This is a genomic window from Rhodococcus sp. 14-2483-1-1 (assembly GCF_002259335.1).
Taxonomy (GTDB): domain Bacteria; phylum Actinomycetota; class Actinomycetes; order Mycobacteriales; family Mycobacteriaceae; genus Rhodococcoides.
The window spans coordinates 1-57473 of the sequence record NZ_NPFX01000005.1 but is presented as its reverse complement, the minus strand read 5'-3'; the positions used below and the strand labels follow the sequence as shown (position 1 = coordinate 57473).

The following is a 57473-nucleotide window of genomic DNA, read 5'->3' as shown; positions in this document are numbered from 1 at the left end:
CGAACACCGCGACGCCGACCGCGCTACCGAGGGAGCGGGCGAACATGTTGGTGGAGGTGACGACGCCGCGTTCGGCCCAATCGACGCTCGACTGTGCTGCGATCAACGTGGGGCTTGCGATCAACCCCATGCCGAGGCCGATGACGAAGCACATCGCCGCGACATGCCAGATCTGCGATTCGGCGTCGAGCAGCGTTGTCAGTGCCGCCCCGACGACGCCGATCGAGCCGCCGACGACCGCGGTTGTTCGAAAGCCGAAACGGAGGTACACCCGACCGGACTGGGATGCGGCGATCGGCCAACCGAGAGTCAGTGTGGACAGCGAGAACCCGGCGACGATGGCTCCGGTGCCGAACACCCCCTGAACGAATGTCGGCACGTAGGAGGTCAGCCCCAGAATCAGCGCGCCGACGAGCAACGAGATGAAGCTGCTGACCACCAGAACGCGCCGGGTGAACACCCACAGCGGCAGGATCGGCTCCTCGGCGCGGGACTCCACCCACGCGAACACCGCAAGCAGTAGGAAGCCCACGACGAAGATCGCGATGCTGATCGGCGAATCCCAGGCCCAGGACTGGCCGCCTTCCAGCAAGCCGAGCAACACCATCGTTGCGCCGACGGTGAGCAGAGCGGCCCCGAGGTAGTCGATCTTGGGCTTGGCGCGTTCGACGGCACCCTCCTCGAATTTGCGCAGCAGCATGAACGCCGCCAGCGCGCACAGAGGAATGTTGATGAAGAAGATCCATCGCCAGGACAGGAACTCGGAGAAGACGCCGCCGAGAGCTGGGCCGAGAACCGAGGAGATCGCCCACACGCTGGCCAGGTAGCCCTGGACTTTGGCGCGTTCGGCGAGGGTGTAGATGTCGCCGGCGATGGTGATGGACATCGGCTGTACGGCGCCCGCACCGAGTCCCTGAATCGCGCGGAAAGCGATCAGAGCAGGCATGCTCCACGCCAGGCCGCACAGAATGGAGCCGAGACAGAACATGGCGATACCGAACAGCATGATCTTCTTGCGCCCGAACAGGTCGGAGAGCTTGCCGTAGAGCGGCACCGAGACCGCCTGCGCAAGCAGGTAGATCGAGAACAACCACGGGAACTGCGCGAACCCGCCGAGGTCGCCGACGATGGTGAGCACCGCAGTGGCGATGATCGTGGCGTCCAGCGCCACCAGTGACGAGCTGAGCATCAGCGCGATCAGGATGGGACCGCGTTCGGAGCGGAATCCGATGTCCGGGGTCGATTCGGTCGTTGCCATTGCTACTCATTGTGATCCCTGCCTGCCGACGCGGCGGCACCGGCCCAGATAGTGTTGAACACCGTGCGACCATCATTGAGTAGCTACGAGCATCTGGCCGGCGGCAAGGTCCGCGATCTCTACACCATCGACGACGCGCATCTGCTGCTCGTCGCGAGCGACCGCATCTCGGCGTACGACCATATCCTCGACACCCCGATCCCGGACAAGGGACGGGTGCTGACGGCGATGAGCGTCTTCTTCTTCGAAGAACTCGGCGGCGTGAACCATCTGGCAGGCGACCCGCGAGACGAGCGCATTCCCGCCGAACTGCTCGGCCGCGCCCTGGTGGTGAAGAAGCTGAACATGGTGCCGATCGAATGCGTCGCTCGCGGCTACCTCACCGGCTCCGGTCTGGCCGATTACAACGCCACCGGAGCGGTCTGCGGAGTCGAGCTGCCGCCCGGTCTGATCGAATCGAGCAAACTCGACGAGGTGATCTTCACTCCCGCCGCAAAGGCAGCACTCGGCGATCACGACGAGAACATCACCTTCGACCAGGCCGTCGAGCAGGTCGGTGCCGAACTTGCCTTCAAATTGCGTGAGGACACCATCGAGATCTACTCGCGCGCAGCAAACTTCGCTCTGGAACGCGGAATCATTCTCGCGGACACCAAGTTCGAGTTCGGTACCGACGCCGACGGCAATCTCGTGCTCGCCGACGAGGTGCTCACTCCCGACTCTTCGCGGTACTGGCCCGCCGATTCGTACCAGGAAGGTCGCGTCCAGCCGAGCTTCGACAAGCAGTTCGTCCGCGACTGGTTGACCGGTGAATCCGGGTGGGACCGCAAGTCCGACACCCCGCCACCACCGTTGCCGGACGACATCGTCGCCGCGACACGCAACCGCTACATCGAGGCCTACGAGCGCATCTCGGGCCTGAACTTCGACGATTGGGTCACGCCATGACGATCACCCCTCCGGTTGCCAAGAAGGTGCCCCTCGAGCGCACCCATCACGGCGATACGTTCATCGACAACTACGAATGGTTGCGCGCCAAGGAAGACCCCGAGGTCATCGCGTACCTCGAGGCCGAGAATGCCTATACCGAGCAGCAGACGGCCGGACTGGAATCACTCCGCGGCAAGATCTTCGACGAGATCAAGTCCCGAACCCAGGAGACCGACCTGTCCGTGCCGACGCGCATGGGCCAGTGGTGGTACTACTCCCGCACCGTCGAGGGAAAGTCGTACGGTCTCCAATGCCGTTGCCCCGTCGACTCTCCCGACGACTGGACACCGCCGACGCTGTCTTCCGACGTGGACGTTCCCGGTGAGCAGGTCCTGCTCGACGCCAACGTCGAGGCGGAGGGTCACGACTTCTTCTCCCTCGGTGCGTTCTCGATCAGCCTCGACGGCACGCTGTTGGCGTACTCGACCGACACCGAGGGCGACGAGCGGTACACGCTGCGCTTCAAGAACCTCGACACCGGAGAACTGCTGGCCGACACCATCGAGAACGTCGCGCCGGGAGCCACCTGGACCGCCGACGCCACGCACGTCTTCTACCTGACGGTGGACGAATCCTGGCGTCCCGACACCGTGTGGCGACACACCCTCGGTAAGGCCGAGGACGTCAAGGTCTTCCACGAGCCCGACGAAAGCTACTGGGTCGGCTTCGGTTCCACCCGTAGCGAGAAGTATCTGATGATCTGGGTCGGTTCCAAGATCACCTCCGAGTGCCTCGTGCTGGAATCCACCGATCCCGAGGGCGAGTTCCGCGTCGTACTCCCGCGCACGGACGGCATCGAGTACAGCATCGAACACGCCGTCGTGGCCGGTGAGGATCGTTTCCTCATCACCCACAACGGATCGGTCAACGGCTGGGGTACCGAGGGGGAGAAGGCCGAGAACTTCCTGCTCGCCGAGGCCCCGGTCTCCGACCCGCTCGATCAGCGCACCCTTGTTCCTCATCGCGACGACGTCCGAGTCGAGGACATCGATGCCTTCGCCGGCCACCTGATCTTCACCTACCGGCGAGAAGCGTTGACCCGCATGGCGATCTGGCCCCTGACCGACGAGGGATACGGCGAATACCGCGAGCTCGAGTTCGACGAGGAGCTCTATTCGGTCGGAGCCGGCTCGAACCCCGAATGGGACCAGCCGCTGCTGCGGATGGTCTACACCTCGTTCATCACCCCCGGTCAGGTCTACGACCTCGACATCGCCAGTGGTGAACTGCTACTCCGCAAATCGCAGCCGGTTCTCGGCAAGTTCGATGCCGGTGACTATGTGCAGCACCGAGATTGGGCCACCGCGCCGGACGGAACGCAGATTCCGCTGTCGGTCATTGCTCGCAAGGACGTCCCCGAGGGTCCTGCTCCCACGTTGCTGTACGGCTACGGATCGTACGAGGCGTCGATGGACCCGTCGTTCTCGGTGGCGCGGTTGTCTCTACTCGACCGCGGCATCGTGTTCGTCGTCGCACACGTGCGCGGCGGCGGCGAGATGGGTCGGCACTGGTACGACAACGGCAAGACGCTGAAGAAGAAGAACACGTTCACCGACTTCGTCGCTGCCGCACAGCATCTCATCGACACCGGCCGCACCTCACCGAAGCATCTGGTCGCCGACGGCGGTAGCGCAGGCGGTCTGCTGATGGGTGCGGTGGCCAACTTGGCACCGGAGCTGTTCAACGGAATCCTCGCCAACGTTCCGTTCGTCGATCCGCTCACCTCCATCCTCGACCCGTCACTGCCGCTGACGGTCATCGAATGGGACGAGTGGGGAAACCCGTTGGCGGACAAGGAGGTGTACGAATACATGAAGTCGTACAGTCCCTACGAGAACGTCGAGGCCAAGGACTACCCGTCGATCCTGGCGATCACGTCCATCAACGACACCCGCGTCCTGTACGTCGAGCCCGCCAAATGGGTTGCGGCCCTTCGTGCAACCAAGACCGGTGACTCGGACCTGTTGCTCAAGACCGAAATGAGCGCTGGCCACGGGGGAGTGAGCGGACGCTACGAGAAGTGGAAGGAAGCGGCTTTCGAGTACGCGTGGATCGTGAGCGCCTCCGGCGCACGTGCATAGAAACTCGTAGCCTGCTACGAGTTTCCGTTCACATGCGGCGCAGCCGCTCTAACGCCACACGTAGCGGACCTGCGGTCGCCCGGCTTTACCGTATTCGGTGTGCCGGGTGACCAGGCCGTCGTCGGCCAGACGCTCGAGGTATCGCCATGCCGTCACTCGGGACACTCCGACGACTTTCGCGGCCTCGGATGCGTTGAGTCCGTCGGCCGATTCCTTGACGGAGGCGGTGATGCCGTCCATCGTCTGCGGGGCAATGCCTTTGGGGGTGGAGACGCGTTCGTCGGCCGTCCGCAGATGCGCCATCGCACGGTCGATGTCTCGCTGACTGGACGCGTTCTCGCCGGCCGGTAACGCATCGTGAAATTCTCGGTAGCGCTCGAGCTTGTCGCGAAACGCAGCGAACGTGAACGGCTTGAGCAGATACAGCACGATGCCGTGCGCCACGGCCGAACGCACAACCGACAGATCCCGCTCCGAGGTGATGGCGATGACGTCGGGGCTCGGGCGCAGGCCGCCGAGGGCTGCGGCCACGTCGATGCCACTCGCGTCGGGCAGCCCGATGTCGAGCAACACCAGATCGACGGACTCGGTGCTGGCGAATCTCATGGCAGCAGCACCGGTGTGTGCGACGCCCGCAACCTCGAAGCCCGGGGTGCGCTCGACGTACGTCTTGTGAGCCTCGGCGATCAGCGGTTCGTCGTCGACGATCAGTACCTTGATCACGACGGAGATCCGGGGATGGTGGCGATCATGACAGAGCCGTACGTCACCTCGGATGTCAGGGTGCCGCGATGGCGACCGATCACCTGAGTCACCAGGGCCAGGCCCAGCCCGCGTGACCCGGACTTGGTCGAGTAGCCGCGCCGCAGAGCCGCTTTCAACGTCTCCGGTGGCATTCCGGGACCGCTGTCGGCCACGCGGACGACGAGTTCGCCGTCGGCATCACGGACGGTCACTTCGACCCACGGCTGATCGGATTCTTTCGAGGCATCGATGGCATTGTCTATCAGATTGCCTACCAGCGTGACCAATTCGCGAGCCGTCAATACCCCTTCGTCCTCCATCGCGGTGTCGTCGGTGATGGTGAGTTCCACGCCCTGCTCGGCAGCTTGACTGACCTTGCCCAGTAGCAGAGCCGCGAGTGCAGGCTCGCCGACGGCGTTCATCAGCCGGTCGATGAGGGATTGCGAGAGCTCCAGATCGGCCGTCGCGAACTCCACGGCTTCCTCGGGTCGGCCGAGTTCGACCATCGTGATGACCGTGTGCAGCCTGTTGGCCGATTCGTGAGCCTGCGAACGCAGCGACTCGGCGAAACTACGCACCGAGTCGAGTTCACCCATCAGCGAACGTAATTCGGTCTGATCGCGGATTGTCAGCACATTGCCCAGTCGCCTGCCCTCCCACATCACCGGATCCTGATTGACGACGAGAACACGATCCTTCGTCAGATGCAGTTCACCGCGCACGATGCCGGTGTCCATCTGCTGCATCGACTCCGGCAATGACGCGAGCGAGACCGGGCCCTCCGGTAGGTCGAGGAGGCGTCGAGCCTCGTCGTTGACCAACTCGGCCTCGTCGCCGCGGCCGAATACCAACAGACCTTCACCGATGGAGTGCAGGACGGCGTCGTGATGTTCGTACATCGTGCGCAGCTCAGCCGGGGCCATGCCCAGTGTCTGACGCCGGAGTCTGCGGCTGAGCAATGTCGATCCCACAGCGGCGACGACGAAGGCGGCGAGCACGACCCCGATGATGAGCGGTAGCCCCTGAAAGAATTGGTCGCTGATCTTCTGGCGAGTGACTCCGGCGGAGACGAGGCCGACGATGTCGCCGGACGAGTCGGTGACCGGGGTGACCGACCGAATCGAGGGGCCGAGGGACCCGACGTAGGTTTCGGTGAACGTTTCGCCCCGCAGCGCACGGTCGATGTTGCCGCTGAAGGGCTTGCCGATCAGGTCGACGGTGGTGTGCGTGAAACGAGTGCGATCCGGGGCCATGACGACGATGAAGTCGACGCCCGTCACCTGCCTGATCTTCTCGGTTTCCGGTTGCAGACGCGAGGTCGGATCGTCGGATTCGATGGCCAGCGGCGTCGACGGTTCGTTGGCGATGCTCACAGCGATCGCCGTGACTTCGCGTCGGGTCGCGTCGTCGCTGTTGGACCGTTCGTTGAGCACCGTCAGGATGCCGCCGGCGAACACGACGACCGCCATGACTACGAGCTGCAGCACCAGCACCTGGCCGGCGACGCTCAGCGGACGTTTGGTGGACAACGGATTCCTTTCGCGCAAGAACGATCGGTGTGAACGAAATGAACGTATAGGTGACTCCTGTCACTGCGTGCAGCAACATCATCTCTCAGCAGGGGTGATGCACCTCACTCCACTCCCAGTAGTTACGAAGTCCGCAGTTCGACTCGCGCTTCACTTGAACCAGAAGGAACACTCATGAGTATCAGCACCGATGCTGAGCGGTTCGACAACCCGCCCACCGAGCCCAAGAAGAAGCGCGACAAGACTCATTGGCTCTACATCGCGGTGATCATCGCCGTGATCGCCGGAGTCGTCGTCGGATTGCTGTGGAAGGACTTCGGTGTCGAGCTGGCAGTGCTCGGCACGCTGTTCGTCAGCCTGATCAAGATGATGATCAGCCCGGTCATCTTCTGCACCATCGTGCTCGGCATCGGTTCGGTCCGTGCCGCAGCCAGCGTCGGCAAGGTCGGCGGCCTTGCGCTGGCGTACTTCCTCAGCATGTCGACCATCGCGCTCGGTATCGGCATGGTCGTCGGCAACCTGATCCAGCCCGGTGACGGTCTGGACATCCCGGCCAGCGGCGGAGCCGATGACCTCGTCAAGACCGCCGAGGCGGCCGGCGGCACGATGGACTTCATCGCCGGAATCATTCCGACATCGCTGCTGTCCTCGCTCACCGCAGGCTCGGTGCTGCAGACGCTGTTCGTCGCCATCCTTGTCGGCTTCGCCTTGCAGGCCATGGGCAAGAGCGGCGAAGGCATCCTCAAGGGCATCGGCGCAGTGCAGAAGCTCGTCTTCCGCATCCTGACCATGATCCTGTGGCTCGCCCCGATCGGTGCTTTCGGCGCCATCGCCGGTGTTGTCGGCAAGACCGGGTTCGACGCAGTCCTGCAGCTCGGCACCCTGATGCTCGCCTTCTACATCACCTGCTTCATCTTCGTCTTCTTCTTCCTCGGACTGATCCTGCGCTTCGTCACCGGCTTCTCGATCTTCAAGCTGGTCAAGTACCTGGCCCGTGAGTACCTGCTCATCGTCGCCACCAGCTCCTCCGAGTCGGCCCTGCCGCGTCTGATCGCCAAGATGGAACACGTCGGTGTCGAGCGCACCACCGTCGGCATCGTCGTCCCCACCGGCTACTCCTTCAACCTCGACGGCACCGCGATCTACCTGACGATGGCCTCGATCTTCATCGCCGACGCCATGAACCTGCCGCTGTCGATCCCCGAGCAGTTCTCGCTGCTGCTGTTCATGATCATCGCTTCCAAGGGTGCAGCCGGAGTGTCCGGAGCCGGCCTGGCCACACTGGCCGGCGGTCTCGAAAGCCATGCTCCGCAGCTGCTCGACGGAGTGCCGATCATCGTCGGAATCGACCGCTTCATGTCCGAGGCTCGTGCAGTCACGAACTTCTCCGGGAACGCTGTCGCCACCCTGCTCATCGGCACCTGGACCAAGACGCTCGACAAGGATCGGGTCAACACGGTCCTCGACGGCAACCTGCCGTTCGACGAGGAGACCATGGTCGACGATCACCTCCCCGAGGACGAGCGACCTGCCGACAAGCAGGTCATCATCGAAAAGCACGCCGCCAAGGCGTAAGGCCTGCCGGGCGCCGCGCATCCCCCCGTCGCCCGGTTCGGAAAAACGCAAGTACGACCCCGCCACCAGCGGGGTCGTACTTGCTTTTGTACGTCGGTTCCATTCTGTCGGTACTCACAGGTAAGTTCGGGTGATGACTGAAGTTCAGAACATCGGCATCAACACGCTGGGTGGTGCGCCCACCTCGCTCGACGAGTACGCCGGAAGGGCCGTTCTCGTGGTCAATGTCGCCTCCAAGTGTGGACTGACCCCGCAGTACGAAAAGCTCGAGAAGCTCGCCAACGAATACTCGGCCCGCGGCCTCTCGGTCGTCGGAGTGCCCTGCAACCAGTTCGGTGGCCAGGAACCCGGCACCGCCGAAGAAATCGAAACTTTCTGCTCCACCACGTACGGCGTCACGTTCGCAATGACCGAGAAGGTCGACGTCAACGGTGACAACCAGCACCCGTTGTACGCCGAACTGACCAAGACCGAGGACGCCGAAGGCAAGGCCGGAGACGTTCAGTGGAACTTCGAGAAGTTCCTGATCTCGCCCGAGGGCGTCGTCACCGATCGCTTCCGTCCGCGCACCGAGCCGGACGCTCCCGAGGTGCTCGCCGCGATCGACAAGATCCTGCCGAAGGAAACGATCGCCGTTTAGCTTCTGTCTGCATCGACTTCGAGCCTCGTTCACGCTGGTGTGCGAGGCTCGAGTCATGTCTGGACGCCTGATCGTGTCGGTGAGCGGAATCAAGAACGACACCTACGAGCATGCCGCCGAGTTCGCACGAATTCTCGACGGACGAGGCGTCCCGTTGTCGCTGCTCGTCGCACCGCGATTGAAAGACAAATACCGACTTGCTGCGGACGTGCCGACCCAGGAGTGGTTGCGGGCGCGACGCGACGGCGGTGACGCGATCGTCCTGCACGGCTACGACCAGGCCGCGACGAAGCGTCGACGCTCCGAGTTCGCCGCACTGCCTCGTCACGAAGCTCGACTGCGCCTGATGGCGGCAGACCGTGTGATGGAACAGACCGGACTGCGCACCAGAGTGTTCGCCGCTCCGCGCTGGATCGCCTCACCCGGAGCCGTGGAAGCTCTACCCGATGCAGGCTTCCGAATGTTGGCTGCGCTGAACGGGATTCACGACCTCGACCGCGACGGCGTCGTCCGCGCCCGAGTCTGGGGAATCGGCGAAGGCTTCAAAGCCGAGCCCTGGTGGTTCAAAGCTCTGGTACTCGGGGCCGGCCGCACCGCGCGCCGCGAGGGAGTGGTGCGCCTGGCGATCAGTGCCAAACAACTCGGTCGACCGGGGCCGCGACAGGCAATCCTCGATGCCATCGACCTCTCCCTGCACCACGGAGCCGAAGCCGGGGTCTACGAATGGATCCCGCGAACCAAAGCCCGCGTGGCGTAGTTTCTCTGCACCCCTGCCCCGCGCCCCTCGGCTGCGACACATCCTTCTGGAGCCTCCTTTCGGGATCAATGTGGGTTTCAGTCGCTTGGACTGCAACAAAGGCGCATTGATCCGAACGGGGTGGGTGCGGTCGTAGACTCGCAACAATGAGTGCCTCGACCGTGAACCTCGACGACATCGTTGCCGCACATCGCCACATGCGTGAACGCAATCCGCTGGTGCAGTGCCTGACCAACACCGTCTCGGTTCAGTTCGTGGCGAATGCGCTGTTGGCCGCGGGTGCCGCTCCGGCGATGGTGGACAACCCAGAGGAAGCGGCCGGTTTCGCGGAGATCGCCGACGCGGTCCTGGTCAATCTCGGAACTCCGACGGCGGCGCAGGTGGAGAGTTCTCGCCTGGCGTCGGCCGCTGCGAGAGAAGCGGGCAAGCCATGGGTTCTCGACCCGGTGGGGGCGGGCGGTCTGCCGTGGCGTACCCAGGTGGCTGTCGAGCTACTTGCCAACCACCCCAGTGTCATTCGCGCGAATGCGTCCGAGGTCATGGGTCTGGCGGGCGCTGACGGCGGATCGAGAGGGGTGGATTCGTCTGCGCGCGTTGCGGATTCCGTCGATGCGGCGCGATCACTGCTGGATCGGGCCGAGATCGTGGCGGCCTCGGGGGAAGTCGACCACATCGTCGGGCAAGGATCCTTGGTGAAGCTCGGCGGCGGAAGTGCACTGCTGCAACGGGTTACGGCTACCGGGTGTGCGTTGGGTGCACTGACTGCGGCGTACTGCTCCGTGTCACCGAATTCGCTGATCGGTGCCGTCGCCGCGCACGCGCATGTTGCGGTGGCGTCGGAGATAGCGGCGCAGTCGACCTCGCGGCCGGGATCCTTCGCTGCCGCGTTCCTCGATGGCCTGGACACGGTGGACGAGTCGGCACTGCGGGAGCTGGTTCGGCTCGACTGACGGGTGCAACGGTTGCTCCACTGTGCGGCGACATCCGCGGAAACACTGCGGAGCGTACGACGAGTGGAGCAAAAATCGCCTGCGCCGTGAAGGTAACGGCCCCTTGATCGAAATGTGATGTAACACAACACGTTTACGCGCGGACATACCTGGCGTCCCGCAAATCGAACCAGGTGGTCTTATGAAACGACTTCTTCTCGTCACCATCACTGCGCTCAGCCTCGTCGCGTGCGGCAACTCGGACGAACCGGTCACAGCGACGGCCACCGGTGCGCCCACCTCGAACGCCCAGCCCCAGCCCGTACAGCCACAGGACCAGCCCGATGCGACCCAGCCGGTAGCCGCGGGCGAGGATGCGGATCCCAACGGTCCGGTCGACTCGAACACCGAAGAGCTTCCCGAGAACAACTCCATTCCCGACGCCACCGCACCTGTGACCTGCCTCGACGTGTCGTCCAGCTCGGTGGCCGAAGCCGTGAACTCGCTGCCGCTGGTCTTCGCCGATTCACCGTGGGTCGCGACGCGGATGGGCGACCCGTGTGCGTCGTTCACCTGGGTCGAAGCCCTGCCGTACGGCGCGACGGTCAGCTCGCCGACACATCTGCTCTTCTTTCACGACGCCGAGTACCTCGGCACCGCGACGCTCGAGCCGTACGGGTTCACGTCGGTGGCGGCCCAGTCCGCCGACACGATCACAGTGAACTACCGCTGGCCACTCGCCGGTGACGCGAATGCGAACCCTACCGGCGGCCCGGTGACGATCGACTATCGGTGGGACGGGACGCAGGTGACCATGATCGGCACCCTTCCGCCCGAGGTATCCGGCTAGATCGAGACGGACGATTCCTTGGAAAGCTCGCGGAATTCGGCGTCGGACATGTCCTTGAAGCGGCCGTAGTACGCGCCGGTCGCCTGGTCGGCGATCACTGCCTGATGAATGGGGAACGCCATCTTCGGAGCCACCGCACGCAGGAACTCGACCGTCTCGGACAGCTTCGACCACGGTGCGGCCGCGGGGAGCGCGAGTACGTCGACCTGCTGCTCGGGGACGAAGAGCGAGTCGCCGGGATGGAACAGCTGGCCCGGGTTCTCCGGAGTGCCGAGCAGGTAGCCGGTGTTGTCGATCTCCGGCAGTTCGGGATGGATGACGGCGTGGGTTCCGCCGACGCCGGTGACCGTGATGCCTCCGACCGCGAAGGCCTTGCCTGCGGGAGCCGCCGCCCACTGGCCGCCCAATTGGCCCGCAGTCATCGGATCGGCATGCAGTGCCGCTCGCGGATTTGCCTCGACCAGAGCCGGAAGTCGTTGCAGATCGACGTGATCCGGGTGCTGATGGGTGACGAGGATGGCATCGAGTCCGGTGATGCCCTCGAACCCGTGGGAGAACGTGCCGGGATCGAACAGCACGGTGGTGCCGTTGAGTTCGACGAGAACGCAGGAATGTCCGAAGTGTGTCAGCCGCATGGACTCCACAGTAAGCGCGGTTTCGCGCCTCCCGCCAGGGCTGCGTAGACTCCCACCTGCCGGTAACAGTCTTGCTGTACGTATTTCAAGGAGCGCTTTCGTGGCCCGAGTCGTTGTCGATGTCATGCCCAAGGCCGAGATTCTCGATCCGCAGGGTCAAGCGATCGCGGGCGCGCTGGGTCGTCTGGGTATCTCCGGTGTATCCGACGTGCGACAGGGCAAGCGTTTCGAGCTCGAGGTCGACGACTCCGTCGACGACGCCGAGCTGGAGAAGATCGCAGAGTCGCTGCTGGCCAATACGGTCATCGAAGACTGGACGGTCACTCGCGTGTCGGTAGAGCCCGCCGCATGAGCGCCCGTATCGGAGTCATCACCTTCCCCGGGACCCTCGACGACGTCGACGCCTCCCGCGCAGTCACCCTGGCCGGCGGAGAAGCCGTCAGCCTGTGGCATGCCGACGCCGATCTGAAGAACGTCGACGCCATCGTCGTCCCCGGCGGATTCTCCTACGGCGACTACCTGCGGGCCGGCGCAATTGCCAGATTCGCCCCCGTGATGGAGTCCGTCGTGAAAGCAGCCGAGGGCGGTATGCCGGTTCTCGGTATCTGCAACGGCTTTCAGGTGCTCTGCGAGGTGGGACTGCTTCCCGGTGCGTTGACCCGCAACGAAGGGCTGCACTTCGTGTGCCGCGATCAGTGGCTGGCAGTGGAGAACACCGACACCGCGTGGTCGTCGCGCTACGAGCCCGGTGCCGAGATACTGATCCCGGTCAAGAACGCCGAGGGTCGATTCCAAGCACCGCAGAACGTGCTCGACGAGCTCGAGGGTGAGGGTCGCGTCGTGTTCCGCTACAGCGGCACCAACCCGAACGGATCGCAGCGGGGGATCGCCGGCATTTCCTCCGCCAACGGTCGAGTCGTCGGTCTGATGCCGCATCCCGAACACGCAACCGAGCCACTGACGGGTCCGAGCGACGACGGCTTGGGCATCTTCTATTCGGCACTGGACACGATCGTCAACGCCTGACCCCAATCTGTCGGTGGTGGCGGTTATTGTGCCGCCATGACACTGACGTTGGGCATGATCACGTTCGACACCACCGATCCTGGGCCGCTCGCGCACTGGTGGGCGACGCAGGTCGACGGCACGATCGTGGAGGAGAACGACGGCTGGTTCTACGTCGTCGCGCTCGCCGCGGCCCCGTACCGAATGGCCTTTCAGAAGATCGACGATCCGACGCCCGGCAAGAATCGTGTCCACCTCGACATGACCACCGAGAATCTCGACGGTGAGGTCGTGCGGTTGGTCGAGGCCGGTGCGAGCGAAGTTGCGCAACACACCATGGGCGACTTTCGCTGGGTGACGCTGAGCGACCCCGACGGCAACGTGTTCTGCGTGTCCGGTTCGCATTGAGAATCGAATGCCGGCCCAGGCATGGGCGACCCTCGTTGCGGGCCGATCTGAACGTCGCGCACTGGCGCAACCGCACAAAACCGAGGACACTGACGGCGAGAGCGAGCAGGAGGACCTGCGATGACCACCACGGACGAACGCAAGATGAAGGTCGGACGACCGGAGGTCGCCGCGGCGGCTGCTCGCGCATCGATCGCAATCCGTGAACGCAGCGGACGTGATGTGCCGCAGTGGATCCGCGACGCCGCAGCGGGTCGACCTACCACCCCGCCGCCCGAATAGCGCGTCCTATCAGGACACGAGCGCCCACCATTCCGTCTCTGGAATGCGGGCGTTCGTCATGAATGCCAGGCGTGCGGACCGTCGAACGAAGTCATGCCGCACGCGCTCGCAACTCCGTCAAGGTAGAAGCGAAAACGCCCGTTGGGCCGTGCGATACGTCGCAATACTCACCGTCTCGCCAGAAGAACACCGAGCGCGACAGTGGGCTCGGTGTGTCACGACTGAACATGTCGGCCAGCTCGGCGAGTGCGGCCACTGCCCCGAGTGCACTATCGGCATCGCTCGGCCTGTGAACGGCTAGTTCGTAGGCGCTGGGGACGGCGAACAAAAGGCCGTACAGGCACTCGCCGAGGTGCGTCGATATCAACGTGGGCATGTCTGCGACCTTCGACGCGAGGTAGATCGAATCGCCGCTCAGCACATGGACGTCGATGCCGTCCCTGCTGAGGATCTGGGCGTCCTCGAACTGCATCGCAGCCGTGTTGTGTCGGCCGGCAGCCCAGGCGGCCTGCAGGTCCCGGCCGACGAGATGCCGATCGGCCAGTGTCAGCGCTCGATTGGGAGACGACAGATTCAGCACACGCACCGGGGATCCGGGTGCGTCGACCAGGGGAACCGCGTAATCGTATTCGGCCAGTGTCTCGAGGGCGGTCGGTGCGACGACGCGCTCGCGCAACCTCGCATGGAACTCGTTGTCCGACAACGAGGTGATGAAGGTCGGGTCGGCTTCGCGCATCATCTCGATCATGACGTCGACATGGCTGTCGATGATGCTGTCCCACGCCGATCTGCCTGCCTTCGAGCAGCGGGCGAAAAGGTTCTCCAGCGGAAGGTGCGCGCCTGATCCCGTCGCCAGTGTTGTCGAATCCACGCGGTGAACCACTACCCCGCGCCTGCGGAACACCTCGATGGTCTTCATCCGCACGATTGCGAATGTGGTTGCGTGAACTGCACCGTAGTTCGGCAAAGACTGAAATTTCATGAAGATCCCCCCGGTCTGTGTGTGCTCTTGATGCGTTCGACGCGGCGGCTGCCACAATGGTTCCCATGCCGTCCAACGCTTCTGCAATCGGTCTCTGCAACTTCGTCGACGTCTCGCCGTCGCCGTTCCACGTCTGCAACACGGTGTCGGTGCAGCTCGAGGAGGCCGGTTTCGTTCGGCTCGACGAGATCGACGCCTGGCCGACCGAACCCGGTCGCTACTACTTGATCCGCGGCGGTTCTCTCGTCGCCTGGAGTACCGAGCGCGGTAATTCGAGTCGTTCCGCAGGCTCCACTCCTGATGGCCCGTTCCGCATCGTCGGCGGACACACCGACAGCCCCAACCTTCGCGTGAAGCAGCATCCCGATCTCGAATCGGCAGGCTGGCAGATGGTGGGCCTCGAACCGTACGGCGGTGCCTGGCTCAACTCCTGGCTCGATCGCGATCTGGGCATCTCCGGCCGGTTGAGTGTGCGTGACGGCAACGCTGCGCGCGAAGTGCTCGTCAAGGTGGACGAGCCGATCCTGCGAGTTCCGCAGCTGGCGATCCACCTGTCCGAGGACCGCAAGGGCGTCACCCTGGACCCGCAGCGACATGTCAATGCCATTTGGGGCGTGGGAAATTCACCGAAATCCTTCATCGCCTACGTCGCCGAGCGAGAAGGCGTCGACCCGCGTTCGGTACTGGGCTGGGAGCTGATGACACACGACCTCGCGCCCAGTGCCGTCGTGGGCGTGGAGTCCGAACTGGTCAGCGCGCCGCGTCTGGACAATCAGGGCACCTGCTACGCCGGAACTCAGGCTTTGCTTGCTGCAGTGGAGAATCCGACCGATGTGACGCCGGTGCTGGCACTGTTCGACCACGAGGAAGTCGGCAGCATGTCCAATCGCGGTGCGTTCTCGGATCTGCTGAACACCGTGCTCGAGCGCATCGTGCTCGGACGCGGCGGTGGGCGTGAGGAATTCCTCCGCACGATGGCCGGATCCATCTGTGCTTCAGGCGATATGGCGCACGCGACGCACCCGAACTACCCGGATCGGCACGAGCCCACGCATCGCATCGAGCTCGGCGGGGGACCGGTGCTGAAGGTCAACCAGAACCTGCGCTACGCAACGGACTCCGCCGGAGCAGGTGCCTTCGCGCTCGCCTGCGATCAGGCCGGAGTTCCTTTGCAGCGCTACGTGCATCGCGCCGATCTGCCCTGTGGATCGACTATCGGACCCATCACCGCGTCGCGCACCGGGCTGTCGACGGTGGACGTCGGGGCAGCGCAGCTGGCCATGCACTCTTCGCGAGAGTTGATGGGTGCCAACGACGTGAAGGCATACGCCGACGCGTTGGCGGCATTCCTCGCCCCTGCGCAGTAGCCGGCCAGTCGCAAACGCGCGCGCATTCGTCAGGTGCGCGTGGATTCGTGCCCGATTCGGTGGCTGTTCCGCTCGCGTCTGGCAAACGCGCGCGCGTTTGCGAGATCGGGGGGGTGAACAAGCGACCCGAACCCCGACGACTCGGCTAGACCGGATCGAGTTGCAGGCACGCATCCGCCGCGAGCCAGAACAACTGTTCGCGCACTGTTGTCGCCTTGGTCCAGCCGCGGTGATCCCAGTCGGCGGCGAGGGAGTCTCCCGCGTACAGCAGTTGCGCGAATCGAACTCCGCGGTATCGGGCCACCGCGCAGAAGGCCGATGCCTCCATGTCGACGGTTCGGCAGCCTTCCTCGACACGGCGCGACACTCGGCCACGCGTCTCGCGGTAGAGCGCGTCCGTCGTCCAGGAACGCCCGGTGACGAAGTCGATTCCGGCATCGGTGAGTACCGACTGGAGTACGGCCACACCTGCCGGGTCGGCGTCGACCACCCGTCCGGGCGGTAGGTAGTGGAACGAGGTGCCCTCGTCACGCAGGGCGCTGTCGACCACCATCACGTGTCCCATGCCCAGGTCGTCGGACAGGGCCCCCGCGCCACCGACGGCCACGAACTGCGTGCAGCCCATGGCGATGGCCTCTTCGAGGAACAGCGCAGCCAGTGGCGCTCCGACTCCGGGATGGAAGACGGCGAGCTTCTGTCCACCTCGTTCGATTTCGTAGACGGGGTGTTCGCCGTGCTCGGAGCGCATGACCGACACCACTCGGGCGTCGCCTTTCGCGCAGATGCTCTCGATCACCTCGGCGAAGAAACAGACGACGGCTTTCGGAGGTACGTCGACTCCCTTGGCCACCATCGACGGGTCGATGACGCCCGTTTCGTCCAGATCGTCCTCGGTCAGTGCGATGTCCATCAGGTGATGTTCGCACGAGGCCGATACGTCCGATGCCGTAGATGTCGGTGGCACCTTATAGACTCGCCCTGGCATTTCGCTCCATCGAAGGGACCTATTCCTCGTGTCCGCTAGCTCTGTACCCACAGACACTGTCTCCAACGCCGTCGCCACCCCCGACGTTGCGCAGCCGTACAAGGAACTCGGACTCAAGGACGACGAATACGTCCGCATCAAGGAAATTCTCGGCCGTCGGCCCACCGATGCCGAACTGGCGATGTACTCCGTCATGTGGAGCGAGCACTGCTCGTACAAGTCCTCCAAGGTGCACCTGAAGTACTTCGGCGAGACCACCACCGACGAGATGCGCAAGCCGATGCTCGCCGGCATCGGTGAGAACGCGGGCGTCGTCGACGTCGGCGACGGCTGGGCCGTCACGTTCAAGGTCGAGAGCCACAATCACCCGTCGTACGTCGAGCCCTACCAGGGTGCGGCGACCGGCGTCGGCGGCATCGTCCGCGACATCATGGCCATGGGTGCGCGCCCGATCGCCGTCATGGACCAGCTGCGATTCGGTGCTGCCGATGCACCCGATACGCGCCGCGTTCTGAGTGGCATCGTCGCAGGCGTCGGCGGTTACGGAAACTCCCTCGGCCTGCCGAACATCGGCGGCGAGACGGTGTTCGACGCCTCGTACGCCGGTAACCCTCTGCTCAACGCCCTGTGTGCCGGCGTCATGCGCGTCGAGGACATGCACCTGGCGTTCGCGTCGGGCCTGGGCAACAAGATCATTCTGTTCGGTGCCCGAACGGGTCTCGACGGGATCGGCGGCGTGTCCGTCCTCGCGTCGGAGACCTTCGACGGTGACGAGACCGGTGGCGGTAGGAAGAAGCTCCCCGCGGTGCAGGTGGGCGACCCGTTCACCGAGAAGGTGCTCATCGAAGCTTGCCTCGAGCTGTACTCGAACAAGCTGGTCGTCGGCATCCAGGACCTCGGCGGTGCCGGATTGTCTTGTGCCACTTCGGAACTCGCATCTGCGGGTAGTGGTGGCATGCATATCGAGCTGGAGAAGGTGCCGATGCGCGCCACCGGCATGACGCCCGCCGAGGTGCTCTCGAGCGAATCCCAGGAGCGCATGTGCGCCGTGGTGACGCCCGACAACGTCGATGCGTTCATGGCCGTCTGCAAGAAGTGGGACGTGCTGGCGACCGTCATCGGTGAGGTCACCGACGGTGAGCATCTGCAGATCACCTGGCACGGCGACACCGTCGTCGATGTTCCGCCGAAGACCGTTGCGCACGAGGGACCGGTGTACAACCGCCCGGTCCAGCGCCCGGACACCCAGGACGATCTGGTCGCGAACACCACGGCGTCGCTGCAGCGCCCGGAAACCGGGGACGAACTGAGGGCGACTCTGCTGAAGATGATCGGCTCGCCGCAGTTGTGCAGCCGTCGATTCATCACCGAGCAGTACGACCGTTACGTGCGCGGCAACACCGTTCTCGCCGAGAACGCCGATGCCGGCGTGATCCGAATCGACGAGAAGACCGGGCGCGGAATCGCTTTGGCCACCGACGCGTCGGGCCGTTACACCGCACTCGATCCCTACCAGGGTGCCCAGCTCGCACTCGCCGAGGCGTTCCGCAACGTCGCGGTCACCGGCGCGACACCCAAGGCCGTCACCAACTGCCTGAACTTCGGCTCGCCCGAGGATCCCGGTGTCATGTGGCAGTTCCAGCAGGCCGTGCGCGGACTGGCGGACGGCTGTGTGACCCTTGGCATCCCGGTCACCGGCGGCAACGTCAGCTTCTACAACCAGACCGGTGCCGAGCCGATCCTGCCGACCCCCGTCGTCGGTGTGCTCGGCGTGATCGACGACGTGCATCGCCGCATCCCCACCGGCCTCGGACTCGAGCCCGGCGAGACGCTGATCCTGCTGGGCGAGACCCACGACGAGTTCGACGGATCCATCTGGTCGCAGGTCGAGCACGATCACCTCGGCGGCGTTCCACCCAAGGTCGATCTGGCCCGCGAACAGTTGTTGGCCGACATTCTGCTGTCGTCCTCGCGCGACGGCCTGGTCTCGGCGGCACACGACCTGTCCGAGGGTGGTCTTGCGCAGGCAGTGGTGGAAGCGGCCCTGGCCGGTGAAACCGGTTGCCGCATCATCGTTCCCGAGGGTGCCGATCCGTTCGTCATGCTGTTCTCGGAGTCCTCGGGTCGCGTACTGGTCGCGGTGCCGCGCACGGAAGAGACCCGTTTCACCGCTATGTGCACTGCCCGCGGTCTGCCGTGGACGCGCATCGGTGTCGTCGACGAGGGTTCGGATTCCATCGAGGTGCAGGGGCAGTTCTCCGTCCCGATGGCGGAACTGCGTGAGACGTTCGAGAGCACTCTCCCCAGACTTTTCGGCTGACCGAGGTGGGGGGACAGACATCGGTCGGGGAACAGGCATCGGAGCGGCACGACAGAGAACTCGACGCTGCACTCGAACCGGATCAGCATCATCGGTACCACCTGCCGACCCTGGAATTCTCGGTTCCCTCGCCCGACAAGCATCCGTTCGTCATGTGGGCGTGGGGTCTGCTGCGCCTCGACTTCACCGGGATCGCGTTCAGCGCGTTGTTCTTCTGCTGGTCGCTGACTCCGTCGCTGCTTCCTCGCGGGTGGCTGTTCCAGGGCATCATCGGCGGTATCAACGCGGCCATCGGCTACGCCTTCGGTGTGGCGATCGGGTGGGCGGTGACGCGGTGGTGGTTGTCGTCCCGATCGTGGTGGCCGTTGCCGCGCGCGGTCGATCGCGCCGTCAAGATCGCTGTGCCTGTCGTGGCTGTCGCGGTGTCGATGATCATGCTGGCCATCTCTGCGGAATGGCAGCGTGAGCTCGCCGCACTGATGGACGCGGAGGGCACCACCACAACGGGTTACCTACGAACCGGGGCACTCAGCATCGCCATTGCGGCACTGCTGATTTCGCTGTGGCGGGTGTTGCGCGACGTCGTTCGACTGTTGGCCCGCCAGATCAACCGCGTGGTGAAGATGCCACGGGAAGTGGCCAATGCGCTCGGGGTCGTCCTCCTCGTCGTGCTCTCCGTCGCACTGGTTCAGGGCGTGCTGCTCCGTGCGGTCTCGGCGGTCACCAACTCGGCATTCAGTCTGCAGAACGACGAAACTCGGGATGGGGCAGAACAACCCGTCGCCGACGAGCGATCCGGCAGCCCGAACTCGTTGGCCCCGTGGGACACCCTGGGGTTCGAGGGTCGTAACTTCGTCTCCAGCGGTCTGCGCGCCGACGAGATGGAGCGGGCCACGGGCCGCCCGAGTCTCGAGCCGATTCGGGCATACGCAGGATTGGAAACCGCGGAGACCCAGGACGAACGACTCGACATCGTGGTCGCCGAACTCGAACGCACCGGGGCCTTCCAGCGGCAGGCCCTGATCGTCGTTCCGACGACGGGCACCGGGTGGGTGAATCCGACCGCTATCGAAGCGGAAGAGCTCATGTTCGACGGCGATGTCGCCACCGTCGCATCTCAGTATTCGTATCTGCCCAGCTGGATCTCGTTCATCGCCGAGGGCGACAAGGCGGCTCAGGCCGGCAAAGCGCTCATCGACAAGGTTCACGATCGCTGGCTGCTGGAGCCGGAGGCCACCCGCCCCAAGTTCTACGTGTACGGCGAGAGCCTCGGTACCCAGGCCGGGGAGGGTGCCTTCGACGGTCTGGCGGACATCAGGGCCGTCACCGACGGAGTCCTGTGGGTGGGTCCGCCGAACAACAACCGCATCTGGAGTCAGTTCGTCAGCCGACGTGATCCGGGAAGTCCCGAGGTTCGGCCGGTCTACTCCGAGGGGCTGACGGTTCGCTTCGCCGACAACTCGTCGGGCATCCCGCCGGAGGACCAACCGTGGTACGCACCGCGGATCCTGTACGTCCAGCACGCCTCGGATCCGGTGGTCTGGTGGTCGCCCGATCTGCTGTTCGAGCGTCCCGACTGGTTGTCCGAACCACCGGGGCCGGATCGGCTGCCGAGTATGCGATGGTTCCCGGTCGTCACGTTCTGGCAGGTGGCCGCCGACCTGACCAACGCCGCGGGCGTCCCCGACGGACACGGCCACAACTACGGAACCCTGGTGCTCGACGGTTGGGTCGCCGTCGCCGCACCCGAGGGCTGGACCGACCGCGACACCGAACGAGTCCGCGGAGTCATGGAGCAGTTCGCCGGGCGAGACGGTCCCGAGAAGTGAGCCGGTCCCGTGAGGCGAAGACCGCGCTACTGATCGGCGCCGCGACGACGGCGTGGAGCACGGTCGCGCTGCCGTCGACAGGTCTCGATGCCCGTGGACGGGCGGTGGCCAATGCCTCGTTCGCCGTGGCCGTCGCGTCGGTAACGGGCCGCAGCGCCGCGCAACTGGGATTGCGCAACTCTGCTGCCGGCCTGAAGTGGGGCGCTGCGGCGTCGGCGATTCCTGTCCTCGGATCTGCCGTCGTCGCCGCAATTCCAGCGCTGCGGCGTCGGGTCCGGCCGTCCGAGGACGAGCTGGCCGAGTGGGTGCTGTTTCGCATTCCCGTGGGAACGGTGCTCACCGAGGAGTTGCTGTTCCGTGGTGTGCTCGACGCCGCGTCGCCGGCCCTGTCGCCGATCTTCTTCGGCCTGTGGCACATTCACCCGGCCCGCGCTGCCGGAGACACAGTGATCGGAACGGTGCTGGCGACGACTGTGGCCGGTGTTGTCTTCTCATGGCTCAGGGCCCGCAGTGGGAGCGTGCTCGCACCGGCGCTGTTGCACTACTTCCTCAACACGAGTGGCGCTGTGCTGGCGCATCTCGCAGCGAACGACAGGAGTCGGTAGCAGTGCCACCGCACAAGGAAGTCAGCCCCGCCGAGGTGCGCGACGCAGTACTGGCGGTGGGGGACTGGATCAAGGGTGAGGCGGACAAACCGGCTCGCGCACAGATTGCCGCGGCAGTGCGGACCACCGCCAGAACTCTCGGCCAGAATGCGCCCGGATCCTCGGTGGAGGTACGCGTACCGCCGTTCGTTGCGGTGCAGTGCATCGTCGGGCCTCGTCATACTCGTGGAACTCCGCCGAACGTCGTCGAAACCGATGCTCTGACGTGGCTGCAGGTGGTGACCGGAACCCGGGATTTCGCCGAGGCCCTCGCCGACGGTTCCATCGATGCGTCCGGTAGCCGGGCGGCCGAAGTGGGCCGCTGGTTGCCGCTGCTGTCCATCAAGTGAGCCTGTCTGATCCGAGGGCGAATCGGACACTCGTTCACCTGATGGGAATCTCCCGTCCACACGATGCGTTGACTCCGGCCGTGTGCCCGTAGACTTGGGCACGGCCCCCCGCCCCGTACCCCCAAGGGAGCAATGCCCGTGACCAACGCCGATTTGTCGGTCGACAGTCCGAATCTTCTGCTAGGCAAACCCCTCGACGAACCGGAGAACGAGCCGCGCGAAGAGTGCGGAGTGTTCGGAGTATGGGCACCGGGCGAGGATGTGGCCAAGCTCTCCTATTACGGCCTCTATGCGCTGCAGCACCGTGGTCAAGAGGCTGCCGGCATCGCGGTGTCCGACGGTTCCCAGGTGCTGGTGTTCAAGGATCTCGGCCTCGTCAGCCAGGTGTTCGACGAGCAGACCCTGGGAGCTATGCCCGGGCATGTCGCCATCGGCCACTGCCGCTACTCCACCAGCGGGTCGGTCACGTGGGAGAACGCTCAGCCGATCTTCCGCACCACCACTGCGGGCACCGGGATTGCGCTCGGCCACAACGGAAATCTCGTGAATTTCGCCGAGCTCGCCACCAAGGCTCGTGACGCCGGCCTGATCAGCGATCGGCTGCAAGGAAACGGCACCTCGGATTCCGACGTGGTGACGGCGCTGATGGCCCACAAGGCCGCCGATTGCACCGTCGAGCAGGCGGCGATGGAGCTGTTGCCGCAGCTCAAAGGTGCCTTCTGCTTGACCTTCATGGACGAGCACACGCTCTACGCCGCCCGCGACCCGCACGGTGTCCGTCCACTGTGCCTCGGCCGCCTCGATCGCGGCTGGGTGGTTGCCAGTGAGACGGCCGCGCTCGACATCGTCGGTGCCGCGTTCGTTCGAGACATCGAGCCCGGCGAGCTGCTCGCGATCGATGCCGACGGCGTTCGGTCGTCGCGTTTTGCCGCTCCCGAGCCCAAGGGATGCGTGTTCGAGTACGTCTACCTCGCACGACCCGACAGTGTGATCGGCGGCCGTTCGGTGCACTCGACCCGCGTCGAGATCGGACGACGGCTCGCCAAGGAGCATCCGGCCGAGGGCGATCTGGTGATTCCGGTGCCCGAGAGCGGAACTCCCGCTGCGGTCGGTTTCGCTCAGGGCTCCGGCATTCCCTACGGCCAGGGCCTGATGAAGAACGCCTACGTGGGCCGCACGTTCATTCAGCCGTCGCAGACCATTCGTCAGCTCGGCATCCGGCTCAAACTCAATCCCCTCAAAGAGGTCATTCGGGGCAAAAGGCTGGTGGTGGTGGACGATTCGATCGTCCGCGGCAATACCCAGCGTGCGCTGATCAGGATGCTGCGAGAAGCCGGTGCGCTCGAGATTCACGTCCGCATCGCGTCCCCACCGGTGCGTTGGCCCTGCTTCTACGGCATCGACTTCGCTTCTCCCGCAGAGCTGATCGCCAACGGCGTCGACTCCGAGGACGGGATTCTCGAAGGCGTCCGCCAGGCCATCGGTGCCGATTCGCTGGGGTACATCTCCATCGATGGCATGATCGCGGCGTCGGAGCAGCCCGAATCGCGGTTGTGTGCAGCATGTTTCACCGGTAAGTACCCGATCGATCTGCCCGCCGACAATGCGCTCGGCAAGCACGTTCTCGAGGGTCTACTGGCGTCGGCGGCCGGGCAGCCGGTGGCCAACGACGCAAATGTGAGCGCTCTCAGTCGCCCTTGACCTGGTCGTTTCCTCCAGGGAACAGCAGGGTTTTCTCAATGCCACATATTGGAAACAGTCCATCGGTACTGTCCCGAGTTACATAGGACACACCGATTTGGATAGAGGCATCAGATGACCCTGTCGCCCGACGACGGACGCATGCTGCGCTACAGCGCCGCATCCAAGACCGCTGTGCGTAAGCACGGCAAGAAGACCGCTGCAGTGGCAGCACTGTCGGTACTTGCACTGACGGCCGCTGCGTGCGGCTCGGGACGCACCGACGCAGGCGGATCCGGTGACGGCGGCGGAGACACCATCACCGTCGGCACCACCGACCAGGTGACCTCGCTCGACCCGGCCGGCTCGTACGACAACGGCTCGTTCATGGTGATGAACCAGACGTACCCCTTCCTGATGAACTTCGCGCCCGGCAGCTCCGAGCTCGAGCCCGATGTCGCCGAAAGCTGCGATTTCGCCGAGCCGACCGTCTACAAGTGCACGCTCAAGGACGACCTGACGTTCGCGAACGGCAACCCGCTGACGAGCGAGAGCGTGAAGTTCTCGTTCGACCGGATCGTCGCGATCAACGATCCCAACGGGCCTGCGTCGCTGTTGACCAACCTCGACAGCATCGCGACGCCCGACGAGAAGACCGTCGAGTTCACGCTGAAGGCAGCGAACGATCAGACGTTCCCGCAGATCTTGGCGACACCGGCAGGTCCGATCGTCGACCAGACGGTGTTCCCGGCCGACAAGATCCTCGACGACGACGCCATCGTGGCGGGTACCCCGTTCGCCGGTCCGTACTCGATCTCGAGCTACGCCAAGAACTCCCTCGTCAGCTTTACCGCGAACGGTGATTACAAGGGCATCCTCGGGACGCCGAAGACGTCGTCGATCAACACGAAGTACTACACCAGCTCCGACAACCTCAAGCTCGACGTGCAGAACAAGGCCATCGATGTCGCGTGGCGCTCGTTGACGCCGACGGACGTCGAATCTCTCGGCGGGGTGGACGGTCTCACCGTGCACGAGGGACCCGGCGGCGAATCGCGCTACATGGTCTTCAACATGAACACGATGCCCGGCGACACCCCCGACCAGAAGCTGGCCGTACGCAAGGCAATTGCGGCCTCGGTCGATCGTCAGGCGCTGTCCGACGGCGTCTACAAGGGCACCTACACCCCGCTGTACTCCGTCGTCCCCACCGGCTTGGCCGGTGCGAACACCGCGTACGGCGATGTCTACGGCACCACGCCCAACCGCGACGAGGCAGCCGGATTCCTTTCTGCCGCAGGCGTTGCCACCCCGGTGCAGCTCAACCTGCAGTACAACCCGGACCACTACGGTTCGTCCTCGAGCGAGGAATACGCCGCGATCAAGAGTCAGCTCGACGCGACCGGCCTGTTCAACGTGAACCTGCAGTCCACCGAGTGGAGCACGTACACCAAGGAACGCGTCGCCGACGCGTACCCGGTGTATCAGCTGGGTTGGTTCCCGGACTACCCCGACGCAGACAACTATCTGACGCCGTTCTTCGCGCCGGACAACTTCTTGCAGTCGCACTTCGAGAGCCCGGCCATCACGTCACTGCTCGATCTCGAGCGCACGACGGCCGACGAGAATGCTCGGATGCAGATCATCGGCCAGATCCAGACCGAGCTCGCGACGAACTACCTGCCGACGCTTCCGCTGTTGGAGGGCAAGCAGATCGCCGTCGCCACCGATGCGATCAGCGGCGTGGACGAGACGCTCGACGCCTCGTTCAAGTTCCGGTTCGTCACGCTCGCCAAGAGCTGACGGCGTGCCCACTACCGACAGCACGACGGTAGAGGGCGAGAAGCAAGCACAGCAGGCGAGCGCGCCGTCACGGTACGGCGCGCTCGCCCGTTATCTCGGGGTCAGATTTCTGCTGATCATTCCGACTGCCTGGATTCTCGTCACCGTTGTCTTCTTTCTGATGCGGGTGATCGGTGATCCGATCACGGCGGCCCTCGGTGGCCGCCTTCCTGCCGAACAGATCGCCCAGCGCAAGGCCGAGGCCGGCTACGACCGGCCGATTCTGACGCAGTACTGGGAGTACCTGACCGGCTTGCTGCGTGGCGATTTCGGCCGTTCCGCGACCGACAACCGCGCGATCAGCGACGTCCTGCTCGTCAACGGTGCAGCCACTCTGGAACTGGCCTTCTGGGCTCTGCTGGTGGCCTTCGCCGTCGGTATCCCGCTCGGGTTCTTCGCCGCTACTCATCGCGACCGGTTCGGCGACGCCTCGTTGCGGATCTTCGCCATCCTCGCGTACGCGGCACCGGTGTTCTTCGTCGGAATGCTGCTCAAGCTGCTGTTCGCAGTCAAGCTCGGTTGGCTCCCGGTGGCCGGACGAGCCAGCACCAATGTGGAACTGGCACTGCAGAACGTCTCGCCCAAGACCAACATCCTGATCGTCGATTCGTTCCTGTACGGCGAGTCGAGCTACACCATCGACGTGCTCGAGCACGCTGTGCTGCCTGCTCTCGCTCTCGGCCTGTTGACGGCCGGCGTATTCCTGCGGCTGGTGCGCGTCAACCTGATTCAGACGCTGCAGGCACCGTTCGTCGATGCCGCTCGCGCTCGAGGGTTGAGCGAGGGGACGGTGACGAGAAGACACGCGTTTCGCAACGCGATGATCCCCATCGTCACCGTCATCGGCCTGCAGATCGCCGTGCTGCTCGGCGGCGCTGTGCTCACCGAAACCACCTTCGAGTGGCAGGGCCTGGGATACGAACTCGCCCGGTACCTGCAGGCGCGCGATTTTGTTGCGGTGCAAGGCATCGTGACGTTCCTGGCCGTGGTGGTCGCCGTCGTCAGCTTCGTCACCGACGCGATCGTTGCACTCATCGACCCGAGAGTGAGGTTCTGATGAGCACCGAAGTCGTGCTGTCCGACGTACCTCCCACCCGTCCACACCGTCGAGGATTTCCCGGCGTCGCGTTCGTCAAGTCCACCTCGGGATTGCAACGCGTCACGTTGATCGTCGGCTTGGCCCTGATGGTGGGGTTCGTCATCGCGGCGGTGTTCGCGCCGCTTCTCGCGCCGTACGGGTTCTCGCAGACCAGCGATGCCGGGCAGGATTTTGCTCGCCAAGCGGCTCCGTCCGCCGAGCACTGGTTCGGTACCTCGGTCCGCGGCGAGGATGTGTTCTCGCGGGTGATCTACGGTGCCAGAACAGCATTGATGGTGATTGCCTCGTCGTTGATTCTCTCGCTGATCATCGGCGTTCCTCTCGGGCTTGCCTCGGGATACATCGGACGCTGGTTCGACCGCGTGCTCGTGCTGTTCATGGACGCGATGTACGCATTCCCGTCTCTGCTTCTCGCGGTGGTCATCTCGATCGTCGTGGCAGGTGGTCAGTCGTCGAGCTTCGGTGGCATCGCATCCGCGGCCATCGCCATCACGGCCATCTTCGTCCCGCAGTACTTCCGTGTGGTCCGCAACGCCACGGTAGCGGTCAAGACCGAACCGTACGTCGATGCCGCACGGGTCACCGGCGCAGGCACTCCTCGAATCCTGTTCCGCCACATCCTCGCCAACGTGGTGCAGACGCTGCCGGTCATCATCACCCTCAACGGGGCCGAGGCCATCCTGACCCTGGCCGGACTCGGGTTCCTCGGATTCGGCATCGAACCCACCTCCGCCTCGGAATGGGGATACGACATCAACAAGGCCCTGCCCGATATCTCCAACGGCATCTGGTGGACGTCGGTGTTCCCGGGCCTCGGCATCGTGCTGGTGGTTCTCGGTTTGACCATGGTGGGCGAAAGTGCAAGCGAGACACTCAATCCGCTGCTACGCACCCGCAAGAAATTCAAGAAGGCGGTGAAGGTATGACATCGAGCGTTGCGACTCCACGAGAGTCCGCACTGTCGGTGAAGTCGTTGTCCGTCACGTTCCTCACCGATGCCGGCGAGGTCGATGCCGTCACCGAGGTCTCCTTCGAGGTGTATCCCGGTGAGGTATTGGCCGTGGTGGGGGAGTCCGGCTCGGGCAAGTCCGTCAGCGTCCGTTCCGCCATCGGACTGTTGCCCGACACCGCACGCGTCGAGGGACACGTGGTGCTCGGTGGCCAGGACGTGACGAGGCTGAGCAACAAAGCGTGGGCGCAGATGCGCGGCAACAAGATTTCGATGGTGTTCCAGGAACCGGGCAGTGCTCTGGATCCGCTGTTCACCATCGGATATCAGATCGTCGAGGCACTGCGTGCGCATCCCAGGAGTGGAGCCGGCGGAACGACCAGTGAAGGCAGCCGCGCGGACGGTAAGCGGATGTCGGCGAAGGATGCCAAGACACGGGCCATCGAATTGCTGACGATGGTGGGCTTGCCCAACCCCGAGCAGCGCTTCTCGTACTACCCGCACGAGCTCTCCGGTGGGCAGAAGCAACGCGTGATGATCGCGATTGCCATCTCGTGTGAGGCGAAGGTCATCATCGCCGACGAGCCGACCACCGCCCTCGACGTCACGGTGCAGGCCGAAATCCTCGAACTGCTACGTGATCTCAAGGATCGGCTCGGCTGCGCCATCGTGCTCATCACCCACAGCATGGGCGTCGTGTCCGATCTGGCGGACCGCGTCGTCGTCATGCAGAACGGTCGCGTCGTCGAGGAAGCGCCGGTGGCTCAGTTGTTCGACGCCCCCGCGGACGACTACACCAAGAAGCTGCTGGCCGCGGTGCCGACTCTCGCCGCGGTGGAGTCGGACAAGACCGTCGACACCTCGGGCGAACCGGTACTCGAGGTGTCGCGGCTGGTGGTGCAGTTCTCCGGTGGTGTCGGCTCCCCGGCGTTCCGGGCGGTCGACGACGTCTCACTCACCATTCACCGCGGCGAGACCCTCGGCTTGGTGGGTGAATCCGGCTCGGGTAAATCGACCATCGGCAGATGTGTTGCGGCACTGCAGAAGCCGACAAGCGGCAGCGTGACGGTGATGGGTCGGAACATTGCCGGCGTCAGTGAACGCAAGCTCAAGCCCCTGCGCAAACGCTTCGGCTTCGTCTTCCAGGACCCGTCGGCGTCACTGAATCCGCGACTGACCGTCGGACAATGTATCGCCGAGCCGATGATCGTGCACAAGTACGGCTCCAAGGATGCGATCGCGGCGAGGACGACCGAACTGCTCGACGCCGTGCAATTGCCGTCGGGCACCGACAAGCGGTACCCGCACGAGCTGTCCGGTGGACAGCGGCAGCGCGTCAGCCTGGCGCGCGCACTGGTGCTGGGTCCGGATCTGGTGGTGGCGGACGAGCCGACCAGTGCACTCGACGTCTCGGTGCAGGCAGCAGTGCTGGACTTGTTCGAGGCGCTACAGCAGGAATTCGGTTTCGCGTGCCTGTTCATCAGCCACGACCTCGCCGTGGTGGACCGCGTCGCGCATCGTGTGGTGGTGCTACGCAACGGGGGAATCGTCGAAGAGGGAACGCCGTGGAAGATTCTGCGATCCCCGGAGGCGGACTACACCAAGAAGCTGTTGGCCGCGATTCCCGGCAAGCGCCTGCACACGTGAGTTCTTCTCCTGACCGGGCACTCCGGTACCGTTGGGGCCGCGCCGCACCGGGCGCTGACATGAACTAGTACACAGGCTGGAGCCGAATGACCGAGGAATCCCAACCCACGAGCGCAACTCACTCGGGCGGTGCCTCCTACGCGGCGGCCGGGGTCGACATCGCCGCAGGAGACCGAGCAGTGCAGCTGTTCGCGCCGCTCGCCAAGAAGGCCAGCAGGCCCGAGGTCATGGGCGGTCTCGGCGGTTTCGCCGGTCTCTTCGCACTCAAGGGCGACTACCGTGAGCCGGTCCTGGCGGCCTCGACCGACGGCGTCGGCACCAAGGTCGCCGTGGCGCAGGCCCTCGGAAAGCACGACACACTGGGCCTCGACCTGGTGGCCATGGTCGTCGACGATCTTGTCGTCTGCGGAGCCGAGCCGCTCTTCCTGCAGGACTACATCGCCGTGGGCCGTGTCGTTCCCGAGCAGGTCGCAGAGCTGGTCAAGGGCATCGCCGAGGGCTGCATCATCGCCGGCTGCGCACTGCTCGGCGGCGAGACGGCCGAACACCCGGGGCTGATGGCCGACGGTGATTACGACCTCTCGGCCACGGGCATCGGCGTCGTCGAGGCGGATTCGATCCTCGGCCCCGAGCGGGTGCGTCCCGGTGACGTCGTCATCGGCATGGGATCGTCCGGCCTGCACTCCAACGGATATTCGTTGGCTCGCAAGGTGCTGCTCGAGATCAACCACATGGACCTCGGCGGACACGTCGAGGAGTTCGGCCGCACTCTCGGTGAGGAGCTGCTCGAACCCACCAAGATCTACGCCAAGGACTGCCTCGCGCTCGCAGCCGAGACCGACGTGCGTACGTTCTGCCACGTCACCGGCGGCGGACTGGCCAACAACCTCTCCCGGGTGATGCCCGAGGGCCTGGTGGCCGAACTGGACCGCACCACGTGGAGCCCGGCTCCGATCTTCTCGCTGATCGCGCAGCGCGGACGCGTCGAGCGGGCCGAGATGGAGCAGACGTTCAACATGGGTGTCGGCATGGTCGCGATCGTCGCTCCCGAGGACGTCGACCGCGCACTGGCCGTGCTCACCGCACGTCACATCGATTGCTGGACACTGGGCACGGTGAAGAAGGCAACCGGCAAGGACGTTGCCGACGAGCGCGCGCTGTTGCTGGGTAACCACCCGAGGTTCTGATCGGGGCGTTACCGCACGAACAAATGAGGGGGAGCCGCTAAGCGGCTCCCCCTCAGTCGTTCAGTGCACAGTACTAGCGTCGCCAGTCCTCGTACTCGTCTTCCTCGACTCGGGAATGCACATCCGAGTCAGAGTGGATGCCACGATGGGAGTTGGACGAACCACCGGAGAGTTCTTTCTGCAGACTCTCCAAGTCCGTTGTCGGCGAGCTGTACTTGAGCTCACGAGCGACCTTTGTCTGCTTTGCCTTAGCCCTGCCTCGGCCCATGGCGGTGCCCCCTCGCGGACTTGCGGGGCGGCCTGGGGAAATTTGGCGGCCCCGTTAGAGTTGGTATTTCTTCCTGGCACACACTCTAGCGCGCGAATCGCCGCGATGCGCATACGGCACCACGTGTCGGTGGCGGGCGCACCGGCGCGACACGCCCGGGGCAGGGGCCCGCGCTGCCTGTACCTGCGCATATCCGTGCACAGGCAAACTATCTTCGTGATGCGACACGAGAACTACGTGCTGCGCGTCATGGTTTGCGCGAGGATTTCAGTGCAGCTGCTGCATCGCGATACACCTTCGGTGCCAGTCCCGGCTCATCGAGCAGTGTCTGCAGTGCGGCTGCATCCTTCCCCTCGAAGAGCATTCGTACCGTCACCCCGTGGTCGGGGATCGACTCCACGGTCACCGCGTCGCCGGCGGCGAAGACACCCGGTTCGAGAACTCGGAAGTACGCACCCACATCGCCGCGTGCAGTGAACCGGCGAACCCATCCCGACTCGCCCATCCACCGCGCGAACGTGCCGCAGGGCCTGCGAGCGATGGTCGCCTCCAGCGTCACCGTGCCGACTCGCCACCGTGAACCGATCACCACGTCGGTCACCGGCACCCCGCTGGTGCGCAGGTTCTCCCCGAATCGACCCGGCGGAACCGGTGCCCCCAGCTCGTCCGCCCAGTAGCGCGCCTCGTCCTCGTCGTAGACGTACACGGCCTGATCGAGACCGCCGTGGAACTTCGTGTCTCGGCAGTGATCGCCGCCGATGCCCAGCTCGTGGACGTCCACCGGTCCGTCGACGGGTCTCTTGTCGATGCCGCTGTCGACCACCGCTCGGCGTCCCAACGGAACGTCGGCGTGCACGACGCAGACCGCGAGAACGGTCCCGGTCACCGGCCGCGCAGGCGGTCGACGGCAGCGCGACCAGCTTGGACGTCGTCGTAGGACGGGATGGAATCAGGATCGATCGACGCGGCACACGGGCCCGCTTCGAGGGCGGTGTCCAGCGGAATCGTTCTCTTGAGAAGAGCGAGAGCGATCGGGCCGAGCTCGAAGTGATCGATGACGGTACCCAGACGCCCGACCGACCGTCCGCCTGCGGTGACCGCATCGCCCGTGCTGGGCCGACCGTCGGCGGAGCCGTCGAGATGCAGCAACACCAGGTGCCGCGGCGGTCGACCGAGGTTGTGGACGCGCGAGACGGTCTCCTGGCCGCGGTAGCAGCCCTTCTCCAGGTGCACGGCACCGAACTCGGCGGCACTGCCGATCCAGCGAACCTCGTGCGGAATGGTCTTCTCGTCGGTGTCCACGCCCACGCGCGGACGCAACGATTCCACCCGCAACGCGTCGAACGCCCAGGTTCCGGCCGGGGCGGCACCGGCATCGCGCAGGCGGAGGAACCACTCGGTGAGGTGTGCGCGGGGGATCACCACGTCGTACGAGTTCTGACCGGGCCACGGCATCCGCCGAACGAATCCGCCGCCGTCGATCGCCGACGCACCGTAGATCTCGCTCGGAGCCGGCACACCGGCCTTGTCGAGGACCGACGCCGCGTCGGATCCCAGGACGGTGAGAACGGCCACATCGTCGGCCTCGCGGGGTTCGGCTTTCGCCCAGAACACCATCTTCTTCAGAAACGACAGCAGATCGGGGCCCGCGGCCCGCTCGGTATCGATGTACGTGACGCCGTCCAGGTCGGTCTGGACGAAGTGGTGCTCGATGCGGCCGTTGACGTCCAGGCTCAGGTTCTCGGCCGAGCTACCGTCGGGCAGGTTCGAGACGAGTTGGCTCGAGATCGTGTTCAACCAGCTCAGGCGTTCGTCTCCGCTGATGGCGAGGACGAAGCGATGGGATCGATCGATGACGGCGGCTCCACTGACGGCGTCGCGCTGTTCGCCGAACGGATTGCCGTAGTGCCAGGCCACCCCGGCGTCGACGCTGTCGTCCGGGGATGGAACGGCACCGGGAAGAGTGAGAAGAGGACTTGGACTGATCGTCACGGAATCGGACACCACCCCATAGTAGGAGCCTGGGGAGTCCGACGTTTTACCTACGTGCAACGCGTGCGATATCCGTGGGCGATTTCCCCTGTCTAGGTTTCGAGCCGTGAAAGCTCTGAGACACCCGGCAGCACAAATAGGTTTGGCAGCGATCGGCGGAATCGTGTTCGGTCTGATCGTCGGTGACTGGGCCGCGAACCTGAAGTTCGTCGGCGATCTGTTCATCCGCCTGATTCAGATGTCGATCGTGCCGCTGGTGATGGCATCGGTGATCGTGGCGACGGGATCCATGTCCGGAACAGGTACCGGCAAGATCGCGGTGCGAACGTTCAAGTGGATGATCGGCTTCTCGTTCGTGGCAGCTGTGCTGGCGTGGCTACTGAGCGTTCTCATCCGGCCGGGTGCAGGCATGGAATTCACTGCGCAACTCGACCCGAGCCTGGAAGAGAGCGCGAGCGAGGCGCTCGGCTGGCAGGACACTTTGCTCAACTTCGTCTCGACCAATGTCTTCAGCGCGATGTCCACCGCGACGATGGTTCCGATCATCGTGTTCTCGTTGCTCTTCGGAATTGCGCTGCGCAGCCACATCACCAAGACGGGCGACACCGGCGTACTGACGTTCATGGATCAGATTCAGCAGATCGTCCTGACGATGATTCGCCTGGTCATGACCATCGCTCCGGTCGGTGTCTTCTGCCTCCTCGCCGCTCTCGCCGGAGACGTCGGATTCTCTGTCGTCTCGACCGCGTTGAGCTACTTGGGGACCACCCTGCTCGGAGTACTGATTCTCTTCGCACTGTTCGTGATCGTGGTGACGGTACGAACCCGGTTGGATCCGAGAAGCTTGCCGAGCAAGCTCACCGAGCAGACGGCCATTGCTGTTACCACCACGAGCTCTGCAGTCACCTTCCCGACCGTTCTGAAGAACACCGTGGAGAAGGTGGGCGTCAGTCAGAAGGTCGCGAACTTCACGCTGTCGATCGGACTCACCATGGGTTCGTACGGCGCGGTCCTCAACTACATGATCGTCGTGATGTTTCTCGCGCAGGCGGGCGACGTCGATCTGAGTGTCGGTCAGATTGCCCTCGGTATGGGTCTGGCGATCCTGCTGAACATGGGCACGATCACGGTGCCGGGTGGATTCCCGGTGATCGCGATGTTCCTGGCAACGTCGTTGGACCTGCCGTTCGAAGCGGTCGGCCTGTTGATCGCCGTGGACTGGTTCGCCGGAATCTTCCGCACCTTCCTCAACGTCAACGGCGACACGTTCGTCGCGATGTTGGTGGCCAACGCCGACGACGAGATCGACCGTGACGTCTACAACGGAACCAAGACGGTCGTCGCCGAGGACATCGACCTCGACGAGTACCGCGACGTGATGGCGCAGGCAGATCGAGCCGACTGACCGTCTAGCTCTACAGTGACGGCCATGGCCGATTCGGTAGTGGTGACGTTGGACGGCCGAGTGCACGACGCCGGGCAGCCGTTGTTGTTCGCCGACGACCTGGCTGCCGTACGCGGCGACGGGGTGTTCGAGACATTGCTCGTGCGGGGCGGCGCTGCCTGCGCCGTGGAGTTGCACCTGGCCCGTCTGGCGGCGTCGGCGACGGCACTGGAACTGCCTGCTCCCGATCTGGACGAGTGGCGAACCGTGATCGACAAGTCCGTCGGTCTCTGGACCGAGGGCTCGGTGGACGAGGCCGTGCTCCGGTTGGTACTCAGTCGGGGACGCGAAAGCGGCGGAGAGCCGACGGCGTTCGTGACGGTGGGGCCCCTTCCCGAGCGGGTGCGGACAGCGCGTGCGAACGGGGTGTCGGTGATCACGCTCGATCGAGGCTATTCGGTCGAGTTCTCGGCGACTGCGCCGTGGCAGCTCGCCGGCGCGAAAACACTGTCGTACGCGACGAACATGGCAGCACTGCGGCACGCGTCCGCACAGGGGGTCGACGACGTCATCTACCTGAGCAGCGAGGGGCGGGTACTGGAAGGTCCACGGTCCACGGTGGTGCTCGCGCGCGGTAAGACACTCGTCACACCGTCGGTGGAGCAGGGCATCCTGGCCGGAACCACCGTCGCCGGGTTGTTCCAGGTTGCCGAGGCGGCCGGCTGGACCTGCGAGCACGGGCATCTGTACCCAGCGGATCTCATTGCGGCAGATAGCGTTTGGTTGGTCTCGAGTGTCACCCTCGCGGCGCGGGTGATGGCGATGAACGGCGTTGTTCTCGGTCGTTCCGGGAGCGGCGAAGAGGTGGCCGAGATGGTCGATCGAGCCGTGGAAGTCGCCGCCACGCGATAGGTGCCCAACGGCCCTGCCGAAAGACTCTTCCCTACTACTACTCGTAGTAGTACATTCGAATCAGTCGCGGGCCAACGCCCTGACCTGCGGTGTTGCCCGTCACAGCTCGGGTGGAAGAGTTCGGAGTATCGATGGACGCGTTGGATGTCTCGCGGTGGCAGTTCGGTATCACCACCGTTTACCACTTCATTCTCGTACCTCTCACGATCGGCCTCGCGCCGATGGTGGCCGCCATGCAGACCATGTGGGTGATCACCGGCAAGGACTCCTGGTATCGGCTCACCAAGTTCTTCGGCAAGCTGTTCCTCATCAACTTCGCCCTCGGCGTCGCGACCGGAATCGTCCAGGAATTCCAATTCGGGATGAACTGGAGCGAATACTCGCGCTTCGTCGGTGACGTGTTCGGTGCGCCACTCGCGCTCGAGGGACTGGTGGCATTCTTCCTCGAGTCCACGTTCCTCGGGCTGTGGATCTTCGGCTGGAGCAGACTCCCCAAACTCGTTCACCTGGCGACGATCTGGCTCGTTGCCATCGGCGTCAACGCCTCTGCCTTCTTCATCATCGCAGCCAACTCCTGGATGCAGCATCCCGTCGGCGCGATCTACAACGAGGAGACCGGCCGCGCCGAGCTCACCGATATCTGGGCGCTGCTCACCAACAACACTGCGCTGGCGGCCTTTCCGCACGCCGTTGCGGGTGCATTCCTCACCGCCGCAACCTTCGTCGCCGGCATCTCCGGTTGGTGGATGGTACGCGAGGCGCGGAAGAAGAAGCTGGACAGCCCGGCCACTGGGGTCACTCCGCAGGCTCCGCTCTACGATAAAGGGGTCACTCCGCAGGCTCCGCTCTCCGATAAAGGGGTCACTCCGCAGGCTCCGCTCCCGGCAACCGACTCGCGCACGATGTTCCGATCTGCAGCGCGCATGTCCTTCATCGTCATGATCGTCGCAGGCGGCGCGCTCGCCATCACCGGAGACATTCAGGGCAAGCTCATGTTCGAGCAGCAGCCGATGAAGATGGCATCCGCAGAATCGTTGTGCGACACGGAAACCGGAGCCAGCTTCTCGCTCTTGACCGTGGGTACCCACAACAACTGCGAATCCGTGGTGCACCTCATCTCGATTCCCGGCCTCACCTCGTTCCTGGCGGAGAACGATTTCGGTGCCACCGTGCAGGGCGTCAACCAACTACAGGACCAGTACGAGCAGCAATTCGGCCCGGGCAACTACAAGCCCAACCTGTTCGTCACGTACTGGGCATTCCGGATGATGATCGGACTGGCCGCAGGCTCGGCCCTGCTCGCCGTCGCGGGATTGTGGGTCACCAGAGGTGGCCGGATTCCCGACCAGAAGTGGTTCTCGTGGTTGTCGCTGCTGGCCATTCCGACCCCGTTCCTGGCCAACAGTGCCGGCTGGATCTTCACCGAAATGGGCCGTCAGCCATGGGTTGTCGCGCCGAATCTCTCGGGAGTCGACCAGATCCGGCTCACCGTCGATCAAGGCGTCTCCGACCATCCCGTCGGCCTCGTCGTCGCATCGCTTGTAACGTTCACACTGCTCTACGCCGCTCTCGGGGGCGTCTGGTTCTACCTGCTTCGACGCTACGTCGTCGAAGGACCTCTCGACCACGACGCGCACCCGCACGTCGACCCACCGGATTCGGAAGACGAAGAGCCCAAACAGCTCTCGTTCGCGTACTAGGGGATAGTCATGTCACTGCCCGAATTCTGGTTCCTCATCATCGCTTTCTTCTTCGTCGGCTACTTCGTGCTCGAAGGCTTCGACTTCGGCGTCGGCATGCTCATGCCCATTCTGGGCAGGCACCCGGACGCCGCGACGGGTGAGAAGCGCAGGCGCGCCGTCCTGAACACGATCGGTCCGGTCTGGGACGGCAACGAAGTCTGGCTCATCACCGCAGGCGGTGCCCTCTTCGCAGCGTTCCCCGAGTGGTACGCCACGTTGTTCTCGGGCTTCTACCTGCCGCTGTTGTTGATCCTGGTGGCGCTGATCCTGCGCATCTGCGCCATCGAATGGCGCGGAAAGATCGACGACCCGGCCTGGCGTCGACGCTGCGACATCGGAATCGGCATCGGCTCGTGGGTTCCGGCGGTGCTGTGGGGCGTCGCGTTCGCCAACATCGTGCGCGGAGTCGCGATCGACGAGAACAAGAAGGTCACCGCAGGGTTCTTCGACCTGCTCAACCCGTACGCATTGCTCGGCGGAGTAACGATGGCCGTGGTGTTCGCACTGCACGGTGCCGTGTTCATCGCGCTCAAGACCTCCGGGGATGTACACGAGGACTCGGTGAAAATGGCAGCGTGGCTGTCGGTTCCGGCAGTGCTCGTCGGTGGAGCCTTCGCACTGTGGACACAACTCGCGTACGGGAAGACCTGGACCTGGGCACTCGTCGCGGTGGCAGCAGTAGCGCTGCTGCTCGTCGTCGCGCTGACGGCGAAAGTACGCGAAGGCTGGGCCTTCGTCTTCACCAGCATCGCCATCGTCGCCGTCGTCGTGCTGCTGTTCGCCTCCCTGTTCCCCAACGTCATGCCGTCCAGCACGGACGCCGCCTTCGATCTCACCATCGCGAACGCGTCGTCCAGCCCGTACACGCTGAAGGTGATGACGTGGGCCGCGGCCTTCGCTGCCCCCGTCGTCATCGGTTACCAGGCCTGGACGTACTGGGTCTTCCGGCAACGCATTTCGAGCGCACAGATACCGGACTCGATCGGACTGACGGTGAAGTCGTGAGCGCACCCGCTCGCTCACGGGCACCGGTCGATCCCAGACTGTGGAAGTACTCTCGCTCCGCGCGGGGCTACCTCGTGACGACGGTCGGACTGTCGACCGTCGTCACCCTGTGCATCATCGTGAGCGCGCTTGCCATCGGCCGCGTTCTGGCGGGCGTCATCACCGACCCGACGGCCAGATCGTTGTCCGACTGGACCACGGAACTGGTGGTCCTGGGATGTGCGATGGCAGTTCGCGTGCTTGCGGCCGGAGCCCAGTCTCGATACGCGCACCGGTCGGCATCGCGAGTGGTGGCCGAGCTGGAGCTCGAAGTGCTCACGACCGCAACTCGTTTCGAGCCTAGGGAACTCGACTCCGAACGTGAAGAGCTGGCGGTCGTCGTGACTCGCGCCATCGGCGGATTGCGGGCGTACCTGATCGGCTACGTACCGGCGCTGGTGCTGGCCGTCATCGTCACCCCGTTGGTCCTGGTCGTCATCCTGACCCAGGACGTGACATCGGCGGTGATCATTGCGGTGACCCTGCCGCTCATCCCGATCTTCATGATCCTGATCGGACTGCTGACCAAGGGGCGAGCGGCTGCGACGCTCACCACGATGACCCGGCTGTCGGCGCAGTTACTCGACCTGTTGGCCGGTCTGCCGACATTGCGCGCACTGGGGCGCGAACACGGGCCCGCCGCCCGCATCCGGGCGCTGGGCGATGCACATCGGCGAACGACGATGCGCGCGTTGAAGGTTGCCTTCCTCTCGTCGATGGTTCTCGAACTGCTCGCGACCCTGTGTGTCGCGCTGGTGGCCGTCGGTATCGGACTGCGGCTGGTATTCGGGGAGATGACACTCGAGGCAGGCATCGTCGCGTTGATCCTCGCGCCCGAGGTGTACTTTCCACTCCGGTCCGTGGGCACTCAATTCCATGCGGCCGAGGACGGCGTCGAGGCCGCGGGCCGAGCATTCCGCGTGTTGGACCGCCGGACGGTTCGGCCGAGTGGTGGTCGAACGGTCGACGCCTCGGCCGCGAACATCGAACTCGACGGACTCACTGTCACGAGTCGAGACGGCGAGGCTCCGGCAGAGCTCAGTGCAGTGTGCCGAGCGGGCACCGTCACGGTACTGACCGGACCGAACGGCGCAGGCAAATCGACTGCACTACAAGCAATCCTGGGACTGACAACGCCTTCGAGCGGCGCGGTGAGAATAGGGGGAGTGCCGGTGGCCGAACTCGACCTCGACCAGTGGTGGGCGCAGGTTGCCTGGCTTCCGCAGCGGCCGGTGTTGTTGCCCGGCACGCTGTACGAGAACGTCACCCTGCACGGAGTGCCCAATTCGGATGCTTTGATTGCGGCGTGCCGTTCGGCCGGCTTCGACGAGGTTCTCCGAGATCATCCGGCCGGCTGGGACACCTGCGTCGGTCAGGGCGGAGTGGGGCTGTCGCTCGGCGAACTGCAGCGCCTCGCCCTCACCCGGACCTTCGTCTCGAATGCTTCGGTGATGGTGCTGGACGAGCCGACCGCACACCTCGACTCGGCGCGGGAAAAGACTGTGCTGCAGGCTGTTCGGGCCGCGGCCGACCGAGGAGTCACTGTGGTGATGGTGGGTCACCGGCGGTCGGTGTTGCATGCCGCCGACCGAGTCGTCGAGGTGCGCAGTGACGCGACTCTGCAGCCGAAGGTCGATCATGTCTGATCTGCGTCGGGCGTTGGCGTTGTTGGAGCTCTCCCCGCGGCGGGTAGCGGTGGCCGTGGCCGCCGGGGTGGCGACCCTCGGGAGTGCGCTGGCTCTGGCCGCGCTCTCGGCATGGTTGATCACCCGAGCCTGGCAGATGCCACCCGTGCTCGATCTGTCCGTGGCCGTGGTAGCCGTTCGGGCGCTGGGCATTTCGCGGGGTGTGTTCCGATATCTGGAACGACTGTCCACACACGATGCGGCACTGCGCGGTACGACGGCAGCTCGCACCGGAATCTACGAGAGGTTGGCGAACGGAAACGGTGCGATCCACCTGCGGCGCGGTGACGTTCTCGCGCGCACCGGAGCAGACGTGGACGTGCTCGGCGACGTCGTCGTGCGGGCCGTGGTGCCCATCTGTGTCAGCGTCGTGATGATGTTCGCGGCGGTGGGCCTGCTCGCCGGCATCGCGCCTGCTGCCGCGTCGATCATGGCAGTGGCGTTGCTGATCGCCGGAGTGGGCGCACCGATGCTGGCGGCGCGGTCGGCGAGGATCGCCGAAGAGGCCGGTGCCGACGCCGACGCGCGGTTCGCGGAGTCGGCCGTCCGCGCCCTCGACCATGCTGCGGAACTACGGGTCGCCGGGCGACTGGACGCAACACTGGCCGAAGCTCGAAGCGCAGCAGAGGATTCGGTGGTTGCCCGGGACCGCGCCGCCCGTCCGTCGGCCATGGCCGACGCCGCTGGGCCGCTGTCGATCGGAGCGTCGGTGATCGGGTCCTTGCTCGTCGGAATCGGTCTGTACGGACCGGACGGAGGCACCGCCGGCGGTATGACGCCGATGGCACTGGCGATCATCGTGCTGGTTCCGCTGGCTGCGTTCGAGGCGACTGCCGCGCTCCCCGGGGCGGCTGTCGCGCTGATGCGCGGCCGAATCGCAGCCACCCGAATCATGGCGATGCTCGATGCGGCTCCGCCGCATGTGAGCAGAACTTCGACCCCTGCTACGAACTTCCGCGAACATGCGCGAAGCGCAGTCATCGGCCCCAGTGGATCCGGGAAAACGACGATGTTACGCGCACTTGCCGAGGAATACGGCTCGGACGCAGCGCTGTTCGCCGAGGATGCGCATCTGTTCGACACCTCGATTCTGGAGAATCTGCGGGTGGTACGCGGCGACGTGAACGAGGAGGAAGCAGCGAAGGCGCTGCGAAAAGTCGGCCTCGGCTCGTGGCTCGACGCGATGCCCCTCGGTGTCAACACAACTCTGGTGGGCGGCGCACAGGCGGTGTCCGGGGGAGAGCGGCGCAGGCTGCTGCTCGCGCGCGCTCTGCTCGGTACCGCACCGATCGTGCTGCTGGACGAGCCGACGGAACACCTCGACAGAGTCTCCGGGATGCGAATACTGCGCGAGCTGCTCACCACCGACGGCGGCCTGTTCGGTGCCGACCGAACCGTAGTGGTCGTCACCCATCAATTGCCGGAGAACACCGATGCCGACCAGGTGATCGATCTCGGAGCAGACCCGAAGAAAAAACACTTTGCCGACTCGGAATCTCCGGCGTACGTTGGGAGTACACGAGAGAGGAGGTGGTCTGAAGTTGATGAACTCTAGGACGCGTGAGGTGGCTGTCAGCTAGCCGCTATCGCTGACGGATTCACTGCGAAGACCGCGCGAGCGGCAAGCGAATCCCAGGCAGCTACCCGGCCCCCGAGCCCCCGACCTGTCCGGTCGGGACCTGAAAGCAGGTATGGCTCGGGGGCCGTTCGCGTGCGAGCAGAAAGAAAGATTCAGCCGATGTAGCGAGAGAGCCGCGCGGACAACCGCGGTGCGAGTGGGCCGTCGGCGACGACACGTTCCTCGACGTACGCCAGATCTCCACCCTCGACGATGCCGTAGAGCCGCTTCGCCCCGCCGACCAGCGCACCCGAGGTGCTGCGGATGACGACGTCGGTGGCGAGTTCCCAGGACGACTTGGTGAGTGCGTGTCCGTAATAGAGTTCGACCACACCGGTGCTGTGGGTCAGCAGGAGCTCGATGACCTCTTCGTTCTCGGAACCCTTGACGCCGTGGCCGCCGCTGACGCGCCAGAATCCGGTCTCGCGGAGGTCGGGGTGAGCGTAGTTGCCGTCGGAGTCCAGCCGCCAGGAGCGCGATTCCCAGCTCAGGTAGCTGCCGCCGTCGTGGGTGATGACGATCTGCTGTCCGAAGAGGTAATCGGTTCCCAGTTCGGGGTCGTGCCCCTCGCCCTCACCGCGCCAGACACCGACGAGTGGCAACAGGGCCAGCATCGACGGGTTCAGATCGGGACCGAGTCGCAGGTTGGCAGTGTCGTCGGGATGGGGGATATCGGGCAGTACCGGGACGTTGCGCAACGATGCCTCGGCGAACTTCTGTTCGGCCGCCGCTATCGCTTCGTCACCACTGGTGATGGGGGCGTTTCGTCCCTCGTCAGTACTGCCGGGTTGCCCCGCAACCGGATCCGTCACGACTCGTCGTTGACCAGTCGGTAGACGACGTAGAGCGAGAACGCGATGATGGCAATTGCCGCAAGCGCAAGCAATACCTCGAAGAAGATGACCACGGGATCGAGTTTAACCCGCGTAGTTTCCCACCGAGAACAGCGGCCCGAATCCGACGTGTGTCCTTGGTGACATCTACCCAACTTCGGGGTCGTCAGTGCGCTGGATCACTCGTATTGGTGGAGAAATCCCGGCAAGCAGGTACCTTCTTCGGGGGACGTCGGGCGCTCGCGGGCGGATTTCCGACGTGTTTCACTGTGTTCTGTCACGAAGGCTGGGGAGGTCTCCGCAACAATGCTGCGTCGTAAACGCGCTCTGACATCGTCGTTCGGATCCGTGTTGTTCAGGTCTGCTGTGGTGACCCTGGCGCTGGCGCTCGCAGCACCCGCTGCTGCGCTCGCCGCACCCGACTCCGGATCGGCGGACTCCGGATCGGCGGACTCGGGTTCCGCAGACTTCGGGTCCTCGCAGGGTCCGAACATCGATCCCAACAACTACGCGCAGGACTGCCCGGACGTGCTGCTGTTGGCCGTGTCCGGAGCCACCGACTCGGCCGCAGATCGCAATCCGCTCAACGAAGAAGCACAGACGATCGCGTCGAACTGGGTCGGCAACGTCACCGTTCCGGTCGGTGAGGCGAACGCGGACAGCCCCGGTACCGTCGGCTGGCTCTACGTCCCTTACACCTCCACGTACGGCTTCGACGTCATCGACAACGTGGCCACCTACCAGGAATCGATCGCCGACGGCCTCGCGTCGACCAATCGGTTGATGGACGAGTACAAGACCAAGTGCGGCGAGAAGACCAAGTTCGTCCTGCTCGGGTACAGCGTCGGCGGTGAGGTTCTCGATCGACTCGCGATCGAACTCGGACACCGCGATCCCAACGCGCTCGTCACGTCCGACGACGTCGTCGGCGTCATGATGGTCGGGTCGCCCTACCGCCCGGCCGGCGTGCCGAACTTCGGTGACGAGGTAGGCGAGTCACGCGGCGGATTCATGGACCAGTCGCCCCGGGACTACGGATCGATGACCGACAAGGTCACGTGGTCGTGTCGTCCCTACGACCTCGCCTGCGACTCGCCGGACAAGATCGAACTGCTGCAGCTGGCGCTCGGCGTGCTCGGTCAGATGCGGTTGACCCTGCTCAATCCGGTGCAGACCGTCTCCGATTTCGCTCGGACGGTAGCGAGCATCGCTACCCGCGCGATCGTCGACATCGCCACGAACAAGTCCTGGCTCGAGTCGGACGAGACGCTTCTGCAGGTGCTGGTCAAGGTCTCCGACCGGCAGTATCAGGTGGACGACGCGCAGGCTGCAGCAGCGCTGTCTCCCGACCAGCTTCTCGCCGATCTCAACTGGGCTCTCGGGCCCGGTGCCGAGACCGTGAAGGCGAAATTGCGCGCTGAAGGCGAGGGCCTGGTGGAGAACAACAAGGGCATCGTCGACGTCGTACTCGGCCCCTATTTGGCAATCGGCTTTCTGCAGCACCTGTCCTACTGGTACAACGACCCCAACGACGGTTACGAGTGGGAGAGCGAGAAGATGGTCGCCTGGGTGACCGATCTCGCTCGCACCGAACGCGAGAAGAACAACGCACCCCCTGCAGTCGATCCAGCCACGCCGTCCGTGCCCGAGACTCCCCAGCCTGCCGCCGAGCCCCGATTGCTCCCGGAGCCGGGCACGCAGACTCGCGTCAGTGACCTCGGTGCCTTCCTCGAGTCCCAGGGCATCCCGGTTCCGGAGGGGATGTTCCCGCCGCAGTACTCCACGGTTCCGGAGCGCACCACCGCAGCGCCCCTGCCCAACTGAACAATCTCCGGCTGGACAGAAAAGAACCCCGCACCTGCTCGCAGGTGCGGGGTTCTTCGTTTCGATCGGTGGTGCGAAATCAGACTCCGACGGTGACGTCGGCAGAGTGCACGCCAGCGCCCTCGGGAGCGATGACGGTGTCGCCGTTGCCCGATGCCGACAGTGCGCGCAGCGTCCACTGGCCGGGAGCGGCGAAGAAGCGGAAGTCTCCGGTGCCGGACGCGACGACCTCGGCAGTGAACTCGCCGGTGCCGTCGAGCAGACGCACGAACGCTCCTGCTACCGGCTCACCGTCGCCGGCGAGGACGCGGCCGGTGATGACCGTTTCCTTCTCGACGTCGACGCCTGCCGGGATGGTCTGGCCCTGTACGGGTGCTCCACACATATCAGTGAACCTCCAACTCGATGGGTGCTCCGACGAGGGAGCCGTACTCGACCCAGCTACCGTCGTAGTTCTTGACGTCTTCCTTGCCCAGCAGCTCCTTGAGGACGAACCAGGTGTGGCTCGAACGCTCACCGATGCGGCAGTAGGCGATGGTGGCCTTGTCGTCGTCGTAGCCCTTGGTCTTGTACAGCTCTTCGAGCGCGTCGTCGGACTTGAACGTGCCGTCCTCGTTGGCGGTGGTGCTCCACGGGATGTTGATCGCCGACGGCACATGGCCGCGCTGCTGAGCCTGTTCCTGCGGCAGGTGAGCCGGGGCGAGGATCTTGCCCGAGAACTCGTCGGGGGAGCGTACGTCGATCAGGTTCTTGTTGCCGATCGCGTCGATGACCTCGTCGCGGAATGCGCGGATCGACAGGTCGGGAGCCTCGGCACGGTACTGCGTGGTCTCGCGGCTGACGACGTCCTTCGACAGTGCGCGTCCGTCGAGTTCCCACTTCTTGCGTCCACCGTCGATGAGCTTGACGTCCTTGTGGCCGTAGAGCTTGAAGTACCAGTAGGCGTAGGCGGCGAACCAGTTGTTGTTTCCGCCGTACAGAACGACGGTGTCGTCGTTGCTGATGCCCTTCGCGGACAGCAGGTCGGAGAACTGCTCCTGGCCCAGGAAGTCGCGGCGAACCGGGTCCTGCAGGTCCTTGCGCCAGTCGAGCTTGACAGCACCTTCGATGTGTCCGCCGTCGTAGGCGCTGGCGTCTTCGTCGACCTCGACGAAGACGGTCTTCGGTGCGTTCAGGTTCTGCTCGGCCCAGTCGGCAGAGACCAGGACGTCGGAGCGAGCCATGGTGTTCCTTTCGGTCTTTCTTGTACGGATCGGAAGAAGGGTGTGAGTGCTAGGTGCTGCGCAGTCGCGCCGCGAGGGGGTAGATCATGCACCCGAGGCAAACCGCGAACGCGGCGTTGAGAAACGCCGCGAACAAGGCGAAGCCTGCTGCCACGGTGCCGACGACGGGAGCGCCGAGCGCGAAGCCGAGAACTCCGACGGCGGCGAACGCGAATCCCACCAGCTGAGCGAACTTCAACGGAGCCACCGGCTCGCGTTCGCTGGTCGGGGAGAGTCGCGGAGCGACGAACGTCGCGTAGATCGTGCCGTACGGACTGTGCTTGGGTCCGCGTACGGCGCCGATTCCGAACACGATCGCCTGTAGCCCGAGCAGGATTGCCGCTGCGGGGACCGAGAACGTGGTCAGGAGAAGTACGACGACCAGGACGGCGGTGGTGATCCACGCTGCGAAGCGCGGGCCGCGGACGTCGACCTGGTCGATCGTGGGGGTGTCGGTGTGGGTGTCGTGTGTCGACATCGAGAAGTACTCCTGTGCGAGGCCGGGGCACGCCGCAAGGGCAGTGCTCGGACGTGGATTCCTGTCTTGGGCCGACATCACGCATGGGCGTGGCGGCAGAAGGAAATCAGCAGCAGCGACAGCAACATCCGCCCAGTCGGCACAGATCAACCGTGCGTCGACTGGTGAGCATCAGCTCGTGGCGGGAGAACACGAAGAGCATCCTACCTGCTACCAGCGTCGCGTCGAACCGCCGGCCCGAGCGGGTGCGGTCACAGGGCGTCGAGCGCGGACCGCAGAGCCGCCGCGGAGGGAACCCCCGCGATTCTGGAGCGCCGACGCAACTCGGTGTCGAGCACGAACGTGGTGGGCAACGACAGCACTCCCAGCTCACGAGCGAGGACCGGATGGGCATCGATGTCGAGCTCTACTTCGCGGGCCCCGCTGCGGTCGTTCAGCACTTGGCCTACGACGCGACGGACGGCCGCGCACGGTCCGCACCAGTCCGCCGAGAAGTGCAGCACCGTCGCGGTGTCGGTCGTGATGCCCGCCTCGAGCAGGAGTGGGCGTAGAGCGTCGGTGTCGGAGCCGGTGTCTCGAACGGCGCGCACGGTGCCGGACCGGCTCCGGAGGTAGAGCCCGGTGGCTACGGCGAGGACCGCCACGACCAACAGGACTGTGATCCCTGTCACGGCTTTTCGATCTCGTTGAGGTCGATCGTCACGTTGTCGCCCGAACCCTCGATGACGATCTGCGACCCTTCCGCGTACACGTCGGTCGGCAGAAGTCCGAAGGGCAGGTTCTGGCGCTCGATGGTCTTGGTGAACAACCCGAGCACGGTCGGCTTGGCGAAGTCGGGAATCGTGAAGTCCGCCCGACCCTCGGGGCCGAAGTAGAAGTCGGATGCCACGATGGCGACACTGTCTCCCTCGAGCAGAAGGTCGGCTTCCACGCTCACTGTGGTCTGCAGTGGGCCAACCGGCACCGTTCCGGTGAGCACGACGCCTCCGGTAGTCGTTTTCCCTGAGCCACCCGAGCCGCCCGTGCCGTCGGACTTGTCGGCCGGGGGCGCAGAAACCTGCAGGTCGACGATGCCGAGGAACCGGCCGAGGTCGGTCGCCTCGATGCGGACGCGGCCGTCGAGCTCGTCGACCGGAATGGCGCGGACGTTGTTGTCGATCAAGTCGGACAGGGCGATGTGCACGCCGCGCAGATTGGCCTCGATCGTCGTCGAGCCGACGTATTCGGTGGGAACGTCCTGAGCCCTGATCTCGATGTTCTGGTAGCGGCCGTCCGCTGCCTGGGTCAGGAACGGGAATCCGTGCACGATCACCTGGGGGTCCGAATTGAGTTCGCCACCGGCGCGAATCGCGCGTGAGACTCGGTATTCGGAATACGCCGCCGCGCCGAAATCCACGACGAGCGCGAGGGCCAGCAGGCTGACGAGTCCGATGAGAAGTGTGCGCACGCGTCCATTGTGACCGACGGGTCGCGTACTGCCCGCTTCGGCCAGTTGTACGGACAAGCTAGTCTGTGTCCTTGACGAATACTCCAATCCAGCTCGGGCTGGACCGGCCAGCAGTAAGAATGGAGACGCAGTGGAGCTCCTACTACTGACCTCCGACCCCAATCCGGAGGGCGTTCTTCCGTCCCTTGCTCTTCTGGCGCATCACGTGCGACCGGTGCCCACCGAGGTCTCCTCGCTACTCGAAGCGGGTTCGGCCGATATCGCGCTCGTGGACGCCCGCACCGATTTGGCTGCGGCACGCGGGTTGTGTCGCCTGCTGGGCAGTACCGGGTCGGCCATCCCCGTCGTCGCGGTTCTCACCGAGGGCGGGCTCGTGGCGGTCAACTCCGATTGGGGCCTGGACGACATCCTGCTTCCGGGTACCGGCCCGGCGGAGCTGGACGCGCGCTTGCGGCTACTGGTGGGGCGCAGCGGCGGCGTCGCGAGCCCGGAAACCTCGGGCAAGATCACGCTCGGCGAGCTGATCATCGACGAGGGCACCTACACCGCACGACTGCGCGGTCGTCCGCTCGATCTGACCTACAAGGAATTCGAGCTGCTGAAGTATCTGGCTCAGCACGCGGGCCGCGTGTTCACTCGCGCCCAACTGCTGCAGGAAGTGTGGGGTTACGACTTCTTCGGTGGCACGCGCACCGTCGACGTCCATGTTCGACGCCTGCGCGCCAAGCTCGGCACCGAGTACGAATCGCTGATCGGTACCGTGCGCAACGTGGGATACAAGGCGGTCCGGCCTGCACGCAACACCAAGGGCGGCCCAGTTTCATCGGAGGGCGCGGGCGGGGATACCGGCGATGCGGATTTCGAGTTCGAGCAGGAGAGTACTCTCTCCTAGATGAGTTCGGATACTGCGTTCGGCGTCCATCCCATCGACGGCGACGCACCGTCTTCTCGAGTTTCCGGCGAGGTTCACCGGATCCTTTCTCGCGCAACGGAAGTCGACGGTACCGCGCCGCTCTCGGAGCAGGCGGTGAAGGCGGTCGACGCCGGCGAGAACGTCGTTCGTCTCGTCGCCACCGAAGGTGATCGAGTCGTGGGCTACGCCGGAATCGCCGACGGGATGGCCGAGGCGGTGGTCGATCCCTCGTCTCGCGGTCGCGGCATCGGTCGCGAATTGGTTTCTCGCGCACTCGATATCGGCTCGGATGCGCGAATCTGGGCGCACGGCAACATCGCCGCGGCGCAGTCCGTTGCAGCTCGTCTGGAGCTGAAGGTGGTTCGGGAACTGCTGCAGATGCGTCGGGCATCGGCCAGTCCTGATCTCGCTGATGTTGTTGTGCCGGAGGGTATTACGCTGCGGACCTACCGTGGCCATCAGGATGACGCAGAGCTGCTGCGGGTGAACAATGCGGCATTCTCGTGGCACCCCGAGCAGGGTGGCTGGACCGACCGCGACATTGCCTCGCGACGAGACGAGCCCTGGTTCGATCCGGCCGGCCTCTTCCTGGCGTTCGAGGAAGGCAGCGACCACCTGCTGGGATTTCACTGGACGAAAGTTCATCCGGCCGAGGGTGCCGAGCCGGCCATCGGTGAGGTGTACGTCGTCGGCATCGATCCGCAGTCCCAGGGCCGTGGTCTCGGTCGAGTGCTGACGCTGGCGGGCCTGCACTACCTGCGTAGCCGCGAACTGGGTCAGATCATGCTGTACGTCGAGGCCGACAACACTGCCGCGGTACACACCTACACCAAGCTCGGGTTCACGAATTACCACGTGGACGCCGCGTACGCGCGCACCGTCTAAACGGACATTTCCAGCGCGGTGTTCATCTTCCGTTCACCCACGCGGGGGTAAACGTCTACCACCTGCCCTTACCTTTCTCTCTGGGCGGCAACCAACGCCGCCTGGTGCGAGGTTTCTTTCGAGCCGGCACCCACACAGTCACTGCTCGGCCGATCAGGCCCGAGGCGTGAACACGGCCCAAGATTCCTCGGAGGAAACAGGTGAACCTCAAGCGCAACGGTGCTCTCATGAGTGCAGTGGCAGTCAGTGCCATGTTGCTGGCCGCATGCGGTAGCGACGCGAACGTCGCCACCACGGACGGCGCATCACAGTCCTCGGCTACCTGCGAAGGCAAGTCCCCGCTGACCGGTGAAGGCTCGTCCGCTCAGCAGAACGCCATGTCCAACTTCACCTCGATCTACTCCGGCGTCTGCGCCGGCAAGGCCGTCGAGTACACCACCAGCGGCTCGGGCAACGGCCGCACTCAGTTCGTCGCCGGTCTCGTCGACTTCGCCGGATCCGACTCGTCGATCAAGGACGATCAGGCCGCCCAGGCTGCCGTTCGTTGCGCAAACAACCCGGCCTGGAACCTGCCCCTGGTCTTCGGCCCGGTTGCAGTGGCCTACAACGTCGACGGTGTCGACAATCTGGTGCTGAACCCCGACGTCATCGCCCAGATCTTCACCGGCAAGATCACCACCTGGAACGACCCGGCCATCGCCGCACTCAACGAGGGCGCAACGCTCCCGTCGACCGCGATCACCCCGGTCTACCGCTCCGACTCCTCGGGCACCAGCGACAACTTCCAGCGCTTCCTGGCCGCATCCGCTCCCGAGGCCTGGACCCTGAACCACAGCTCCGACTGGGCCGGCGGCGTCGGTGAAGGTGCCAACGGATCCTCGGGCGTCGCCCAGGCCGTGGCCGCAACCCCCGGTGCGATCACCTACGTCGAGAAGGGCTTCGCCGACCAGGAGAGCCTGGGCAAGGCAGCCGTCGACTTCGGCAACGGACCGGTCGAGCTGAGCAGCGAGACCGCAGGCAAGGCCATCGACGCCGCGAAGTTCAAGGGTGAGGGCAACGACCTCGTCATCGACATCGACGGCCTGTACGCCAGCAACGCAGCCGACACGTACCCGCTGGTCCTCGCGACCTACGAAATCGTGTGCTCGAAGGGCTACGACGCCGACACCACGGCAGCCGTCAAGTCCTTCCTGCTCAGTGCAGCCAACGAGGGCCAGGAGGGCCTCGAGGCAGCCGGCTACGTCCCGCTGCCCGACGCATTCAAGGAACGCCTGGTCACCGCTATCGAAGCGATCGCCTGATTCAATGAGACGTAATCTTGCTTCGGCTCGCGATATCGCGGGCCGAAGCAAGACCGTCCTCGACCCCCACACGAGACAGTGAGCGGTATGAGCGACACCCACTCGATGACCGGCGTCCCCTCCGCGGCTACCGTGCCCTCCACGGGTGCCGCGCACAAACCGGAAGAACCACAATTGTCAGACAAGAAAACGTCGGGAACCGTCACACGTCCCGGTGACCGGATCTTCCGAGGCCTGGCCACGGGCTCGGGCATCTTCATCATCGCCCTGATCGCCGCCGTGGGAATCTTCCTGCTCTGGCGCGCAATCCCCTCACTGTCGAACAACACGGTCAACTTCCTGACCTACAACGGCGCATGGGACACATCCGACACCTCCGCAATGATGTTCGGTGTACTCGACCTCTTCCTGGTCACCGTCACCGTGTCTCTGTTCGCGCTGATTCTCGCGATGCCGGTCGCTCTCGGCATCGCCATCTACCTGACGAACTACGCACCCAAGCGAGTTGCAGGACCGCTCGGCTACATCATCGATCTGCTGGCCGCGGTCCCGTCGATCGTCTTCGGTCTGTGGGGCCTCTACGTCCTCGCGCCCGCCATCAGCCCGTTCGCCGAATGGCTGAACTCGTCGCTGAGCTGGTTCCCACTCTTCAGCACCGGATCGGTGTCGATCGCCGGCGGCGGCACCATCTTCACCGGTGGCATCGTGCTCGCCGTGATGATCCTGCCCATCATCGCCGCCGTCACCCGTGAGGTGTTCATTCAGACGCCGAAGGGCCAGGTCGAAGCCGCCCTCGCGCTCGGAGCCACTCGCTGGGAGGTTGTGCGCACCACGGTCATTCCGTTCGGTAAGTCCGGGTTCGTCTCCGGCTCGATGCTCGGTCTCGGCCGCGCGCTCGGTGAGACCATCGCGCTGTACATCATCATCCGCAGCACCCAGGCGACCTTCGGCGGAACGTTGTTCGACGGCGGTTCCACATTCGCCACCAAGATCGCGCTGGCCGCAGGCGAGTTCAACAACCCGCTGCAGGCAGGTGCCTACATCGCGGCCGGTCTGGTGCTCTTCGTCCTGACCTTCGTCGTCAACGCCGGTGCTCGCGCCGCCATCGCCGGAAAGAAGGACTGACCCATGACTGCAACCATGGACAAGCCCGTCAAGGAACCCACGTTCCAGGGCGTCAGCGCCAGGCGCAAAGCGTCCAACCTGGCGGCGACGATTCTCGTCAGCCTCTCGGTGCTGGTCGCTCTCGTACCCCTGATCTGGGTGCTCTACACGGTGATCTCCCGCGGTCTCTCTGCCGTGGTTTCACCTACCTGGTGGCAGAACTCGCAGGCCGGCGTCACCCAGTTCATCGCAGGCGGCGGCGCGTATCACGCCATCGTCGGAACTCTCCTGCAAGGACTGTTCTGCGCCGTCATCTCCATCCCGATCGGCATCTTCGTCGCCATCTACCTCGTCGAATACGGCGTAGGTACTCGGCTGGCCCGAGTGACGACGTTCATGGTCGACATCCTCACCGGTGTGCCGTCCATCGTCGCGGCCTTGTTCATCTACGCGCTCTGGATCGCTACCTTCGGCTTCCAGCGCTCCGGTGTGGCCGTCGCATTCGCTCTGGTACTGCTGATGATCCCGGTGATCGTGCGCTCGGCGGAGGAAATGCTGCGCATCGTTCCGCAGGACCTGCGCGAGGCGTCCTACGCACTCGGTGTTCCGAAGTGGAAGACCATCGCGAAGATCGTCATCCCCACCGCACTGTCCGGAATCGTCACCGGAATCATGTTGGCCCTGGCCCGCGTGATGGGCGAGACGGCACCGGTGCTGATCCTGGTGGGATCTGCCACCGCCATCAACTTCAACATCTTCGAGGGGCCGCAGACGTCTCTGCCGCTCATGATGGTCGACCTGCAGAAGGCAGGAACCGGCGTGCTCACCGCTGAGCGCATGTGGGGAGCAGCCCTGACGCTGATCCTGATCGTCGCAATACTCAACATCGGCGCGAAGTTGGTCTCGAAGTTCTTCTCGCCCAAGAACTTCTGACCCACCCGACTCCAGCGAACCGTAAGGAACGAAGAACATGGCAAAGCGTCTCGATCTCAAGGACGTCAACATCTACTACGGCAAGTTCCACGCCGTCTCCGACGTCACCCTGGCCGTACCGCCGCGCAGCGTCACCGCGTTCATCGGACCGTCGGGCTGCGGTAAGTCGACCGTCCTGCGTTCGCTCAACCGCATGCACGAGGTAACCCCTGGTGCCCGGGTCGAGGGCTCGGTGCTGCTCGACGGCGAGGACATCTACGGCAACGGCGTCGATCCCGTGGGTGTGCGCCGCACCATCGGCATGGTCTTCCAGCGCCCCAACCCGTTCCCGACGATGTCCATCAAGGACAACGTCGTGGCGGGCCTCAAGCTGCAGGGCGGCCGCGGCAAGAAGGAACTCGACGAGATCGCCGAGCGCTCACTCAAGGGTGCCAACCTCTGGAACGAGGTCAAGGACCGCCTCGACAAGCCCGGTGGCGGCCTCTCCGGTGGTCAGCAGCAGCGTCTGTGCATCGCTCGTGCCATCGCCGTCTCGCCCGACGTGCTGCTGATGGACGAGCCGTGCTCGGCTCTGGACCCCATCTCGACACTGGCCATCGAGGACCTGATCCAGGAACTCAAGCAGGACTTCACGATCGTCATCGTCACGCACAACATGCAGCAGGCTGCGCGCGTGAGCGATCAGACCGGCTTCTTCAACCTCGAGGCGACCGGTAAGCCGGGCAAGCTCATCGAGATCGACGACACCGAGAAGATCTTCTCCAACCCGACGCAGAAGGCCACCGAGGACTACATCTCCGGCCGCTTCGGATAGCCACATACCGCGAAGAGAACCCCCGCCGAGCGTCAGCTCGACGGGGGTTCTTCTCGTTGTGCGCCTGCCCTGATACGGACATCGAGTAGCGCTGCCGGGCAGCGCTACTCGACGTGAGCGGTACTACGAGGTGGGAATGTTGTTCTGGTGCAGGTCGACCGGAAGCTGGCCGGTGACGAGGAAGATCACTCGGCGACCGACCTCGACAGCATGATCGGCGAAGCGTTCGTAGAAGCGACCCAGCAGGGTCACGTCCACCGCAGCTGCGACGCCATGGCTCCACTCACGGTCCATCAGAACGGTGAAGAGGTGACGGTGCAGATCGTCCATCGCCTCGTCTTCCTCCTGCAACTTCGCAGCGCGCTCGGGGTCGCGTGTCTCGAGGACCTCGCGTGCGGACGCGCCGATCTGAACGGCGAGGCGTCCCATCTCGGCGAAGTACCCGTTGACGACCTCGGGGAGGGCATGGTTCGGGTGTCTGCGGCGAGTGATCTTCGCGACGTGCAGGGCGAGTGCGCCCATCCGGTCGATGTCGGCGACGATCTGAATGCCGGCCACCACCGAACGAAGATCGCCTGCGACGGGCGCTTGCAGGGCGAGGAGCGTGAAAGCCTTCTCCTCGCACACCGCACTGAGCTCGGTGATCTTGTCGTGCTCGGAAATGACCTGCTCGGCGAGCACCAGGTCTGCTTGGAGGAGTGACTGGGTGGCCTTCTCCATGGCCGTACCAGCCAGGCTCGCCATCTCTCCGAGGAGATCGGCAAGCTCGTTCATCTGTTCGTTGTAGGCGACGCGCATGAGCGAAGTTTAGTAGGTCACACTGACCTGTTCCCTGTCCCGAGGGTTAACGGAGCATGAATGAACTCAGGCACACGTGTCGTCGGCGGCATTGGTGAACGAAAGATCTTCCGGGAGCGGCGCACTCTCGGTTGTGCCCTCCACCTGTGTGGCATCGATTGCGGTGCCGAACGCCGTCGGGGATTGCGTGTATCCGGGGTAATTGGAGCCGAGCACCACCTCGACGACGTTGTTCAGGCTCGGAGCCAGCTCGATGGCTGCGCCGGGGATCGCCGATGCGACGGTCGCTGCGGCCGCTTCCTGGTCCTGGGAGTAGCGCACGACGGTCTGGGCGGCGGAGCCCGAGAAGTTGCCGACCGTCAGGATCTGGAATCCGTAGGTCGCGAGCTCGTCGGATGCTGTTTGGGCCATCCCGGCGATATCGGACGCGTTGGATACCTGGAGCGACACCGTGCCTGGTTCGACGGCCAGTAGCGGGGCGTCGGGGGCGGCGGGGGGAGCCGAGGATTCGGGGGTCACCGGCTCTGCGCGTTCCTCGCCGGGCAGCGGATCGTCGTCGATGATCGCCTGGAAGATGGCGCCGATCGCCTCGTCGTTGGGGATCTCGTTGCCGTAGTCGTTGGTGCCGGTGGTCGGGATGGTGAGGAAGGTGACCGCGCCGGCGTCCACGTTCTGCAGCGATCGGCCCAGCGTCACCAGGTCCTGGGTCTTGACGTTCTCCACGAACGTGTCCGAGGTGAACGCGTTGACGAATCCGTTCAGCTTGCCTGGGTCGAGCAGCACCTTGTTCGAGAGCGCGGACCTGAGCAAGGACGACAGGAAGCGTTGTTGCCGCTTGATGCGGCCGTAGTCGCCGTTGCCCTCGGACTCGACGTTGCGGGCCCGAACGTAGTTCAGCGCGGTGCGCCCGTCGATGCGTTGCGTACCGGGGTTGGGCAGCACGTCTCCGAGCTCGTAGTCGATCAACGGTTGCGCGGTGCAGACCTCGACGCCGCCGACCTCGTCGACCATGGACTCGAACCCGGCGAAATCCATTCCCACGAAGTGCCCGATGCGGAGACCGGAAATCTTCTGGATCGTCTTGACCAAGCATTTGGGGCCGCCGAGGGCGTAGGTGGCATTGAGCTTGTCGCCGTACGCCTCGGGGAACATCTCACCGGTGTAGGTATTGGTGTCGTTGTCGAACTGCTCGCACTCGGGGCGCGTCACATCGAGATCTCGCGGGAAAGACACGGCGACGACGCGACTGCGATCGGCCGGAATGTTGACGAGCATGACCGTGTCCGAGCGGGCTCCCTCTGCGTCGGCGACGGTTCCGGCGCCCACCTCGCCGCTGGCCCCGGTGCGGGTGTCGGTACCGACGATCAAGTACGTCTCGTCGCCGTACTGGCCTGCGGCGTCGACGACGTCCGTCGAGTCGGGATCGAGCGCAGCGACCTGAAGAAATCCTTGGTCGGTGTTGCGGAGATATCCCCACACCACTCCGGTCAGTGCCACCGAAAGAATCGCGATGAGAGACACCAGACTCCGACCGACCATCCGCAGTCGCCTGCGTCGTCGCACCCGGCTCATCGCCAACCGCGTCAGTGCCGGGCGGTCCGAGGTAGGCGCGCCCACCGGTTCCGGTACCGCATGCGGCGGCGTAGGTGGTACTGCCCGGGAGGGTGGGGGCGTGGAATCGGTGATCGGGGCGATGATCTCGGTGGGTTCTTCGGTCTCGGGCCGTTCGGTGGGTACCCGACGACTCGATCCCGACCGCGACATCTTGTCCACCAACTCGGCCACCGAGACGGTGTCGGCATTACGCGGCGATCGTTTACCGAGCCTGCCGCTGTCGCCCGGCTGCGGTGGTGAATCCTGGTCCGGTGTGGACGGGCGTTCGGAGCGAGGCCGATGCTCTCCGTTTTGTCTGATTGAGGACAGCGGGCGCTCCCATGGGGCGCGACCCTCGGGCACAGACGGGCCCGACTCTCGATCGTCTCCCACGAATTCGAACCTGGCCTTCCATCACACGCACGCGTTGCCTACTCGGCAATCCAAGCCATAGTACTGACTCGAGCGGCATGGTCCACTTCGTGCGAGGTGAGGGCCGGTCAGCTGGGGATCAGCCGCCCGAGTGCATCAGGTCGGCACCGGCCGGGACGCAGATGTCCTCCGGATCGTCGAGCCAGCCGTCGGGCAGCGCAACCGCGCCCGGTGAGCCCTGTCGTCCGCGGGGCCCCTCTGCGTCCTTGGGAAACGGAACGGTCGGATCGAGTTGCGCCAGAAGATCGTCGAGCTCGGCGAGAGTGGACACCAAGGCCATCGAGACTCGAAGATCCGATCCTGCAGGGAAGCCGCGCAGGTACCAGGAGACGTGCTTGCGCAGCTCGCGTAGGCCCTTCTTCTCACCGTGGTGCTCGGCGAGCAACTCGGCGTGGCGGGCGATGATCGTGGCCACCTCGCCGAGGGTGGGTGGAACGGGCTCGGGTCGGCCGTTCAGGCGGGCGCTGAGTTCGGCGAACAGCCACGGCCTGCCCAGGCAACCTCGCCCGACGACGACGCCGTCGCAGCCGGTCTCGGCCATCATCCGGACCGCGTCGGAGGCGGAGAAGATGTCTCCGTTGCCCAGCACCGGGATACCCGTGACGTGTTCCTTGAGTCGAGCGATCTCGTTCCAGTCCGCGGTACCGGAGTAGCGCTGCGACGCGGTTCGCGCGTGCAACGCCACTGCAGCGGCACCCTCGTCGGCGGCGATTCGGCCTGCGTCCAGGTGCGTGTGGTGGTTCTCGTCGATGCCGACGCGGAACTTGACGGTGACCGGAATGTCGGTGCCCTCGGTCGCCTTGACGGCCGCGGCGACGATGCGACCGAACAGGTTGCGTTTGTACGGCAGAGCGGCGCCGCCGCCCTTGCGAGTGACCTTCGGAACCGGGCAGCCGAAGTTCATGTCGATGTGGTCGGCCAGATTGTCGTCGACGATCATTTTCGCCGCGGCGTACGTGGTGTCCGGATCGACGGTGTAGAGCTGCAGCGACCGCGGAGTTTCGGTGGGGCCGAAGGTCGTCATGTGCATCGTGGCGGGCTGTCTTTCGACCAGCGCGCGGGCGGTCACCATCTCGCAGACATACAGGCCCGACGTGCTACCTGCCCGCTCGAGTTCCTGTTCCCGGCACAGCGTCCGGAAAGCCACGTTGGTGACGCCTGCCATCGGTGCCAGGACGACGGGGCTGCGCAACTCCAGTGAGCCGATCTGCAATGTCATGGAAGAGCCTTTGGAACGGAGGGAGAACTTTCAGGAGAAAAAAGGGTGCCCGGCACCGAAATCGGTACCGGGCACACCAGTCGAGCGAAACTTACGACGCGCGTGCTTCGGCTTTGGCGCGTTCGCGGGCGAGGGAGCGGTCGCGCATTTCCTCGAACTTGGTGGCTTGGCGTTCGAGGTCTTCGAGGAACGCGGCGAGTTCTTCGCGCTTGTTCTCTCCGCGGGCGGTGAAGTCGTTGCGCTCGAAGACGTTCCACTTGCGCAGTACCGGCCAGACGACGTCTTCGAGGTGCTGACGCAGGTCGTAGATGCCGTGCTTTGCCATGAGCACACCGTTGCGGCGGAAGTTCGGCATCCCGGCACCGGGCATGACGAAGTTGGTCACGATGTCCGAGACGGCCTGCAGCGTCTGATCGGGGGAGATGTCC

54 protein-coding genes (1 of these 54 running past the window's edge) are annotated in these 57473 nt (G+C 64.7%); 35 read left to right on the top strand and 19 right to left on the bottom strand.

All coding sequences use genetic code 11. From position 1 onward, the window contains the following. On the bottom strand, window positions 1–1258 hold the 5' portion of the coding sequence (locus CH294_RS03875; protein ID WP_094737052.1) for an MDR family MFS transporter. 146 nt of this gene lie to the left of the window's left edge; the window shows 1258 of its 1404 coding nt (coding positions 1–1258); the start codon lies at window positions 1256–1258; its stop codon lies off the left edge, out of view. Window positions 1259–1321: 63 nt separating this feature from the next. Here CH294_RS03875 and CH294_RS03870 point away from each other — a divergent pair, with 63 nt between their 5' ends. Then, on the top strand, window positions 1322–2206 hold the full coding sequence (locus tag CH294_RS03870; RefSeq protein ID WP_094737180.1) for a phosphoribosylaminoimidazolesuccinocarboxamide synthase: 885 nt from the start codon (window positions 1322–1324) through the stop codon (window positions 2204–2206). Further along, window positions 2203–4329 carry a S9 family peptidase gene (locus CH294_RS03865; RefSeq protein WP_094737051.1) on the top strand — a complete coding sequence of 709 codons (2127 nt, stop codon included), beginning with the start codon at window positions 2203–2205 and terminating at the stop codon, window positions 4327–4329. The genes CH294_RS03870 and CH294_RS03865 overlap by 4 nt, the downstream gene beginning before the upstream one ends. A 48-nt stretch (window positions 4330–4377) precedes the next feature. Here CH294_RS03865 and CH294_RS03860 read toward each other — a convergent pair whose 3' ends face one another. After that, entirely contained in the window at window positions 4378–5052 is a 675-nt protein-coding gene (locus CH294_RS03860) for a response regulator (RefSeq protein ID WP_032376361.1), read from the bottom strand. Further along, window positions 5049–6542: a sensor histidine kinase gene (locus tag CH294_RS03855; protein WP_249305062.1), complete on the bottom strand. Its 1494-nt coding sequence runs from the start codon at window positions 6540–6542 to the stop codon at window positions 5049–5051. The genes CH294_RS03860 and CH294_RS03855 overlap by 4 nt, the downstream gene beginning before the upstream one ends. Before the next feature lie 234 nt (window positions 6543–6776). On the opposite strand from CH294_RS03855, the gene CH294_RS03850 reads away from it, so the two are divergent. The 5 genes from CH294_RS03850 (at window position 6777) to CH294_RS03830 (ending at window position 11353) form a co-directional block, all read left to right on the top strand. Continuing rightward, the gene (locus CH294_RS03850) at window positions 6777–8177 is read left to right on the top strand and encodes a cation:dicarboxylase symporter family transporter (RefSeq protein ID WP_094608457.1); all 1401 of its coding nucleotides are present in this window, start codon (window positions 6777–6779) and stop codon (window positions 8175–8177) included. 133 nt (window positions 8178–8310) lie between these two features. After that, the gene (locus tag CH294_RS03845; protein WP_032376363.1) at window positions 8311–8817 is read left to right on the top strand and encodes a glutathione peroxidase; all 507 of its coding nucleotides are present in this window, start codon (window positions 8311–8313) and stop codon (window positions 8815–8817) included. 55 nt (window positions 8818–8872) lie between these two features. After that, window positions 8873–9574: a DUF2334 domain-containing protein gene (locus tag CH294_RS03840; RefSeq protein WP_094737178.1), complete on the top strand. Its 702-nt coding sequence runs from the start codon at window positions 8873–8875 to the stop codon at window positions 9572–9574. Between the two features lie 146 nt (window positions 9575–9720). Continuing rightward, window positions 9721–10524: a hydroxyethylthiazole kinase gene (gene thiM, locus CH294_RS03835; protein WP_170944576.1), complete on the top strand. Its 804-nt coding sequence runs from the start codon at window positions 9721–9723 to the stop codon at window positions 10522–10524. Between the two features lie 181 nt (window positions 10525–10705). Further along, on the top strand, window positions 10706–11353 hold the full coding sequence (locus tag CH294_RS03830) for an LppP/LprE family lipoprotein (RefSeq protein ID WP_094737050.1): 648 nt from the start codon (window positions 10706–10708) through the stop codon (window positions 11351–11353). Here CH294_RS03830 and CH294_RS03825 read toward each other — a convergent pair. Beyond that, a complete protein-coding gene (locus CH294_RS03825) occupies window positions 11350–11988 on the bottom strand; it encodes an MBL fold metallo-hydrolase (protein ID WP_094737049.1) in 639 nt (212 codons plus the stop codon). The genes CH294_RS03830 and CH294_RS03825 overlap by 4 nt on opposite strands. A gap of 100 nt (window positions 11989–12088) precedes the next feature. Between CH294_RS03825 and purS the strand changes: the two genes are divergently transcribed. From purS to CH294_RS27365, 4 genes are all read left to right on the top strand, one after another. Further along, window positions 12089–12340 carry a phosphoribosylformylglycinamidine synthase subunit PurS gene (purS, locus tag CH294_RS03820; protein ID WP_032376367.1) on the top strand — a complete coding sequence of 84 codons (252 nt, stop codon included), beginning with the start codon at window positions 12089–12091 and terminating at the stop codon, window positions 12338–12340. Further along, window positions 12337–13014: a phosphoribosylformylglycinamidine synthase subunit PurQ gene (gene purQ, locus CH294_RS03815; protein ID WP_032376368.1), complete on the top strand. Its 678-nt coding sequence runs from the start codon at window positions 12337–12339 to the stop codon at window positions 13012–13014. The genes purS and purQ overlap by 4 nt, the downstream gene beginning before the upstream one ends. A 36-nt stretch (window positions 13015–13050) precedes the next feature. After that, window positions 13051–13401, top strand: coding sequence for a VOC family protein (locus CH294_RS03810; protein ID WP_094737048.1), 351 nt, complete (start codon window positions 13051–13053; stop codon window positions 13399–13401). A 120-nt stretch (window positions 13402–13521) separates the two neighbouring features. Further along, window positions 13522–13683: a hypothetical protein gene (locus CH294_RS27365; protein WP_155292588.1), complete on the top strand. Its 162-nt coding sequence runs from the start codon at window positions 13522–13524 to the stop codon at window positions 13681–13683. 91 nt (window positions 13684–13774) lie between these two features. Here the strand turns inward: CH294_RS27365 and CH294_RS03805 are convergent, their stop codons facing one another. Then, on the bottom strand, window positions 13775–14665 hold the full coding sequence (locus tag CH294_RS03805; protein WP_032405766.1) for a hypothetical protein: 891 nt from the start codon (window positions 14663–14665) through the stop codon (window positions 13775–13777). 65 nt (window positions 14666–14730) lie between these two features. Between CH294_RS03805 and CH294_RS03800 the strand changes: the two genes are divergently transcribed. Beyond that, a complete protein-coding gene (locus tag CH294_RS03800; protein WP_170944575.1) occupies window positions 14731–16032 on the top strand; it encodes a M18 family aminopeptidase in 1302 nt (433 codons plus the stop codon). Between the two features lie 145 nt (window positions 16033–16177). Here the strand turns inward: CH294_RS03800 and CH294_RS03795 are convergent, their stop codons facing one another. Continuing rightward, window positions 16178–16942, bottom strand: a complete 765-nt coding sequence (locus CH294_RS03795) for a nucleoside phosphorylase (protein WP_249305028.1) — start codon at window positions 16940–16942, stop codon at window positions 16178–16180. Window positions 16943–17045: 103 nt separating this feature from the next. On the opposite strand from CH294_RS03795, the gene purL reads away from it, so the two are divergent. The 10 genes from purL (at window position 17046) to purM (ending at window position 30564) form a co-directional block, all read left to right on the top strand. Then, window positions 17046–19337, top strand: a complete 2292-nt coding sequence (gene purL / locus CH294_RS03790; RefSeq protein ID WP_094737046.1) for a phosphoribosylformylglycinamidine synthase subunit PurL — start codon at window positions 17046–17048, stop codon at window positions 19335–19337. Window positions 19338–19447: 110 nt separating this feature from the next. Then, window positions 19448–21166: an alpha/beta hydrolase gene (locus CH294_RS03785; protein ID WP_249305060.1), complete on the top strand. Its 1719-nt coding sequence runs from the start codon at window positions 19448–19450 to the stop codon at window positions 21164–21166. Beyond that, window positions 21163–21771: a CPBP family intramembrane glutamic endopeptidase gene (locus CH294_RS03780; RefSeq protein WP_094737044.1), complete on the top strand. Its 609-nt coding sequence runs from the start codon at window positions 21163–21165 to the stop codon at window positions 21769–21771. Before CH294_RS03785 ends, CH294_RS03780 begins: the two co-directional genes overlap by 4 nt. A gap of 2 nt (window positions 21772–21773) precedes the next feature. Next, complete coding sequence (locus CH294_RS03775; RefSeq protein ID WP_032376375.1) at window positions 21774–22160, top strand: sterol carrier family protein; 387 nt, start codon at window positions 21774–21776, stop codon at window positions 22158–22160. 138 nt (window positions 22161–22298) lie between these two features. Then, a complete protein-coding gene (gene purF / locus CH294_RS03770) occupies window positions 22299–23861 on the top strand; it encodes an amidophosphoribosyltransferase (RefSeq protein WP_032406013.1) in 1563 nt (520 codons plus the stop codon). Between the two features lie 114 nt (window positions 23862–23975). Continuing rightward, entirely contained in the window at window positions 23976–25643 is a 1668-nt protein-coding gene (locus CH294_RS03765) for an ABC transporter substrate-binding protein (protein WP_249305026.1), read from the top strand. Between the two features lie 4 nt (window positions 25644–25647). Beyond that, window positions 25648–26739: an ABC transporter permease gene (locus CH294_RS03760; RefSeq protein ID WP_052064772.1), complete on the top strand. Its 1092-nt coding sequence runs from the start codon at window positions 25648–25650 to the stop codon at window positions 26737–26739. Then, window positions 26739–27707 (top strand): ABC transporter permease, encoded by a 969-nt coding sequence (locus CH294_RS03755; protein ID WP_032376376.1) that lies wholly within the window; start codon window positions 26739–26741, stop codon window positions 27705–27707. The genes CH294_RS03760 and CH294_RS03755 overlap by 1 nt, the downstream gene beginning before the upstream one ends. Then, the gene (locus tag CH294_RS27970) at window positions 27704–29377 is read left to right on the top strand and encodes an ABC transporter ATP-binding protein (protein ID WP_094737043.1); all 1674 of its coding nucleotides are present in this window, start codon (window positions 27704–27706) and stop codon (window positions 29375–29377) included. The genes CH294_RS03755 and CH294_RS27970 overlap by 4 nt, the downstream gene beginning before the upstream one ends. 86 nt (window positions 29378–29463) lie before the next feature. After that, window positions 29464–30564, top strand: coding sequence for a phosphoribosylformylglycinamidine cyclo-ligase (gene purM, locus CH294_RS03745; protein WP_032376541.1), 1101 nt, complete (start codon window positions 29464–29466; stop codon window positions 30562–30564). Window positions 30565–30637: 73 nt separating this feature from the next. On the opposite strand, the gene CH294_RS03740 is transcribed toward purM, so the two are convergent. From CH294_RS03740 to CH294_RS03730, 3 genes are all read right to left on the bottom strand, one after another. After that, window positions 30638–30832 carry a DUF3073 domain-containing protein gene (locus tag CH294_RS03740; protein WP_008719426.1) on the bottom strand — a complete coding sequence of 65 codons (195 nt, stop codon included), beginning with the start codon at window positions 30830–30832 and terminating at the stop codon, window positions 30638–30640. A 247-nt stretch (window positions 30833–31079) separates the two neighbouring features. Continuing rightward, window positions 31080–31718, bottom strand: a complete 639-nt coding sequence (locus CH294_RS03735; RefSeq protein WP_094737042.1) for an MOSC domain-containing protein — start codon at window positions 31716–31718, stop codon at window positions 31080–31082. Continuing rightward, window positions 31715–32836, bottom strand: coding sequence for a folate-binding protein YgfZ (locus CH294_RS03730; protein ID WP_094737174.1), 1122 nt, complete (start codon window positions 32834–32836; stop codon window positions 31715–31717). The genes CH294_RS03735 and CH294_RS03730 overlap by 4 nt, the downstream gene beginning before the upstream one ends. Window positions 32837–32930: 94 nt before the next feature. Here CH294_RS03730 and CH294_RS03725 point away from each other — a divergent pair, with 94 nt between their 5' ends. The 6 genes from CH294_RS03725 (at window position 32931) to CH294_RS03700 (ending at window position 41146) form a co-directional block, all read left to right on the top strand. Next, window positions 32931–34229, top strand: coding sequence for a dicarboxylate/amino acid:cation symporter (locus CH294_RS03725; RefSeq protein ID WP_032405772.1), 1299 nt, complete (start codon window positions 32931–32933; stop codon window positions 34227–34229). A 24-nt stretch (window positions 34230–34253) separates the two neighbouring features. Continuing rightward, window positions 34254–35120, top strand: coding sequence for an aminodeoxychorismate lyase (locus CH294_RS03720; protein ID WP_094737041.1), 867 nt, complete (start codon window positions 34254–34256; stop codon window positions 35118–35120). Window positions 35121–35251: 131 nt separating this feature from the next. Then, window positions 35252–36820 (top strand): cytochrome ubiquinol oxidase subunit I, encoded by a 1569-nt coding sequence (locus tag CH294_RS03715; RefSeq protein WP_094737173.1) that lies wholly within the window; start codon window positions 35252–35254, stop codon window positions 36818–36820. Window positions 36821–36829: 9 nt separating this feature from the next. Beyond that, the gene (gene cydB, locus CH294_RS03710; RefSeq protein ID WP_094737040.1) at window positions 36830–37867 is read left to right on the top strand and encodes a cytochrome d ubiquinol oxidase subunit II; all 1038 of its coding nucleotides are present in this window, start codon (window positions 36830–36832) and stop codon (window positions 37865–37867) included. Continuing rightward, window positions 37864–39552 (top strand): thiol reductant ABC exporter subunit CydD, encoded by a 1689-nt coding sequence (cydD, locus tag CH294_RS03705; RefSeq protein ID WP_094608447.1) that lies wholly within the window; start codon window positions 37864–37866, stop codon window positions 39550–39552. The genes cydB and cydD overlap by 4 nt, the downstream gene beginning before the upstream one ends. Beyond that, window positions 39545–41146, top strand: coding sequence for an ATP-binding cassette domain-containing protein (locus CH294_RS03700; RefSeq protein WP_094737039.1), 1602 nt, complete (start codon window positions 39545–39547; stop codon window positions 41144–41146). Before cydD ends, CH294_RS03700 begins: the two co-directional genes overlap by 8 nt. Before the next feature lie 176 nt (window positions 41147–41322). Here CH294_RS03700 and CH294_RS03695 read toward each other — a convergent pair whose 3' ends face one another. Then, window positions 41323–41964: an FABP family protein gene (locus CH294_RS03695; protein WP_052064779.1), complete on the bottom strand. Its 642-nt coding sequence runs from the start codon at window positions 41962–41964 to the stop codon at window positions 41323–41325. Between the two features lie 384 nt (window positions 41965–42348). Here CH294_RS03695 and CH294_RS03690 point away from each other — a divergent pair, with 384 nt between their 5' ends. Further along, window positions 42349–43866 carry a cutinase family protein gene (locus CH294_RS03690; RefSeq protein ID WP_094737038.1) on the top strand — a complete coding sequence of 506 codons (1518 nt, stop codon included), beginning with the start codon at window positions 42349–42351 and terminating at the stop codon, window positions 43864–43866. Between the two features lie 79 nt (window positions 43867–43945). On the opposite strand, the gene CH294_RS03685 is transcribed toward CH294_RS03690, so the two are convergent. From CH294_RS03685 to CH294_RS03665, 5 genes are all read right to left on the bottom strand, one after another. Next, window positions 43946–44251, bottom strand: a complete 306-nt coding sequence (locus CH294_RS03685; protein ID WP_032376387.1) for a DUF1416 domain-containing protein — start codon at window positions 44249–44251, stop codon at window positions 43946–43948. Window position 44252: 1 nt separating this feature from the next. Further along, complete coding sequence (locus tag CH294_RS03680; protein WP_032405779.1) at window positions 44253–45089, bottom strand: sulfurtransferase; 837 nt, start codon at window positions 45087–45089, stop codon at window positions 44253–44255. Between the two features lie 49 nt (window positions 45090–45138). Then, entirely contained in the window at window positions 45139–45606 is a 468-nt protein-coding gene (locus tag CH294_RS03675; RefSeq protein WP_032405780.1) for a DUF4395 domain-containing protein, read from the bottom strand. Window positions 45607–45857: 251 nt separating this feature from the next. Next, on the bottom strand, window positions 45858–46277 hold the full coding sequence (locus CH294_RS03670) for a thioredoxin family protein (protein ID WP_094608444.1): 420 nt from the start codon (window positions 46275–46277) through the stop codon (window positions 45858–45860). Further along, window positions 46274–47053 carry an LmeA family phospholipid-binding protein gene (locus CH294_RS03665; protein ID WP_032376391.1) on the bottom strand — a complete coding sequence of 260 codons (780 nt, stop codon included), beginning with the start codon at window positions 47051–47053 and terminating at the stop codon, window positions 46274–46276. The genes CH294_RS03670 and CH294_RS03665 overlap by 4 nt, the downstream gene beginning before the upstream one ends. Before the next feature lie 130 nt (window positions 47054–47183). Between CH294_RS03665 and CH294_RS03660 the strand changes: the two genes are divergently transcribed. From CH294_RS03660 to pstB, 6 genes are all read left to right on the top strand, one after another. Next, the gene (locus tag CH294_RS03660; RefSeq protein WP_094702639.1) at window positions 47184–47945 is read left to right on the top strand and encodes a response regulator transcription factor; all 762 of its coding nucleotides are present in this window, start codon (window positions 47184–47186) and stop codon (window positions 47943–47945) included. Then, window positions 47946–48851 (top strand): mycothiol synthase, encoded by a 906-nt coding sequence (gene mshD, locus CH294_RS03655; protein ID WP_094737037.1) that lies wholly within the window; start codon window positions 47946–47948, stop codon window positions 48849–48851. A gap of 200 nt (window positions 48852–49051) precedes the next feature. Further along, window positions 49052–50152: a phosphate ABC transporter substrate-binding protein PstS gene (gene pstS / locus CH294_RS03650; RefSeq protein WP_032376394.1), complete on the top strand. Its 1101-nt coding sequence runs from the start codon at window positions 49052–49054 to the stop codon at window positions 50150–50152. Window positions 50153–50239: 87 nt separating this feature from the next. Continuing rightward, window positions 50240–51277, top strand: a complete 1038-nt coding sequence (gene pstC / locus CH294_RS03645) for a phosphate ABC transporter permease subunit PstC (RefSeq protein WP_094737036.1) — start codon at window positions 50240–50242, stop codon at window positions 51275–51277. Window positions 51278–51280: 3 nt separating this feature from the next. Beyond that, window positions 51281–52189, top strand: a complete 909-nt coding sequence (gene pstA, locus CH294_RS03640; RefSeq protein ID WP_032376396.1) for a phosphate ABC transporter permease PstA — start codon at window positions 51281–51283, stop codon at window positions 52187–52189. A gap of 37 nt (window positions 52190–52226) precedes the next feature. Continuing rightward, on the top strand, window positions 52227–53003 hold the full coding sequence (gene pstB, locus CH294_RS03635; protein ID WP_032376397.1) for a phosphate ABC transporter ATP-binding protein PstB: 777 nt from the start codon (window positions 52227–52229) through the stop codon (window positions 53001–53003). A gap of 123 nt (window positions 53004–53126) precedes the next feature. Here pstB and phoU read toward each other — a convergent pair whose 3' ends face one another. From phoU to CH294_RS03615, 4 genes are all read right to left on the bottom strand, one after another. After that, on the bottom strand, window positions 53127–53801 hold the full coding sequence (gene phoU / locus CH294_RS03630) for a phosphate signaling complex protein PhoU (protein ID WP_032376398.1): 675 nt from the start codon (window positions 53799–53801) through the stop codon (window positions 53127–53129). A 66-nt stretch (window positions 53802–53867) separates the two neighbouring features. Further along, complete coding sequence (locus CH294_RS03625) at window positions 53868–55787, bottom strand: LCP family protein (RefSeq protein WP_094737035.1); 1920 nt, start codon at window positions 55785–55787, stop codon at window positions 53868–53870. Between the two features lie 118 nt (window positions 55788–55905). After that, window positions 55906–57045: a tRNA dihydrouridine synthase DusB gene (gene dusB, locus CH294_RS03620; protein ID WP_032405789.1), complete on the bottom strand. Its 1140-nt coding sequence runs from the start codon at window positions 57043–57045 to the stop codon at window positions 55906–55908. 91 nt (window positions 57046–57136) lie between these two features. Next, window positions 57137–57473: acyl-ACP desaturase (locus tag CH294_RS03615; RefSeq protein WP_170944574.1), on the bottom strand; the 337-nt coding region annotated here is incomplete at its 5' end.

What these genes read in the sequence shown, in the direction of transcription:
- CH294_RS03865 (WP_094737051.1), top strand. Translation starts at nt 2,203, where the DNA reads ATGACGATCACCCCTCCGGTTGCCAAGAAGGTGCCCCTCGAGCGCACC.
- CH294_RS03855 (WP_249305062.1), bottom strand. Translation starts at nt 6,542, where the DNA reads ATGGCGGTCGTCGTGTTCGCCGGCGGCATCCTGACGGTGCTCAACGAA.
- CH294_RS03850 (WP_094608457.1), top strand. Translation starts at nt 6,777, where the DNA reads ATGAGTATCAGCACCGATGCTGAGCGGTTCGACAACCCGCCCACCGAG.
- CH294_RS03845 (WP_032376363.1), top strand. Translation starts at nt 8,311, where the DNA reads ATGACTGAAGTTCAGAACATCGGCATCAACACGCTGGGTGGTGCGCCC.
- CH294_RS03840 (WP_094737178.1), top strand. Translation starts at nt 8,873, where the DNA reads ATGTCTGGACGCCTGATCGTGTCGGTGAGCGGAATCAAGAACGACACC.
- thiM (WP_170944576.1), top strand. Translation starts at nt 9,721, where the DNA reads ATGAGTGCCTCGACCGTGAACCTCGACGACATCGTTGCCGCACATCGC.
- CH294_RS03830 (WP_094737050.1), top strand. Translation starts at nt 10,706, where the DNA reads ATGAAACGACTTCTTCTCGTCACCATCACTGCGCTCAGCCTCGTCGCG.
- CH294_RS03825 (WP_094737049.1), bottom strand. Translation starts at nt 11,988, where the DNA reads ATGCGGCTGACACACTTCGGACATTCCTGCGTTCTCGTCGAACTCAAC.
- purQ (WP_032376368.1), top strand. Translation starts at nt 12,337, where the DNA reads ATGAGCGCCCGTATCGGAGTCATCACCTTCCCCGGGACCCTCGACGAC.
- CH294_RS03810 (WP_094737048.1), top strand. Translation starts at nt 13,051, where the DNA reads ATGACACTGACGTTGGGCATGATCACGTTCGACACCACCGATCCTGGG.
- CH294_RS27365 (WP_155292588.1), top strand. Translation starts at nt 13,522, where the DNA reads ATGACCACCACGGACGAACGCAAGATGAAGGTCGGACGACCGGAGGTC.
- CH294_RS03805 (WP_032405766.1), bottom strand. Translation starts at nt 14,665, where the DNA reads ATGAAATTTCAGTCTTTGCCGAACTACGGTGCAGTTCACGCAACCACA.
- CH294_RS03800 (WP_170944575.1), top strand. Translation starts at nt 14,731, where the DNA reads ATGCCGTCCAACGCTTCTGCAATCGGTCTCTGCAACTTCGTCGACGTC.
- CH294_RS03795 (WP_249305028.1), bottom strand. Translation starts at nt 16,942, where the DNA reads ATGGACATCGCACTGACCGAGGACGATCTGGACGAAACGGGCGTCATC.
- CH294_RS03765 (WP_249305026.1), top strand. Translation starts at nt 23,976, where the DNA reads ATGACCCTGTCGCCCGACGACGGACGCATGCTGCGCTACAGCGCCGCA.
- CH294_RS03755 (WP_032376376.1), top strand. Translation starts at nt 26,739, where the DNA reads ATGAGCACCGAAGTCGTGCTGTCCGACGTACCTCCCACCCGTCCACAC.
- CH294_RS27970 (WP_094737043.1), top strand. Translation starts at nt 27,704, where the DNA reads ATGACATCGAGCGTTGCGACTCCACGAGAGTCCGCACTGTCGGTGAAG.
- purM (WP_032376541.1), top strand. Translation starts at nt 29,464, where the DNA reads ATGACCGAGGAATCCCAACCCACGAGCGCAACTCACTCGGGCGGTGCC.
- CH294_RS03740 (WP_008719426.1), bottom strand. Translation starts at nt 30,832, where the DNA reads ATGGGCCGAGGCAGGGCTAAGGCAAAGCAGACAAAGGTCGCTCGTGAG.
- CH294_RS03720 (WP_094737041.1), top strand. Translation starts at nt 34,254, where the DNA reads ATGGCCGATTCGGTAGTGGTGACGTTGGACGGCCGAGTGCACGACGCC.
- CH294_RS03715 (WP_094737173.1), top strand. Translation starts at nt 35,252, where the DNA reads ATGGACGCGTTGGATGTCTCGCGGTGGCAGTTCGGTATCACCACCGTT.
- cydB (WP_094737040.1), top strand. Translation starts at nt 36,830, where the DNA reads ATGTCACTGCCCGAATTCTGGTTCCTCATCATCGCTTTCTTCTTCGTC.
- CH294_RS03700 (WP_094737039.1), top strand. Translation starts at nt 39,545, where the DNA reads ATGTCTGATCTGCGTCGGGCGTTGGCGTTGTTGGAGCTCTCCCCGCGG.
- CH294_RS03690 (WP_094737038.1), top strand. Translation starts at nt 42,349, where the DNA reads ATGCTGCGTCGTAAACGCGCTCTGACATCGTCGTTCGGATCCGTGTTG.
- CH294_RS03685 (WP_032376387.1), bottom strand. Translation starts at nt 44,251, where the DNA reads ATGTGTGGAGCACCCGTACAGGGCCAGACCATCCCGGCAGGCGTCGAC.
- CH294_RS03680 (WP_032405779.1), bottom strand. Translation starts at nt 45,089, where the DNA reads ATGGCTCGCTCCGACGTCCTGGTCTCTGCCGACTGGGCCGAGCAGAAC.
- CH294_RS03675 (WP_032405780.1), bottom strand. Translation starts at nt 45,606, where the DNA reads ATGTCGACACACGACACCCACACCGACACCCCCACGATCGACCAGGTC.
- mshD (WP_094737037.1), top strand. Translation starts at nt 47,946, where the DNA reads ATGAGTTCGGATACTGCGTTCGGCGTCCATCCCATCGACGGCGACGCA.
- pstC (WP_094737036.1), top strand. Translation starts at nt 50,240, where the DNA reads ATGAGCGACACCCACTCGATGACCGGCGTCCCCTCCGCGGCTACCGTG.
- pstA (WP_032376396.1), top strand. Translation starts at nt 51,281, where the DNA reads ATGACTGCAACCATGGACAAGCCCGTCAAGGAACCCACGTTCCAGGGC.
- pstB (WP_032376397.1), top strand. Translation starts at nt 52,227, where the DNA reads ATGGCAAAGCGTCTCGATCTCAAGGACGTCAACATCTACTACGGCAAG.
- phoU (WP_032376398.1), bottom strand. Translation starts at nt 53,801, where the DNA reads ATGCGCGTCGCCTACAACGAACAGATGAACGAGCTTGCCGATCTCCTC.
- dusB (WP_032405789.1), bottom strand. Translation starts at nt 57,045, where the DNA reads ATGACATTGCAGATCGGCTCACTGGAGTTGCGCAGCCCCGTCGTCCTG.